Annotated in this window: 51 protein-coding genes (2 of these 51 cut by a window edge); 24 read left to right on the top strand and 27 right to left on the bottom strand. The window is 69.2% G+C overall.

Annotated features, from left to right (window positions below; genetic code table 11):
• On the top strand, positions 1-1062 hold the 3' portion of the coding sequence (locus tag QF035_RS21020) for a glycine hydroxymethyltransferase (protein ID WP_307521981.1). It extends 384 nt beyond the left edge of the window; 1062 of the gene's 1446 nt are visible here — the last part of the coding sequence; its start codon lies off the left edge, out of view; its stop codon occupies positions 1060-1062.
• 167 nt (positions 1063-1229) lie between these two features.
• Here QF035_RS21020 and QF035_RS21015 read toward each other — a convergent pair whose 3' ends face one another.
• The 4 genes from QF035_RS21015 to QF035_RS21000 all read right to left on the bottom strand — a co-directional run bounded on the left by QF035_RS21015 (position 1230) and on the right by QF035_RS21000 (position 4907).
• Positions 1230-1865, bottom strand: a complete 636-nt coding sequence (locus QF035_RS21015) for a hypothetical protein (protein ID WP_307521980.1) — start codon at positions 1863-1865, stop codon at positions 1230-1232.
• A gap of 443 nt (positions 1866-2308) precedes the next feature.
• The gene (locus QF035_RS21010) at positions 2309-3067 is read right to left on the bottom strand and encodes a hypothetical protein (RefSeq protein ID WP_307521979.1); all 759 of its coding nucleotides are present in this window, start codon (positions 3065-3067) and stop codon (positions 2309-2311) included.
• 204 nt (positions 3068-3271) lie between these two features.
• On the bottom strand, positions 3272-4228 hold the full coding sequence (locus tag QF035_RS21005; RefSeq protein WP_307521977.1) for a hypothetical protein: 957 nt from the start codon (positions 4226-4228) through the stop codon (positions 3272-3274).
• Positions 4215-4907 carry an RNA polymerase sigma factor gene (locus QF035_RS21000; RefSeq protein ID WP_307521976.1) on the bottom strand — a complete coding sequence of 231 codons (693 nt, stop codon included), beginning with the start codon at positions 4905-4907 and terminating at the stop codon, positions 4215-4217. The genes QF035_RS21005 and QF035_RS21000 overlap by 14 nt, the downstream gene beginning before the upstream one ends.
• Positions 4908-5007: 100 nt before the next feature.
• Between QF035_RS21000 and trpS the strand changes: the two genes are divergently transcribed.
• The 3 genes from trpS to QF035_RS20985 all read left to right on the top strand — a co-directional run bounded on the left by trpS (position 5008) and on the right by QF035_RS20985 (position 8085).
• Complete coding sequence (gene trpS, locus QF035_RS20995) at positions 5008-6021, top strand: tryptophan--tRNA ligase (RefSeq protein WP_307521975.1); 1014 nt, start codon at positions 5008-5010, stop codon at positions 6019-6021.
• A 180-nt stretch (positions 6022-6201) separates the two neighbouring features.
• Positions 6202-6780, top strand: a complete 579-nt coding sequence (locus QF035_RS20990) for a 2'-5' RNA ligase family protein (protein WP_307521974.1) — start codon at positions 6202-6204, stop codon at positions 6778-6780.
• A 99-nt stretch (positions 6781-6879) separates the two neighbouring features.
• Complete coding sequence (locus tag QF035_RS20985) at positions 6880-8085, top strand: hypothetical protein (RefSeq protein WP_307521973.1); 1206 nt, start codon at positions 6880-6882, stop codon at positions 8083-8085.
• A gap of 99 nt (positions 8086-8184) precedes the next feature.
• Here QF035_RS20985 and QF035_RS20980 read toward each other — a convergent pair whose 3' ends face one another.
• Together QF035_RS20980 and QF035_RS20975 are read right to left on the bottom strand one after the other, a co-directional pair.
• Positions 8185-8940, bottom strand: coding sequence for a decaprenylphospho-beta-D-erythro-pentofuranosid-2-ulose 2-reductase (locus QF035_RS20980; RefSeq protein WP_307521972.1), 756 nt, complete (start codon positions 8938-8940; stop codon positions 8185-8187).
• A gap of 67 nt (positions 8941-9007) precedes the next feature.
• A complete protein-coding gene (locus QF035_RS20975) occupies positions 9008-10363 on the bottom strand; it encodes an FAD-binding oxidoreductase (RefSeq protein ID WP_307521970.1) in 1356 nt (451 codons plus the stop codon).
• A gap of 132 nt (positions 10364-10495) precedes the next feature.
• Between QF035_RS20975 and QF035_RS20970 the strand changes: the two genes are divergently transcribed.
• The 4 genes from QF035_RS20970 (at position 10496) to QF035_RS20955 (ending at position 13488) form a co-directional block, all read left to right on the top strand.
• The gene (locus QF035_RS20970; RefSeq protein ID WP_307521969.1) at positions 10496-11017 is read left to right on the top strand and encodes a phosphatase PAP2 family protein; all 522 of its coding nucleotides are present in this window, start codon (positions 10496-10498) and stop codon (positions 11015-11017) included.
• Positions 11010-11957, top strand: coding sequence for a decaprenyl-phosphate phosphoribosyltransferase (locus tag QF035_RS20965; protein WP_307521968.1), 948 nt, complete (start codon positions 11010-11012; stop codon positions 11955-11957). The genes QF035_RS20970 and QF035_RS20965 overlap by 8 nt, the downstream gene beginning before the upstream one ends.
• 101 nt (positions 11958-12058) lie before the next feature.
• Positions 12059-12463 carry a GtrA family protein gene (locus QF035_RS20960; RefSeq protein ID WP_307531286.1) on the top strand — a complete coding sequence of 135 codons (405 nt, stop codon included), beginning with the start codon at positions 12059-12061 and terminating at the stop codon, positions 12461-12463.
• Positions 12451-13488: a YihY/virulence factor BrkB family protein gene (locus tag QF035_RS20955; RefSeq protein WP_307521967.1), complete on the top strand. Its 1038-nt coding sequence runs from the start codon at positions 12451-12453 to the stop codon at positions 13486-13488. Before QF035_RS20960 ends, QF035_RS20955 begins: the two co-directional genes overlap by 13 nt.
• On the opposite strand, the gene QF035_RS20950 is transcribed toward QF035_RS20955, so the two are convergent.
• The gene (locus tag QF035_RS20950) at positions 13442-14773 is read right to left on the bottom strand and encodes a D-alanyl-D-alanine carboxypeptidase family protein (RefSeq protein ID WP_444968451.1); all 1332 of its coding nucleotides are present in this window, start codon (positions 14771-14773) and stop codon (positions 13442-13444) included. The two genes, QF035_RS20955 and QF035_RS20950, sit on opposite strands and share 47 nt — an antisense overlap.
• 145 nt (positions 14774-14918) lie before the next feature.
• On the opposite strand from QF035_RS20950, the gene QF035_RS20945 reads away from it, so the two are divergent.
• The 4 genes from QF035_RS20945 (at position 14919) to QF035_RS20930 (ending at position 18736) form a co-directional block, all read left to right on the top strand.
• Positions 14919-15161, top strand: a complete 243-nt coding sequence (locus QF035_RS20945) for an SCO4848 family membrane protein (protein WP_055615755.1) — start codon at positions 14919-14921, stop codon at positions 15159-15161.
• 14 nt (positions 15162-15175) lie between these two features.
• On the top strand, positions 15176-16483 hold the full coding sequence (locus tag QF035_RS20940) for a metallophosphoesterase (protein ID WP_307521965.1): 1308 nt from the start codon (positions 15176-15178) through the stop codon (positions 16481-16483).
• A 204-nt stretch (positions 16484-16687) separates the two neighbouring features.
• A complete protein-coding gene (locus QF035_RS20935) occupies positions 16688-18238 on the top strand; it encodes an ABC transporter substrate-binding protein (RefSeq protein ID WP_307521963.1) in 1551 nt (516 codons plus the stop codon).
• Positions 18239-18334: 96 nt separating this feature from the next.
• Complete coding sequence (locus QF035_RS20930) at positions 18335-18736, top strand: ATP-binding protein (protein ID WP_307521962.1); 402 nt, start codon at positions 18335-18337, stop codon at positions 18734-18736.
• A gap of 118 nt (positions 18737-18854) precedes the next feature.
• Here the strand turns inward: QF035_RS20930 and QF035_RS20925 are convergent, their stop codons facing one another.
• Positions 18855-20300, bottom strand: coding sequence for a sensor histidine kinase (locus QF035_RS20925; RefSeq protein WP_307521960.1), 1446 nt, complete (start codon positions 20298-20300; stop codon positions 18855-18857).
• The gene (locus tag QF035_RS20920) at positions 20297-20986 is read right to left on the bottom strand and encodes a response regulator transcription factor (protein ID WP_055615750.1); all 690 of its coding nucleotides are present in this window, start codon (positions 20984-20986) and stop codon (positions 20297-20299) included. Before QF035_RS20920 ends, QF035_RS20925 begins: the two co-directional genes overlap by 4 nt.
• Positions 20987-21153: 167 nt before the next feature.
• On the opposite strand from QF035_RS20920, the gene QF035_RS20915 reads away from it, so the two are divergent.
• Positions 21154-23571 carry an MMPL family transporter gene (locus tag QF035_RS20915; protein WP_307531284.1) on the top strand — a complete coding sequence of 806 codons (2418 nt, stop codon included), beginning with the start codon at positions 21154-21156 and terminating at the stop codon, positions 23569-23571.
• 13 nt (positions 23572-23584) lie between these two features.
• Here QF035_RS20915 and QF035_RS20910 read toward each other — a convergent pair whose 3' ends face one another.
• From QF035_RS20910 to QF035_RS20890, 5 genes are all read right to left on the bottom strand, one after another.
• Positions 23585-24361, bottom strand: a complete 777-nt coding sequence (locus QF035_RS20910) for a TetR/AcrR family transcriptional regulator (RefSeq protein WP_307521959.1) — start codon at positions 24359-24361, stop codon at positions 23585-23587.
• A 10-nt stretch (positions 24362-24371) separates the two neighbouring features.
• A complete protein-coding gene (locus tag QF035_RS20905; protein ID WP_307531282.1) occupies positions 24372-24884 on the bottom strand; it encodes a thiol-disulfide oxidoreductase DCC family protein in 513 nt (170 codons plus the stop codon).
• A 5-nt stretch (positions 24885-24889) separates the two neighbouring features.
• Entirely contained in the window at positions 24890-25297 is a 408-nt protein-coding gene (locus QF035_RS20900) for a hypothetical protein (RefSeq protein WP_189837261.1), read from the bottom strand.
• A 174-nt stretch (positions 25298-25471) separates the two neighbouring features.
• Positions 25472-25882: a VOC family protein gene (locus tag QF035_RS20895; protein ID WP_307521957.1), complete on the bottom strand. Its 411-nt coding sequence runs from the start codon at positions 25880-25882 to the stop codon at positions 25472-25474.
• 25 nt (positions 25883-25907) lie between these two features.
• Entirely contained in the window at positions 25908-26786 is an 879-nt protein-coding gene (locus QF035_RS20890) for a helix-turn-helix transcriptional regulator (protein WP_307521956.1), read from the bottom strand.
• Between the two features lie 206 nt (positions 26787-26992).
• Here QF035_RS20890 and QF035_RS20885 point away from each other — a divergent pair, with 206 nt between their 5' ends.
• From QF035_RS20885 to QF035_RS20875, 3 genes are all read left to right on the top strand, one after another.
• A complete protein-coding gene (locus tag QF035_RS20885; protein WP_307521954.1) occupies positions 26993-28006 on the top strand; it encodes an aldo/keto reductase in 1014 nt (337 codons plus the stop codon).
• A gap of 128 nt (positions 28007-28134) precedes the next feature.
• Positions 28135-28527: a hypothetical protein gene (locus QF035_RS20880; RefSeq protein WP_307521953.1), complete on the top strand. Its 393-nt coding sequence runs from the start codon at positions 28135-28137 to the stop codon at positions 28525-28527.
• 8 nt (positions 28528-28535) lie between these two features.
• Positions 28536-30998, top strand: a complete 2463-nt coding sequence (locus QF035_RS20875; protein WP_307521952.1) for a DUF4132 domain-containing protein — start codon at positions 28536-28538, stop codon at positions 30996-30998.
• On the opposite strand, the gene QF035_RS20870 is transcribed toward QF035_RS20875, so the two are convergent.
• Positions 30985-32118, bottom strand: a complete 1134-nt coding sequence (locus tag QF035_RS20870) for a serine hydrolase domain-containing protein (protein WP_307521950.1) — start codon at positions 32116-32118, stop codon at positions 30985-30987. The genes QF035_RS20875 and QF035_RS20870 overlap by 14 nt on opposite strands.
• Here QF035_RS20870 and QF035_RS20865 point away from each other — a divergent pair.
• Entirely contained in the window at positions 32117-32287 is a 171-nt protein-coding gene (locus tag QF035_RS20865; RefSeq protein ID WP_307521949.1) for a hypothetical protein, read from the top strand. The genes QF035_RS20870 and QF035_RS20865 overlap by 2 nt on opposite strands.
• Positions 32288-32316: 29 nt before the next feature.
• Here QF035_RS20865 and QF035_RS20860 read toward each other — a convergent pair whose 3' ends face one another.
• Positions 32317-35823, bottom strand: a complete 3507-nt coding sequence (locus QF035_RS20860) for a DNRLRE domain-containing protein (RefSeq protein WP_307521947.1) — start codon at positions 35821-35823, stop codon at positions 32317-32319.
• Positions 35824-36306: 483 nt separating this feature from the next.
• Here QF035_RS20860 and QF035_RS20855 point away from each other — a divergent pair, with 483 nt between their 5' ends.
• Positions 36307-43536: a polymorphic toxin-type HINT domain-containing protein gene (locus tag QF035_RS20855; protein WP_307521946.1), complete on the top strand. Its 7230-nt coding sequence runs from the start codon at positions 36307-36309 to the stop codon at positions 43534-43536.
• The gene (locus tag QF035_RS20850; RefSeq protein ID WP_307521944.1) at positions 43536-43811 is read left to right on the top strand and encodes a hypothetical protein; all 276 of its coding nucleotides are present in this window, start codon (positions 43536-43538) and stop codon (positions 43809-43811) included. Before QF035_RS20855 ends, QF035_RS20850 begins: the two co-directional genes overlap by 1 nt.
• A gap of 112 nt (positions 43812-43923) precedes the next feature.
• Here QF035_RS20850 and QF035_RS55795 read toward each other — a convergent pair whose 3' ends face one another.
• The 3 genes from QF035_RS55795 to QF035_RS20835 form a co-directional block, all read right to left on the bottom strand.
• Positions 43924-44109, bottom strand: coding sequence for a hypothetical protein (locus QF035_RS55795; protein ID WP_373466690.1), 186 nt, complete (start codon positions 44107-44109; stop codon positions 43924-43926).
• 848 nt (positions 44110-44957) lie between these two features.
• Positions 44958-45203 carry a DUF7848 domain-containing protein gene (locus tag QF035_RS20840; protein ID WP_004000830.1) on the bottom strand — a complete coding sequence of 82 codons (246 nt, stop codon included), beginning with the start codon at positions 45201-45203 and terminating at the stop codon, positions 44958-44960.
• On the bottom strand, positions 45191-45433 hold the full coding sequence (locus QF035_RS20835; RefSeq protein WP_307531280.1) for a hypothetical protein: 243 nt from the start codon (positions 45431-45433) through the stop codon (positions 45191-45193). Before QF035_RS20835 ends, QF035_RS20840 begins: the two co-directional genes overlap by 13 nt.
• Before the next feature lie 282 nt (positions 45434-45715).
• Here QF035_RS20835 and QF035_RS20830 point away from each other — a divergent pair, with 282 nt between their 5' ends.
• The 3 genes from QF035_RS20830 (at position 45716) to QF035_RS20820 (ending at position 48021) form a co-directional block, all read left to right on the top strand.
• Positions 45716-46435, top strand: a complete 720-nt coding sequence (locus tag QF035_RS20830; protein ID WP_307531278.1) for an XRE family transcriptional regulator — start codon at positions 45716-45718, stop codon at positions 46433-46435.
• A 2-nt stretch (positions 46436-46437) separates the two neighbouring features.
• Complete coding sequence (locus QF035_RS20825; protein ID WP_073501604.1) at positions 46438-46908, top strand: NUDIX domain-containing protein; 471 nt, start codon at positions 46438-46440, stop codon at positions 46906-46908.
• 630 nt (positions 46909-47538) lie between these two features.
• Positions 47539-48021, top strand: coding sequence for a hypothetical protein (locus QF035_RS20820; protein WP_307521943.1), 483 nt, complete (start codon positions 47539-47541; stop codon positions 48019-48021).
• A gap of 283 nt (positions 48022-48304) precedes the next feature.
• On the opposite strand, the gene QF035_RS20815 is transcribed toward QF035_RS20820, so the two are convergent.
• Together QF035_RS20815 and QF035_RS20810 are read right to left on the bottom strand one after the other, a co-directional pair.
• A complete protein-coding gene (locus QF035_RS20815) occupies positions 48305-48496 on the bottom strand; it encodes a DUF397 domain-containing protein (protein ID WP_307521942.1) in 192 nt (63 codons plus the stop codon).
• Positions 48497-48507: 11 nt separating this feature from the next.
• Positions 48508-49359: a helix-turn-helix domain-containing protein gene (locus QF035_RS20810; protein ID WP_307521941.1), complete on the bottom strand. Its 852-nt coding sequence runs from the start codon at positions 49357-49359 to the stop codon at positions 48508-48510.
• Between the two features lie 214 nt (positions 49360-49573).
• Between QF035_RS20810 and QF035_RS20805 the strand changes: the two genes are divergently transcribed.
• Positions 49574-50074, top strand: a complete 501-nt coding sequence (locus QF035_RS20805) for an ATP-binding protein (protein WP_307521940.1) — start codon at positions 49574-49576, stop codon at positions 50072-50074.
• A 189-nt stretch (positions 50075-50263) separates the two neighbouring features.
• On the opposite strand, the gene QF035_RS20800 is transcribed toward QF035_RS20805, so the two are convergent.
• The 6 genes from QF035_RS20800 to QF035_RS20775 form a co-directional block, all read right to left on the bottom strand.
• The gene (locus QF035_RS20800; RefSeq protein ID WP_307521939.1) at positions 50264-51550 is read right to left on the bottom strand and encodes a M48 family metallopeptidase; all 1287 of its coding nucleotides are present in this window, start codon (positions 51548-51550) and stop codon (positions 50264-50266) included.
• Positions 51551-51770: 220 nt separating this feature from the next.
• Positions 51771-52550 carry a succinate dehydrogenase iron-sulfur subunit gene (locus QF035_RS20795; RefSeq protein ID WP_269649000.1) on the bottom strand — a complete coding sequence of 260 codons (780 nt, stop codon included), beginning with the start codon at positions 52548-52550 and terminating at the stop codon, positions 51771-51773.
• Positions 52550-54307 (bottom strand): succinate dehydrogenase flavoprotein subunit, encoded by a 1758-nt coding sequence (sdhA, locus tag QF035_RS20790; RefSeq protein WP_307521937.1) that lies wholly within the window; start codon positions 54305-54307, stop codon positions 52550-52552. The genes QF035_RS20795 and sdhA overlap by 1 nt, the downstream gene beginning before the upstream one ends.
• A gap of 19 nt (positions 54308-54326) precedes the next feature.
• Positions 54327-54812, bottom strand: a complete 486-nt coding sequence (locus QF035_RS20785) for a succinate dehydrogenase hydrophobic membrane anchor subunit (protein ID WP_055618602.1) — start codon at positions 54810-54812, stop codon at positions 54327-54329.
• Between the two features lie 8 nt (positions 54813-54820).
• Complete coding sequence (sdhC, locus tag QF035_RS20780) at positions 54821-55201, bottom strand: succinate dehydrogenase, cytochrome b556 subunit (protein ID WP_079053671.1); 381 nt, start codon at positions 55199-55201, stop codon at positions 54821-54823.
• 359 nt (positions 55202-55560) lie between these two features.
• A complete protein-coding gene (locus QF035_RS20775) occupies positions 55561-56130 on the bottom strand; it encodes a 2-oxo-4-hydroxy-4-carboxy-5-ureidoimidazoline decarboxylase (protein WP_373466968.1) in 570 nt (189 codons plus the stop codon).
• Positions 56131-56473: 343 nt separating this feature from the next.
• Here QF035_RS20775 and QF035_RS20770 point away from each other — a divergent pair, with 343 nt between their 5' ends.
• Positions 56474-57438, top strand: partial view of a beta-N-acetylhexosaminidase gene (locus QF035_RS20770; protein ID WP_307531274.1) — the 5' portion only. It continues 622 nt past the right edge of the window; only the first 965 of its 1587 coding nucleotides appear in the window; its start codon is at positions 56474-56476; the stop codon falls past the right edge of the window.

The following is a 57438-nucleotide window of genomic DNA, read 5'->3' as shown; positions in this document are numbered from 1 at the left end:
GCCCTCCAGAAGGCCGGCGTCCGCAACGTCAACGACCTCTCCGACGCCGACTGGGCCGAACTGCGCCAGGCCTTCGGCAACCAGCGCATGCTCGGCATGTCCCTGGACGCCGGCGGCCACCTCACCCACGGCTTCCGCCCGAACATCTCCGGCAAGATGTTCGACCAGCGCTCCTACGGCACCGACCCCGCCACCGGCCTCATCGACTACGAGGCCCTGCGCACCTCCGCCCGTGAGTTCAAGCCCCTCATCATCGTTGCCGGCTACTCCGCCTACCCCCGTCTCGTGAACTTCCGGATCATGCGGGAGATCGCCGACGAGGTCGGCGCCACGCTGATGGTCGACATGGCGCACTTCGCGGGCCTCGTCGCCGGCAAGGTCCTCACCGGCGACTTCGACCCGGTGCCGCACGCCCAGATCGTCACCACGACCACCCACAAGTCGCTGCGCGGCCCGCGCGGCGGCATGGTCCTGTGCGACTCCTCCCTCGCCGACCAGGTCGACCGCGGCTGCCCGATGGTCCTCGGCGGCCCCCTCCCGCACGTGATGGCCGCCAAGGCGGTCGCACTCGCCGAGGCCCGCCGCCCCGAGTTCCGCGACTACGCCCAGGCTGTCGTCGACAACGCCCGCGCTCTCGCCGAGGGCCTGATGCGACGCGGCGCCACGCTGGTCACCGGAGGCACCGACAACCACCTCAACCTCATCGACGTCGCCTCCTCCTACGGCCTCACCGGCCGCCAGGCCGAGTCCGCCCTGCTGGACTCGGGCATCGTCACCAACCGCAACGCCATCCCCGCCGACCCGAACGGCGCCTGGTACACCTCCGGCATCCGTATCGGCACCCCCGCGCTGACCACCCGTGGCCTCGGCGCCACCGAGATGGACGAGATCGCCGGCCTCATCGACCGCGTCCTCGCCACCACGGAGCCCGGCACCACCGCCAAGGGCGCCCCTTCCAAGGCCCAGCACATCCTGGACCCGAAGATCGCCGACGAGATCTCCCACCGGGCGACCGACCTCCTGACCGGCTTCCCGCTCTACCCGGAGATCGACCTCGGCTGAGGCTTCAGCCGAGACCGCGGGCGTAGGCGCGGGCGCCGAGACCGAGAACCGACCTCCGGTCTCGGCCGGAACCGCCTCACCAGCCGAACCAGCGGATTCGTAGGTCGATTCACAAGTCGGCTCACAAGTCGATCAACTCCTGTCGTGACTCCCGCGGCGGCCCAGGCTCACGCCCGGCCGCCGCGCGGCGTATCAGCAGGGTGCCGCCGGAGCCGAGGGCGAGGCCCGCCGCGAGTCCGGCTATCGCCCCATCCCGGGCTGCCCGGGGGATCGACCGCACCGCCCGCCGCGCGCCCCGGACCGAACAACTCCTTTCCCTCCAACTGGTCGTAGACCGACCGCGGTGCCCGATGCCAGCGGATGTCGTCGTCGTTCACGTCGACCGCCGGGTCACTCCGTATCCAGGGTGTGCCGTCGCCCGCGAGGAACAACTGGTCCTGGCGCCCCATGTAGATGTCGCCCCCGGGCGCACTGTCCGTCTCGGGCCAGCCGCCCACGCCGGTCGTCCCCCAGATCACGGTGGCCCGCACGGCGGGGAAGTCGCCCTCCAGCCAGTCCTGCGGAACCTTCTCCGTGTCCGTGGCCGACGGCCCCAACAGTCGCCAGAGCCGCGCGAAGTACGGATCCCCGGAGCGCACGCTCGTCGTCCGCCCGCTGCCGTCACCCGCCACGACCACTGCCAGGTTGGGAACGTCGGGATCCGGCGCCGATGCCGATGCCGACGCTGGGGCCGCGGACGGCACCGCCGCATACGCCCGAGGCGCCCCGAGCCCGGGGAGACCCACAACGACGAGCGCGGCCATGACGCACACGATTCCGCCAGGCGCCCCGCCGCCGAGCCACCCACCCGGGCTCTCTCCTACCCGCCCGCTCGGACTCGCTTCTACCCGCCAGACCTGAAGGCGACGGGCCGCACCCAAGCCCTGGGCACTCGTTCCCCGGGGCCGTAGGCCCCAGATCCGTAGGCCCCAGATCCGCAGCCCCGGGAGCAGCATGCCCCGGACCTCCGTTCCCTCGATCCGCCGGCCACGGGCCGCCCCCGTTCTTCGGTGCCGCAAACCGAGGGCCACCCCCACGCGCCCGACCCCCACCTTCATGAGCCCAGCCTCACGGCTTCCCCCTCATAAGCCCTGCCCACCACAACTCCCCCTCCTCACAAGGCCCCTCCTCCGGCAGGCCCCCTCAGACACCCCATCCGGAAGCCCCTCTCGGACGCCCTTCTCAAAGCCCTTCGCAGAAGCCCCTTTCAGACATCCCTCAGCTCCTGCCGAGGACCCGCCTCCCGCACCCGAACCCGCCGACGGCCCAACTCCCGCACTCCCGGCAACCGCCCGACGAACGGCCGCAGCCCCAGGGCCAGCACGGCCCCCGTAACCAGCCCAGGAATCGCCCACCACCAGTCGGTGTCATCGTCCGCTGCTGCGGCGGCCGCAGACGTTCCGGACTGCTCCGTGGACCCGGCCTCGGGTGCGGACCCGGCAGCGGCACCCTCCGCCGTCTCCCAGGGCGCCGGATAGATTGCGCCCGCGCCGGACGACGACTCACCCATCACGCCGAGCTTCTTCAACAGCGCGCGCACTGCCGTCGGTTGCTCGGCCTTGTGCCAGTAGCCGTTCATGGACTTCGGAACGTCGGCCGCCGTGTGTATCCAGACGTCCTTGGTGCGTGGTGTCTCCAGATAGACGCGGTCGACCCGCCAGGGCGAGACGTCATGGATCATCCAGGTGACATTGATCTGCCGACCGCTGCCCACGCCCAGACCGGGCGGCTCCTCGCGGGTGCCGCTGCCCGGCTGTCCGAGGAGGCGCTCCAACTCCCCGTAGTCCTCCTTCGAGTTGTAGAGCGCTGCGCTCTGGCCGCTCTCCGGCGAGACCACCAGCACACTCGTCGGACCGCCGGCTGTCGCCGTGGGCGCGCACAGCACCACCAGTCCGAGAGCCATCGCCCAGCCCGAGACCGCCGCCCAACCCCGGCTCCCCGTCACCCGTGCACGAACCCTGCGCATCGCGACACCCCCCAATCGGCCCCGGTGCGGTCCGCCCGCACCCGCGTGTCACTTCTGGTACACCGCTCGACCCACCGGGGTTCCCACTCGGCGCCGACCAAAATTTCGAGAAATCAGCGCCGCGCCAGGCCGCCGCCCCGCCCCGGTCCGGCTGGGCCCCGCCCCACATCGCCCAGCCCAGCCCCGCCCTCGTCAACAGGCCCGCTAGCCCAGCGACTTCGCGATCTCCACCGCTCGCGCCCTCGAAGCCACACCCTCCAGCCGGAGCGTCAGGTCGCCCCCGTGCACCCACAGCAGCGTGGGTCCCGCGGTCCGGGTGGAGTGGGTGAACTCCCCGTTCCCGTCCATCAGCCAGAGGCGCAGGAGATGAGGGTCGGGGAACCACAGCGCCGTACGCTCGACGAAGTCCGCGTCCTTGCCGAGCGGCACATACTCCGGCTGCTTCCGCACGAACTTGGTGAAGCCGGGACTCAGCACCGCCGGATACTCGTCCAGCCGGACCGTGCGCCCCTGCTCGCGCCAGCACAGGGTGATCAGGAACCGCCCCTTCGGCTCGCGGGTCACCGTCACCGCCTCCGGGGTCCCCAGGGCAGGGGGCGTGAGGGGCGCGAAGCCCGCCCGCCGCTCGGCCTCGGCGAGGGTGAGGGACGGGCCGCCGCAGCCGGGCACCTGGGCCCCGTGCGAAGGCGTCGCCGACGGGTCGTACCGCACCTCCACCCCGCCGAAGTCGAACCACTCGACGACCGCGGCGCGCACCGGAGGCGTGAGCACGAGGACCGTCAGCAGACCGCACAGCCCCGCGGCCAGCGCGCGCCGACGCGCCCGGGCCCAGCGGCGCACCGCCCTCAGCCGCTCCGCGAGGCCCGGGGGCTCGGCCACCGGGACCGGTACGTGCTCGGCGAGTATCTGCTCCAGCACCCGCTCGACCATCGACTCACCGCCCGCCGCGCCGGGCCGGTCCAGCGACCGCCCCAGCGCCCGCAGCTCCTCGGGCAACCGGGAGACACCCGGCCCGTGCCCATCCCCCTGCCCAGGTCCAGGTCCAGGCGCATGCCCGCGCCCGTCCCCGCCCCCGTGCCGGCTCTCACGCCGGCCCCGGTCACCGAAGGACGACCCCGGGCCTCCCACCTCGTACGACTCGTCCGAGTCACTCACGCTCATCACCTCCTCCCCGCGCCTTCCGACCTCTCAGGCCGTCCCGGCCGTCCCGGCCGTCCCGGCACTCCGAACCCCCCGAACCCCCCGAGCCCGCCGAACCCTCCCGCGGTTCGAACTCCGGCAGCAGTCTGCCGAGCTTCCGCAGGGCGCGGCTGAGCCGGGATTTCACCGTCCCCCGCGGCCAGCCCAGGGCCTGGGCGGTCTCCGACTCGTCCATCTCCAGCAGATAGCGGTAGGTGACGACCAGGCGGTGGTCCTCGCCCAGTCCCTCCAGGGCGGTCAGCAGGGCCGTCCGGCGCTCGACCTCCAGGGCCGCGGCCGCCGGATCCGCCGATTCCGGTATCAGCGGCTCGGCCTCCACGAGGGCCGCCTCACGGCCGGCCAGCGTCCGCTGGCGCACCGCCGTCCGCACTGTGTTCCTCGTCTCATTGGCGACGATCGAGAGCAGCCATGGCTTGAACGCCGCGCCGTCCCGAAAGCGCCCCAAGGAGCAGTAGGCCTTGAAGAAGGCCTGCTGCACCACGTCCTCCGCGTCCGCACCCGCCCCCAGTGCCGCGGCCGCCCTGAGCGCGAGGCCCGTATGGGCACGCACCAGCTCCGCATACGCCTCCGGCTCTCCGGCGCGCACGCGTGCGATCACCGCGGCCTCATCGACGATGCGGCCCCCCTCCCGCGTCCTCACGCTCTTGTTACACCGCCGGAGGCAGATCGGTTCCCACCCGTGTCACATCTGTTTCCGACCAGTTCCGGAACGGCCCCTGACACCTGAGAGAATGGTGAGCATGGCCTCTGATCGTCCCCGTGTGCTTTCTGGAATCCAGCCCACCGCAGGCTCGTTCCACCTCGGCAACTACCTCGGCGCCGTCCGCCAGTGGGTGGCCCTGCAGGAGTCCCACGACGCGTTCTACATGGTCGTCGACCTGCACGCGATCACCATTCCGCAGGACCCCGCGGACCTCCGCGCCAACACCCGGCTCGCCACCGCCCAGCTGCTGGCCGCCGGTCTCGACCCGGAGCGCTGCACGCTCTTCGTCCAGAGCCATGTCCCCGAGCACGCACAGCTCGCCTGGGTCATGAACTGCCTCACCGGCTTCGGCGAGGCCTCCCGCATGACCCAGTTCAAGGACAAGTCCGCCAAGCAGGGTGCCGAGCGCGCCTCGGTCGGCCTCTTCACGTACCCGATCCTGCAGGTCGCGGACATCCTGCTGTACCAGGCCAACGAGGTTCCGGTGGGTGAGGACCAACGCCAGCACATCGAGCTGACGCGCGACCTCGCCGAGCGCTTCAACGGCCGCTTCGGGCAGACGTTCACCGTTCCGAAGCCGTACATCCTCAAGGAGACGGCGAAGATCTTCGATCTCCAGGACCCGGCGATCAAGATGAGCAAGTCGGCGTCGACTCCGAAGGGCCTCATCAACCTTCTCGACGAGCCGAAGGTCACCGCCAAGAAGGTCAAGAGCGCGGTCACCGACACGGACACGGTGATCAGGTACGACGTCGAGAACAAGCCCGGCGTCAGCAACCTGCTGACCATCTACTCCACCCTCACCGGGACCGGTATCGCGGAACTGGAGCAGAAGTACGTCGGCAAGGGCTACGGTGCGCTGAAGACTGACCTCGCCGAGGTCATGGTCGACTTCGTGACGCCGTTCCGGGAGCGTACCCAGCAGTATCTGGACGACCCGGAGACGCTCGACTCGATCCTGGCCAAGGGGGCCGAGAAGGCCCGCGCCGTCGCCGCGGAGACTCTCTCCCAGACGTACGACAGAGTGGGTTTCCTGCCGGCGAAGCACTGACCGCCAGGACGACACCGGGGCCGAAAACCGGGACAACAGCCAGTACGAGACCAGGGCAACACCGGTACGACAACCGGAACGGGGCCGTACGGCCGTACAGTCGATAGCCGAACCGGCAGCAACCCCTGCCCGAGAAGTACATAAACACGACGGAACATCAACACAACGACAGGAGACGACGTGGGGACCGTAACGATCGGTGTGTCGATCGCGGTCCCGGAGCCACACGGCAGCCTGCTCCAGGAGCGGCGCGCGGGCTTCGGCGACCCCGCGGCTTCCGGCATCCCCACGCACGTCACACTGCTGCCGCCGACGGAGGTCGACGAGTCGGCGCTCCCCGCGATCGAGGCGCATCTCGTCGAGGTCGCGGCCGCCGGCCGCCCCTTCCTGATGCGTCTGTCGGGCACGGGGACCTTCCGTCCGCTGTCGCCCGTCGTGTTCGTGCAGGTCGTCGAGGGGGCCGAGGCCTGCACCTGGCTGCAGAAGCAGGTCAGGGACGCGTCCGGGCCCGTGGCGCGCGAGCTGCAGTTCCCGTACCACCCGCATGTCACGGTGGCGCACGGCATCGACGACGAGGCGATGGACCGGGCGTTCGAGGAGCTTGCGGAGTACGCGGCCGACTGGCCCTGCACCGGCTTCGCGCTCTACGAGCAGGGGGCCGACGGCGTGTGGCGCAGGCTGCGTGACTACGTCTTCGGGGGCGCTGTCGTACCGCCGCAGGCCGCCCGCGCGGAGCGGGGCCCGCTCCCGGCCCGCTGAGCGAACAGCCCGCCGAGTGGACGGCCCACCGACTGGACAGCCCGCGGACCGGACGGTCCACGGGCCGGGCGGGCGGGGAATCGGACGATCAGGGGGATCATGCGCAGGATCGTGACGGGCCTCGCCGTGCTGGGCCTCGCGCTGGCCGGATGCGGTACGGAGGCCGACGGCGACGACGGCAAGGCGAAGCAGCCCTCGTCATCGTCACCGTCGGCCGGTAGGACGGCCGGGCCGACCTGGGCCTACGACGAGATCCTCGACGACGAGAGCGAGCTGTCGGACGTGATCGCGACGGCCGACGACGACGTCTGGGCAGCGGGCACCGTCACCGCCACGGACAGTGAGAATCCGTCACCCGACGACGGTTTTCTGCTCCACCACGACGGCACGCGCCGGCAGCGGCAGCCGATGCCCGCCGCGCTCGGCTCCGCCGTCCACGAGGCCCGCTTCGACTTTCTGGGTACGGACGGGTTCCTGCTGACGGCCTCGCTGCCGACCCTGGCAGGGCCACGGACGGTCCGCTGGGACGGCACGCGCTGGACCGCGCTCCCGGAGCTGCCGGGCGACGGCGGCCGGCTCGTCGACATGAAGGCGTTCGCGGCCGACGACGTATGGGCCCTGAGCGGCGAGTCGCGGATCCACCACTGGGACGGCACCCGGTGGAGCACTTCGACCCTGCCCGCCACCGTCGTCTCGCTCGACGGCGTCGCGGCCGACGACCTGTGGGCCGTCGGCTACCGCGAAACGGGTGACGGCAGCGACGGCGGAGAGTTCACACAGCCCGCGGCCGTGCACTGGGACGGCTCCTCCTGGCAGCTGACGGAGACGCCCGCCTACCGCTTCCCCGAGCCGGTGCCGCCCGAGCCCGGCGCCTCGATCGACGACGTCCTCGCTCTCGCGGCCGACGACGTCCGCGCGTACGGCACGCACAGCTTCAACCACGGCGAGGTGGAGGACGAACCCCAGGAGGAGCCCGTACGGCTCCGCTGGGACGGCTCCGGCTGGGCCAAGGCGCCCGACGCAGAGGGGGACTGCGCCGGACGCGTCCCCATGGCGGTCGACGGCACGCGTGGGCTGTTCCTGGACGGCAACCGGTACGTCGACAGCGGCGGTGCCTGTACGAAGATCAAGCGGCCGCGGTTGCCCAGCGAGGGTGGTGTGCGGGCGACTTCCCGGCAGTCGTTGTGGTTGTCGGCGGTGGAATTGGTGCCGGGCACCGATCGGGTTCTTGGGGTGGGGCACGTCCAGGTCAATCAGAGCGGGAATCCGATGAGCAAGTCCGTGATCGTGTCGCTCAAGCGGTAGCGCTCCGCGGGGAGCGGGGCGGGGGCGGGGCAGTGTTCAGAGTGCGGGCCGGTGGGGGCTTGTCGCGCAGTTCCCCGCGCCCCTAGGGGGCATCGCCCCCTAGATCGGCAGGCGGCGGAACACCGACCTCGGTACGTGCCTCAGGGCCGTCATGACCAGCCGCAGTGCCCCCGGTACCCACACCGTCTCGGAGCGTCGGCGCAGGCCTGTCTCGATGGCCGTGGCGACCGCCTCGGGGGTCGTCGCGAGGGGGGCCTCCGGCAGGCCCGTCGTCATCCTGGTGCGGACGAAGCCGGGGCGTACGACCATCACGTGGACGCCCGTGCCGTGCAGGGCGTCGCCCAGGCCCTGGGCGAAGGCGTCGAGGCCCGCCTTGCTGGAGCCGTAGATGAAGTTGGCGCGGCGGGCGCGCTCACCGGCCACCGAGGAGAGCACCACCAGGGAGCCGTGTCCCTGGGCCTGGAGGGCCCGCGCGCACACCAGCCCCGACGACACCGCGCCCGTGTAGTTGGTCTGCGCGACCCGGACCGCCGAGCCGGGCTCGTTCTCGTCGCGCGACTGGTCGCCCAGGACACCGAACGCGAGCAGTACGAGATCGATGTCGCCCTCGGCGAAGACCTTGCCGAGGGTGATCTCGTGGGCGTCGGGGTCGAGCGCGTCGAAGGCGACCGTACGGACGTCCGCGCCGAGGACGCGCAGGTCGGCGGCGGCCGTCTCCAGGGCGGGCGAGGGGCGGCCGGCGAGCCACACCGTGCGGGTACGGCGGGCGATCAGCCGCCGCGCGGTGGCCAGTGCGATCTCGGACGTGCCGCCGAGAACGAGCATGGACTGGGGGGCACCGAAGGCGTCCTTCATGAAACCGAACTCCTATGGAGAGAGATTCAGAGAGAGTGGGAAAACCGAACTCACCGAGCGGATCGCCTCAGAGCCCGAGGCGCCGGGACAGGTCCGAGGTGAAGACGGAACGCGGGTCCAACTCCTCGCGCAGCGCCCGGAAATCGCCCAGCCGCGGATACATCTCCGAGAGCAGCTCGGGCCGCAGCCGGGAGTCCTTGGCGAGGTAGACACGCCCGGCGGCCGCGGTCACCTCCTCGTCCAGCTCGTCCAGGAAGCCGTCGAGCCCCGGCAGGTTCGCGGGGATGTCCAGCGCGAGGGTCCAGCCGGACATCGGGAAGGACAGCCAGCCCGGATCGCCCTCCCCGAAGCGCTTCAGGACGGCGAGGAAGGAGGGGCAGCGGCGCTGTGAGATGCGGTGCACGATCCGGCGCAGGGCGTCCTCCTGGCCGTATCCGACGACGAACTGGTACTGCACGAAACCGCCGCGCCCGTAGACGCGGTTCCAGTGCGGCACGCCGTCGAGGGGGTGGAAGAAGGTGGAGATCCGCTGCAGTTCGCCGCTGCGCTCGCGGGGCGCTTTCCGGTACCAGAGCTCGTTGAAGAGACCGACCGTCGTCCGGCCGAGCAGTCCCTCGGGCAGCCAGGCGGGGGCGGCGGGCAGGCTGCCGGGACGGAACTCCAGAGGGGCTCTACGCGCGCGCGTGCGGTCCGCCAGCACCTCCAGGGGGGCGTGATCGCCCCGGGTCAGCACCGAACGCCCCATGGACGCGCCGCGGGCCAGCAGATCGATCCAGGCGACCGAGTAGCGGTAGCGGTGGTCGGTGGCCGTCAGGCGGGCCATCAAGTCGTCCAGGTCCGTGGCGCGTTCCGTGTCGACCGACATCAACGAGGTCGCCACGGGCTGCAGCCGGACGGTGGCCGTGAGGATGACACCGGTCAGGCCCATCCCGCCCGCCGTGGCGTCGAAGAGGGGCGTGCCGCGGCTCACCGTACGGATCTCGCCGTCCGCGGTCAGCAGTTCGAAGGAGAGCACATGGCGGGCGAAGGAGCCGGACACATGGTGGTTCTTGCCGTGGATGTCCGCGCCGATCGCCCCGCCGACCGTCACATAGCGGGTCCCGGGCGTCACCGGCACGAACCAGCCCAGTGGCAGCAGGACTTCCATGAGGCGGTGTAACGAGACGCCCGCGTCGCACAGCACCGTCCCGCCGTCGGCGTCGATCGCGTGGACGCGGTCCAGGCCCGTCATGTCGAACACGGCCCCGCCCGCGTTCTGCGCCGCGTCCCCGTACGCCCGTCCCAGGCCCCGTGGGATGCCTCCGCGGGCCCCGCACTCCCGGACGGCCGCCGCGGCCTCCTCGTACGAACGAGGGCGGATCAGACGGGCGGTGGTGGGGGCGGTGCGGCCCCACCCCGTGACGGAAACCGTGTCGGCAGGCATGCACGCGACCGTATCGCCCGAAAGTGACCGCTAGTTCCCTAACATCCTTACTCTCCCCGAAATGGGTGATTAATGGGATGTCGCTCAATATTGCCGGAGTTCCAGCGGTGTTGACGTGAACAGTGAGTCCACATGGACCACCACGACGACGTCCCCGACCTGGACCACCGGATCCTCACGGCCCTCCACGCCCGCGGTGCCGCCCCGAGCGTCGCCGCCGCCGCGCGGGCCCTGTCCCTGGCCGGCGAGCACGGCGCGCTGTGGCTCGCGGCGGGCCTCGCCGGAGCGGCCGTCGACCGGGAGCGGCGCGGCGCCTGGCTGCGCGGCACGGCCCTGACCGCGGGCGCGCACCTGGCCAGCATGGGTGTGAAACGGCTCGTACGCCGCCCACGCCCAGGACACGTCGAACCGCTGGTCCGCACCGCGGGCCGGCACTCCTTCCCCAGCTCGCACGCCACCTCCGCGGCGGCCGCCGCCGTGGCCTTCGGAGCGCTCGGCGCCCACGTGGTGCCCCCGCTGGCCGCCGCGATGTGCCTCTCGCGGCTCGTCGTCGGCGTCCACTACCCCTCCGACGTGGCCGCGGGCGCGGCGCTCGGCGCGATCACGGCCCGGCTCGGGGCCCGCTGGATGACAGGAGGCCGTGACCATGGCTGAAACGGTCCTTCTGGAGAGCACGCACAAGAAGCACGAGAAACAGTCCGCCCGGGAGAAAAGCAGCCTCCTAAGAGGACTGATCAGGACCGCCCGTCCGAAACAGTGGGTCAAGAACGTCCTCGTGGTCGCCGCCCCGGCCGCGGCCGGCGAGCTCTTCTCACGCCACGCGCTCACCCAGATCGCGCTGGTCTTCGTGCTGTTCACGGCCTCCGCCGCCGGCGTCTACCTGGTCAACGACGCCCGGGACGCCGACGCCGACCGCGCCCACCCGGTCAAGCGCCACCGGCCGGTCGCCGCCGGACAGGTGCCCGTACCGGTCGCCTACTCCGTAGGGATCGCGCTCGCCGTCGTCGCCCCGACGGTGGCCGCTTTCCTGTGCTCCCCGCTCACCTCGGCCCTGCTGACCGCCTACCTGGGCATGCAGTTCGCGTACTGCGTCAGCCTCAAGCACGTCCTCGTGATCGACCTCGTCGTCGTGACCACCGGGTTCCTGATGCGGGCCATGATCGGGGGCCTCGCGCTCGGTATTCCGCTGTCGCGCTGGTTCCTGATCACGACCGGCTTCGGCGCGCTGTTCATGGTCTCCGCGAAGCGCTACTCCGAAGCCGTGCAGATGGCCGGGAAAGCGGGCGCCACGCGCGCGTTGCTCACCGAATACACCACCGGCTACCTGCGCTTCGTCTGGCAGCTCGCGGCCTCGGTCGCCGTCCTCGGCTACTGCCTGTGGGCCCTGGAGGAGGGCGGCGTACCCCACACCAGCGTCCTGCCCTGGCGGCAGCTGTCGATGGTCGCCTTCATCCTCGCGGTCCTGAGATACGCGGTGTTCGCCGACCGCGGCACCGCGGGCGAACCCGAGGACGTCGTCCTGCGCGACCGCGCGCTCGCCCTCATCGGCGTCGTGTGGCTCGCGATGTACGGCCTGGCCGTGGCCAACTGGTGAGCCACGCACAGCGGCTGAAGGCCCCCGGGCCCCAGCCTCAGCCCCAGGCCCACCCCCAGCCACCGCCGAGGCCGCGGGCCCGGCGCCCCGGAGCCCAGGAGCTGCTCGGCTTCGCCGCCGCCGGGCTCCTCGCGTACGCCGCCGACCTCGCCCTCTTCGTCTGGCTGCGCGGCCCCGTCGGGCTGGACCCGCTCACCGCCAAGGCACTGTCGTTCGTGGCGGGCTGCTCGGTCGCGTACGCGGGCAACGCGCTCGGCACCTACCGCCACACGACGACGGGGGGCCTGCGCCGGTACGCGGTCTTCTTCGCGGTGAACGTCGCCGGAGCCCTCGTCCAGCTGCTGTGCATCCTCATCAGCCACTACGGCCTCGGGTTCACCTCCCCGCGCGCGGACACGGTGTCGGGTTCGGGAATCGGCATGGCGCTCGCCACTGTCCTGCGGTTTTGGGGTACCCGGACATTGGTTTTCCGAGGCGAGGGCAGAGTCGGATCATGGACTGGCTGAAAAAGCTCCCCGGCGTGGGCCCGTTGGTCACACGTCTGATGGCCACGCACGCGTGGCGCTCGTACGAACGGCTGGACCGGGTGAAGTGGACGCGGCTCGCCGCCGCGATGACCTTCATCAGCTTCGTCGCGCTGTTCCCGCTGATCACCGTCGCGGCGGCGATCGCCGCCGCGACGCTCGACAAGGACGGGCAGGAGAAGCTGCAGGAGAAGATCGCCGAGCAGGTGCCGGGCATCTCCGACCAGCTCGACATCGGCGGTCTCGTCGACAACGCCGGCACGGTCGGACTCATCGCGGGCGCCCTGCTGCTGTTCACCGGCATCGGCTGGGTCGGTTCGATGCGCGAGTGCCTGCGCGCGGTCTGGGAGCTGCCGGACGAGGAGGAGAACCCCTTCCTGAGCAAGCTCAAGGACGCCGGCGTACTCGTCGGCCTCGGTGGCGCCGTGCTCGTCACGCTCGCCGCCTCCACCGTCGCGTCGAGCGCGGTGGGCTGGACTGCCCGGCTGTTCGGCATCGACGAGGACGGCTGGGGCGGGGTGCTGCTGCAGACCGCCGCGTTCGCCGTGGCCGTCCTCGCCGACTTCCTACTGCTCCTGTACGTCCTGACGCTGCTGCCCGGAGTCCAGCCCGCGAGGCGCCGCCTCGTGGTCGCCGCGCTCATCGGCGCGGCCGGGTTCGAACTGCTGAAACTGCTGCTCAGCGGCTATATGCAGGGCGTCGCCTCGAAGAGCATGTACGGGGCGTTCGGGGTGCCCATCGCACTGCTCCTGTGGATCAACTTCACCTCGAAGCTGCTGTTGTACTGCGCCGCCTGGACGGCGACGCAGCACGAGGAGCCGGCCGGGTCCGAAGAGCCGGCCGAGCCCGACGACTCCGCCGCGGCGGACGGACCGGCCGGGTCCGGCGGATCCACCGGGTCCGGGTCCGGCCCGGTCGCCGACGCCGGCAGAGCCACCGGCCTCGGCAAGTCCGCCGGTGTCAGCGGCGGCGGCGCATCAGGTCGGGCAGCGGCCAGCGGCGGTTGATCACGAAGACACCGGCCGCGAGGAGCACGAGGACGCCGCCGGTGATCGCCAGCGCGATGCCGACACCGCTCGAACCGTCCGTCTCGGCCGAGGCCGCGACGGGCTTCGAGGAGGCCTCGCCGTCGCCCGAACCGCCCGCCTCGCCGGAGGCGTTCGCGCCCGGCTGCGCGTCCGTGTCCGCGCTCTTCGGCGGCACCAGCTCGCCCACCGGGTCGACCTTGCCGGACGCCTGGAAGCCCCAGTCGAGGAGCTTCGCGGTCTCCTTGTAGACCTGGTCGTGCTCCTCCTTCTCGGGGTTCATGACCGTGACGAGCAGCACCTTGCCGTCGCGCTCGGCGACACCCGTGAAGGTCGAGCCCGCGTTCGTGGTGTTGCCGTTCTTCACACCTGCGATGCCCTTGTAGGCGTCGAGACCGTAGTCACCCGTGAGCAGCCGGTTGGTGTTCTGGATCTCGAAGGACTCGCGGGTCGTCTTGCCCTTCTTGTTCTTCTTGGTCTCGCCGGGGAACTTCGCGCGGACCGTCGAGCAGTACTCCCGGAAGTCCTTCTTCTGCAGGCCGGAGCGGGCGAACAGGGTCAGGTCGTACGCCGACGACACCTGCCCCTTCTCGTCGTACCCGTCCGGACTGACCACGGTCGTGTCGAGGGCCTGGAGCTCCTCCGCGTGCGCGTTCATGTCCTTGACGGTCTGGTCGACGCCCTTGTTCATCGCGGACAGGACGTGGACCGCGTCGTTGCCGGAGCGAAGGAAGACGCCGAGCCACAGGTCGTGGACCGTGTACGTCTCGTCCTCCTTTATGCCCACCATGCTGGAGCCCGAGCCGATGCCCGCCAGGTCGGACGGCACGACCTTGTGCTTCTCCGTCTTCGGGAACTTCGGCAGCAGCGTGTCCGCGAAGAGCATCTTCAGCGTGCTCGCCGGAGGCAGCCGCCAGTGCGCGTTGTGCGAGGCGAGGACATCGCCCGACTCGGCGTCCGCGACGATCCAGGAACGGGCGCTCAGGTCCTTCGGGAGGACCGGGGCGCCGGTGCCGAGGTTCGCCTGAGTGCCGGACCGGCCCAGCTGGGCGCCGCCCACGGTCGACATGTCCGCCGGGGGCGTGGCCGACGGGCTGGTCGACGACTTGCCCGACGGCGAGGTCGACGTCGACGGAGTCGCCGACGGAGTCGAGGAGGGCTTGTCGTCCGCGAGGGCCGGCGCGGTGGCGGTCGCGGTGAGCGCGAGCGAGAACGACAACAGGGTGGCGGAGGTGACCAGCAAGGAGGACTTGGCGGTCTTTTTCATGGCGGGCACGGTCGAGAACGTACAGGGCGTCGGGCGGGAAGTCGCGCGGTGCTCCCCGCCGTGGCGCGTACCGCCGCGGTCGTTCCCGCTGTGGTCCTCCCCACCCCGGACGCCGGTGCCGTTCGACGGCGGCGATACTGAACCCATGAAGCTCAGCCGTCCCGTCTCCTGGTTCCTGCTCGCCTTCGGAGTGTGGAGCTGGGTCATCTGGATCACTTTCGTCAAGAACCTGTGGAAGGACGGGAGTGGGCTCGCGTTCGACGACGCGGGCGATCCGACCGGGTACTTCTGGGTGCACCTGACGCTCGCCGTTGTCTCCTTTGTCTTGGGGACGGTCGTCGGGGGCATCGGGTTGCGCGGAGTTCGAGCCTTGCGTCACACGTCATAACGGGGAGTCTCCGCGTGATCATCGTGTTCGTTGTCCTGGTCCTGGCCGTGTTCGGCGGTCTGCACTGGTACGTGTGGCGCCGGATGGTGCGCGACACGACGGCGCGGCCGGGCGTGGCGCGTCGGGTGGGCACGGCCCTGGTCGTCGGGGGGCCGTTCCTCATGTTCGCGGCGATCGCGTCCGAGCGGGGCGGGGCACCCTTCTGGCTGCAGCAGGTGCTGGCCTGGCCGGGGTTCCTGTGGATGGCCTTCTCGCTCTACCTCCTGCTGGGGTTGCTGGTGGGGGAGGTCGTACGGCCGTTGCTCCGGCGGGTGCTGGAGCGGCGCTCGACGCCCGCGGTGGAGCCGGTGGGCGTACGCGAGGGCGCACCCGTACGCACGCGAGTGCCCGACCTGGAAGCTGAGCCCTCCTCAGAGCCAGAGACCCGCTCCGAAGCCGGAGCAGAAGCCGGTGCCAAGCCCGGGCCCGCCGAGAAGCCGGAGCCCGCGGCCACCGGCCCCTCGCGCCGCCTTTTCGTCTCGCGCGTGGTCGGCGGGGCCGCCGCTGCCGCGGCCGTGGGGACCGTCGGATACGGGACGTACGGCGTCCTGCGCGGGCCCAAGGTGAAGCGGGTGACCGTGCCGCTCGCGAAACTCCCCAGGTCGGCCCACGGGTACCGCATCGCCGTCGTCAGCGATGTGCACCTCGGGCCCGTACTCGGGCGCGGGTTCGCGCAGAAGGTGGTCGACACGATCAACTCGACGCAGCCCGACCTCATCGCGGTCGTGGGTGACCTCGTCGACGGCAGCGTGAAGGATCTCGGCCCCGCGGCCGCGCCCCTCGCCCAGTTGAAGGCACGGCACGGGTCGTTCTTCGTCACGGGCAATCACGAGTACTTCTCCGGGGCCGAGGAGTGGGTCGCGCGCGTACGGGAGTTGGGGCTGCGGCCGCTGGAGAACGCCCGTACGGAACTGGCCGATTTCGATCTCGCCGGGGTCAACGACGTGGCCGGTGAGGACGAGGGGCAGGGGCCCGACTTCGTCAAGGCGCTCGGGGACCGGGACCGGTCGCGGGCATGTGTGTTGCTGGCACACCAGCCGGTGCAGATCCATGACGCCGTGGACCATGGAGTGGATCTCCAGCTCTCGGGGCACACGCACGGCGGCCAGTTGTGGCCCGGCAGCCTCATCGCGGATCAGGCCAATCCGACCCTCGCGGGCCTGGAGCGGTACGGGGACACGCAGTTGTACGTGTCGCGGGGCGCCGGTGCCTGGGGGCCGCCCACTCGGGTGGGCGCGCCGTCCGACATCACGGTCGTGGAACTGGCTTCCAAGCAGGCCTGAGGCGCACGCTTCACACCTGGAAGCGGGCTGTGAAAGCGGCCGGAAACCATCGCTTGGTCAGCTTTCTCCCAACACTCCCCATAAGCCTTCCCTCGCCCGAAACCCCTGTGGTTGAGTGCCTCGCGCCACCGGGGAGTGGCACGAGGAGCCACTGGGGGAGTGGCGGGATCGAGCCACGGGACCGTGGCTCCAGGAGGGGCGCCGATGCGATCGGTTCGCATACGGATTCTCGCGGTGGTTCTGGTGCTGGTCGCCGTGGGTGTGGGCGGCTGGCAGCTGCTGCCGACGGGCGGCGCCGGGAGCATCACCGTCGGTACGACGGACGCGGTGACGGCCCTCGATCCGGCGGGCGCCTACGACGCCGGGTCCTGGGACCTGTTCAGCAACGTCTTCCAGTCGCTGCTGACCTTCGAGCCGGGCGGCGCGGACCCCGTGCCCGACGCGGCCAGGAGCTGCGGATTCGTCGGTACGGGCCTGACCACGTACCGATGCACGCTGAAGGAGGGCATCACGTTTCCCAGCGGGCACAGGATGACCGCCGAGGACGTGAAGTTCTCCTTCGACCGGGTCAGGTCCATCGACTCGTCCGTCGGCCCTGCCTCGTTGTTCGACACGGTGGGTTCGGTGGACGCGAGCGGGTTCACCGTCACCTTCCATGTGTCGTCGCCGGACGCCACGTTCCCGTTCAAGGTCGCCACCGGTGCCGGTTCGATCGTCGACCGCACCCGCTACTCCGGACACTCGCTGCGTACCGGCAACGGCGTCGACGGCTCGGGACCGTACACACTGAAGACGTACACGAAGGATCAGCGGGCCGTTCTGACGCCGAACTCCCGCTATCGGGGGGCGGCGCAGAGCAAGGGTGAATCCGCCGTAGTGCGCTACTACGCGACCCCCGAGAAGCTCGACGCGGCCTGGAAGGCCAAGAAGGTCGACGTCGTCGCGCGCACGCTGCCGCCCAAGGTGCTCGCCGGGCTGTCGCCGAGCGACCCCGGCCACCGCGTCACGGAGGCGGCGGGCGCCGAGACCCGCAATCTGTACCTCGACGTGCGGGCCGGATCACCGCTCCACGACCGCCGGGTACGGCAGGCGCTGGCCCTGCTGGTCGACCGCGACGAGCTGGCCGCCACGACGTACGAGGGCACGGTCGATCCGCTGTACTCGCTGATCCCCGCCGGCATCACCGGGCACACGGCCTCCTTCTTCGACGCCTACCCGAAGCCCGATCCCGCGCGGGCGAAGGCACTGCTCGCCGCCGCCGGGGTGAAGACGCCCGTGCGCTTCACCTACGGCTACGCGAAGGGGAGGGACGCGGCCGGCGCGGAAGCCGCCGAGCTCAAACGGCAGTTGGAGCGGGGCGGACTGTTCCAGGTGACGCTCAAGGGCTACGAGTGGACCGACTTCCAGAAGCGGTACGCGGACGGCGAGCTGGACGCGTACGCCGTCGGGTGGGTCGCCGACTTCCCCGACCCGGACAACTTCACCGCTCCGCTGGTCGGTACCGGCGGCAGCATGAAGAACGGCTACAGCAGCAAGGACGTGGACCGGCGGATTCAGGACAGCCGGCAGTACCCGGACCGCAGTCGCACGGAGGGGGACTTCCGGGCGGTCCAGGACGACGTCGCCCGCGATGTTCCGCTCGTTCCGCTGTGGCAGCGCAAGGACTACGTACTGAGCAGCGAGGCCGTGGGCGGCGGACAGTACCTGTCGGACGGCACCGGAGTCTTCCGGCTGTGGAGCCTCGACCGGATCTGACGCGTTCGCGCGGGGTTGACGGTTGCGTCAGTGACGCGATGGGCTCACCCCACGCGGCACCTTGTGACGAAGGTGTGCGTGGGGTGAGGAGCAAACGTGTTGAGACGCAACTCCTTCCGGCTGCCCCGGCATCCGGCTTCGGTCGGGCTCGCCCGGCGCCGGGTGCGTGACCATCTGTCGAACTGGGGGCACAGCGCGGGGGAGCAGGCGTTCGAGGACGTCGTGCTGCTCGTGTCCGAGCTGGCGACGAACGCGGTGCGCCACGGGCCGCTGCTGGAGCGGGAGTTCGAGGTCGCGGTCACCGTGATCGCGGACGGCTCCTGCCTCATCGAGGTCTCCGACGAGAGCCCCGTCCAGCCCCGCCTGCGGGTGGTCGGAGAGTACGACGAGGAGTCCGGCCGAGGCCTGACCCTGGTGGAACACCTCACAACGGCCTGGGGAGTATGGAGCCGAGGAAGGTACGGCAAGACGGTCTGGGCTCTGGTCCCGGCGCCATAGCGCCCTTGCGGGGGGACAAAAGACAGGGGCGCAGCCCCGTCTTTTCAGGGGCGCGGGGAACTGTGCGACAAGCCCCCACCGGCCCGCACTTCGCAACACACCGCACCCCCCACGGAAATCACCCCGCACAAGCCTTCGCAGGCAACGTAACCGTCACCGCCAACCCCTCCCCCGGAGCCGTCCGCACCTCCACCTCACCCCCATGAGCCACGACCACCCCCTGAACGATGGCCATGCCCAGCCCGCTGCCCGCACCCCCACCCGCCCGGAAGAACCGGTCGAAAATCCGCGAGGCGTCATCCTCCTCAAGACCGGGCCCCTCGTCGGCGACACAAAGACGCACGACCCCGTCAACCCGCTCCAGACCGAGCGTGACCGCGACATCCGCCGGCGTGTGCGTCCGTACGTTCGCCACGAGGTTGCCCAGGATCTGACGCAGGCCCGACTCGTCGGCGTGTATCAGCAGGGCCCCGTCCGCGCCCACGGACACCGGCCGCTCGGGCTGCTGGGCCCGAAGGTCCTCGGCCGCGTCACGCACGAGACGGCTCAGGTCGACGTTCTTGAAGCGCAGTTCGGGCTGCTGGTCGAGGCGGGCCAGGGTGAGCAGCTCGTCGACCAGGCGGGCCATGCGGTCGGCCTCACCGGTCATCCGGTCCCAGGCCCGCTTGCGCTCGCCCGGCTCGCGCAGCATGCCCTTGTCGTACAGCTGGAGGTAGCCGCGGATCGCCGACAGGGGCGTACGCAGCTCGTGGGAGGCGTCCGCGACGAAGCGGCGCAGCTGCGTGGCGCTCCGCTCGCGGGTGCGGTACGCCGACTCGACCTGGTGGAGCATCGAGTTGAGGGCGAGCCGCAGCTGCTCGACCTCCTGGGTGGGGTGGTGGCTGGAGGGCACGCGCCGGGCCAGATCCCCCTCGGCGATCGCCGACGACGTCTCGACCATGTCCTCCAGGGGCCGCAGCCGGCGGCTCACGCTGAGCATGGTCAGTACGGCGAGGAGCGCCAACAGCAGGGCACCGAAGGTCAGATCGAGCTTGAGGGCCTTGGCCATGCCCTTGTGCAGGGCGTCCGTCGAGCTGGCCAGCAGGATGGTCGTGCCGTCGGTGAGGGAGATACCTATGACCCGGAACGGGGTGCCGTCCACGGTCACGTCCTGCGGCTCGGCGTCGCCGGTGAGGGACCGGGGGTCGTCCACGGCCTCGGCCAGCGCCCGCTGGTTCTCCGTCGGTTCGAAGGTGCCGATCGTGAGGCTGTGTCCCGTCGTGTCGACCAGGGCGAAGAGGGAGTCCGAGTTCGGCGGCCCCTGCGACTCCGGGATCTTCCCGTCGCGGACGAAGGCCAGCGCGCTCATCGAGTCGATCTGCTGCGCCGTGAGCTGCGTACTCCCCAGTGAGTCCCGTGTCTTGAACAGCTCCGAGTCGACCTGGTCCAGCAGGTAGTACCGCATGCCCATCAGGCTGACCGCCGTCGCCACGATGATGCCGAGCGCCAGCAGCGCCACGTTGGCCAGCGTCAGCTTGCCGCGCAGCGAGTGGATGCCACGGCTGTGGTGGTGGCGGAAGATCATGCGAGCCCGTATCCGACGCCCCGGCGGGTCGTGATCACCGGGGCGCCGAGGGCGTCGAGCTTGCGGCGCAGATAGCTGATGTACGTCTCCACGACGGTCGACTCGGCCGAGTGCTCGTACTGCCAGACGTGGCGCAGGAGTTGCTCCTTGGGGACGATCCGGCCGCCGTTGCGCACGAGGAAGCGCAGGAGCGCGTACTCGGTGGGGGTGAGCTCGACCGAGCGGCCCGCGCGGTGCACCGAGTAGGTCGTCTCGTCCAGCTCCAGGTCCCCGTAGCGCAGGGGCGGGCGCTCGGGGAGGACGTCGGCCGGGCGGGTGCGGCGCAGGACCGCGGTGATGCGGGCGATCACCTCGTCGATGTTGAACGGCTTGGTGATGTAGTCGTCGCCGAAGGCGAGCGCGCCGACGATCTCGGTGGGCGCGTCCCTCGCGGTCAGGAACACCAGGGCCAGGTCGGGCTGTTTCGCGCGCAGTTCGCGGCCCAGTGCCCGGCCGTCGCCGTCCGGGAGCATCACGTCGAGGAGCGCGGCGTCCGGGCGGGTGCGCTCGGCCAGCGTCAGCGCCTGGCGCACGGTCCCCGCCGTCATCACCTCGAAGCGGTGGTAGCGCAGAGCGATGGCCAGGACGTCCGCGATGCTCGGTTCGTCCTCGACGACCAGGACGGTCGCCCCCTCGTGAGCGGTCATGTCCCCAGTATCGGCGCGGGCACCGACAACGGGGCCGGGTCGTGCTTTGGAGTTCCTTGTGAGTCATGGCCGATTCGTGTGCACGCGTGCGCGCCACCCCGATGCTGAGCCGCAGGACCTGGGGGACCGACCGACGACCGACTAAGGAGCGTTGAGGCGTGACGACATTGGCACGGTGGTGCTATCGGCACCGGCTGGTGGTCCTGTTGTTGTGGGTGGGGGCGTTGTTGGGGCTGGGCTTCGCGGGATCCGCCGCGGGCACGAACTACGCGGACACCTTCACTCTTCCGAACACGGACTCCACGCGCGCGTACGACCTGATGGAGAAGGCCTTCCCGGAGAGGTCGGGCGACACCGACACGGTGGTGTGGAAGGTCGACGACGGATCCGTACGGGACGATTCCGTACGCTCCCGGATCGAGCCCGCCCTGGAGGAGATCGGGCGCATGAAGGGCGTCGGCGACGTCAGCAGCCCGTACGCCGCCCAGGGGGCCACGCAGATCAGTGAGAACGGGCGGATCGCCTACGCCCAGGTGACCTTCACCGAGCAGGCGAACGGCGTCCCCAAGGAGCTGGTCCAGGACGTCGTCGACACGTCGCAGGGCGCCGAACGCGCCGGTCTCCAGGTGGAGCTGGGCGGTCAGGCGATCACCCGGATCCAGGAGCCGCCCACCGGTATCGCCGAGATGGTCGGCATCATGGCCGCGGCGGTCGTCCTCTTCCTCGCCTTCGGCTCGTTCTTCGCGATGCTGCTGCCGCTCGTCGTCGCGATCGCGGCCCTCGGCACCGGCCTGATGGCGACCTCGCTGCTCAGCCATGTCACCGACGTACCCGAAGTGGCCCCGCTGCTCGGCTCGTTGATCGGTCTCGGCGTGGGCATCGACTACGCGCTGTTCATCGTGACGCGGCACCGCCGGGGCATCCTGCGCGGCATGAAGCCCGAGGAGTCCGCCGTCACGGCCCTCAACACCTCGGGCCGTGCCGTGCTGTTCGCGGGCGGCACGGTGTGCATCGCGCTCGCCGGAATGCTCGTGATGAACATGCGCTTCCTGGACGGCGTGGTCGTCGCGACCTCGCTGACCGTCGTACTGAGCGTTCTCGCCGCGACCACCCTGCTGCCCGCGCTCCTCGGCCTGCTCGGGATGCGCGTCCTCAGCCGCAAGCAGCGGCGCAGGCTCGCCGCGACGGGACCGGAGCCGGCCGAGGCGAGCGGCCTCGCGGCACGCTGGTCCATGTACGTGCAGAAGCGGCCGCGTTCGATCGCCGCCGGGGCACTGGTCGTGATGGTGATCCTCGCGCTGCCCGTCCTGTCGATCCGGCTCGGCGCCACCGACCAGGGCAACCACAAGGACTCGACGACGACGCGCCAGGCGTACGACCTGCTCGCCGAGGGCTTCGGGCCCGGCTTCAACGGCCCGCTCCAGGTGGTCGTGGACGGCGGTGACACGGACGCGCTCGTGTCGACGATCCGCTCGACCGAGGGCGTCGCCCAGGTCGCCGTCGCGCCGCCCTCCCAGGGCGTCACGGTGATCCAGGTCGTGCCCACCACGTCACCGCAGTCCGAGAAGACGGACCAGCTGATCGACCGGCTGCGGGACGACGTGATCCCGGAGTCCGGAACCGAGGCCCACGTGGGCGGAGTGACCGCCGTCTTCAAGGACTTCGCGGCCGTCACGGGGGACCGGCTGCCGTACTTCGTCGCGGCGATCATCACGCTCGGCTTCCTGCTGCTGATGGTGGCCTTCCGCTCCCTGGTGGTGCCGCTGACGGCCGCCCTGATGAACCTGATCGCGGCCGCCGCGTCCTTCGGAGTGCTCGTCGCGATCTTCCAGTGGGGCTGGGGCACGGAACTCCTCGGCATCGGCAAGGAGGGGCCGATCACCGCCTTCCTGCCGGTCATCATGCTGTCGCTGCTCTTCGGGCTCTCGATGGACTACCAGGTGTTCCTGGTGAGCCGCATGCACGAGGAGTGGGTGCACACCAAGGACAACGCGCGGGCGGTCCGGGTCGGCCTCGCCGAGACCAGCCGGGTCATCAACTGCGCGGCCCTGATCATGATCTGCGTCTTCTCCGCGTTCGTCCTCAGCGGCGACATGGAGGGCGCGATGGCGGGCATCGGGCTCGCGGCGGCGGTCGCGCTGGACGCGTTCATCCTGCGTACGGCGCTGGTGCCGGCCGCGATGCACCTCCTGGGGAACTCCAACTGGTGGCTGCCCGCCGGTCTGGAGAAGCGACTGCCGCACCTGGCGGTCGAGCCCCGCGAGGAGGAGGTCTCCGAGCCCCACGCGCGCGTGGCCGACGCCGACGGCGGGTCGACCGTGATCCACGGCTTCGTCCGTACCCCGGACGGCGCACCCGTCGAGGGCGCCGCGCTGACCCTGCTCTCCAAGGGCGGCCGTCAGCTCGACCGGGTGACGTCGCTGGCCGACGGCTCGTACATCGTCTCGGTGCCCTCCGCGGGCTCGTACCTGCTGGCCGTGACGGCCGCCGAGCACCCCTCCCGCGCCCGGCACGTGATGGTCGGCGCCGAACCGCTGGTGTACGACGTGGAGCTGGCGGAGGACGAGGTGGACGCCGTGAACTGACCGCGCGGGGGCGCTATTTCGCGGACTTCTTGGCGGGGTCGGGCAGTGCGTTCGTCATCCCCGGCAGGAAGTCCGTGAACAGCCCGTGCACCTCGCGGACCAGGGGCCGCAGCACCCGGAAGCGGGCCAGTGAGACGCCGAGCGAGGTGAGCCGGGCACCTCGTTCGGCGAGGCGGTAACTGCGCTCGCGACCCTCCGTGCGGTCGAAGACCCAGTACAGGACGAGACCCATCTGGGAGAGCCACAGCAACTCGGGGAGCACCTCCCGCAGTTCCTCGGGGATCTTCGCCTTGGAGCCCGCCAGCACCTCGCGGCAGACCGCGATGGCCTCCACGCGCGCGTGCTCCGACTCGGCGGAGAACGGGCTGAGCGGGCTGTCCGGATCGGCGGCGTTCTTGAAGAACTGCACCGCGAACTCGTGGTACGGCGTCGCCACGTCCAGCCACGCCTTCAGCACCCCGGCGATCCGCGCCTCCAGGTCCTTCTCCTGGTCCAGGACTTCGCGGACAGCCACCCTGTGCTCGGCGGCGAGCCGGTCGTAGAACCCCTGGATCAGGTGCTCCTTGCCGGCGAAGTAGTAGTACGCGTTGCCTACGGAGACCCCTGCCTCCTTGGCGATGGCCCGCATCGTCGTCTTCTCGTAGCCCCGCTCCTGGAACAGGCGCATCGCCGTCTCCAGGATCAGGGCCCGGGTCTGCTCGCTCTTCGCCGGCGTACGGGACGGCCGGGCGGGGCCCTCCGGCTCCGCGGGGCCGTCCGGACGACTGGCGCTGTCTTTCGCTGCTGGCACGGGACAGAGCCTAACGAGGCGCGCAGGTGTCGCTGTCGCAGGCGGGTGCGTTGTAGGTCCACCCCGTGGCCGGGGAGTACTGCCATCCGTTGGCCCCGTAGTACGCGCCTCCGCCCCAGGCGCCGTGCCTGCGTGCCCACTGGCCCTCACGCCACTTGGCGGCGGCGAGGACCGCGCCGCGCGCGAGCCGCGCTCCGGCCGGGGTACTGAACCGGTGGGCCGTCGGGCGGTACTCGGCGAGCGCCCACAGGGTGACGATCCAGGCGGCGGTGCCCCGGTAGACCTGGCCCGAATCGCCGATCACGGTGATCTCGTCGAGCGTCACCGCGTGGTCGAGCCCCGGGAAGCGCCGCATGGCGGCCTCCGAGCCGGCGGGCACCAGGTCCAGGGGCACCAACTGGCGCTGCCGTACGAGCCAGTCGCGCAGGAAGCCGCAGAGCGAGCACTGCGCGTCGTACAGGACGGTGAGCCCGCGGACCGGGACGCGCGCGGCGTCCCGGTCCGGGGTGGCGGCGGTGGCCATCGCGGTCACGCCCCGACCGCCGGGGCGACCCAGTCCTGCGGCGGCACGGGCGGCTGCTGCTCGCGCTCCATGATGCCCCGGCGCCGGATCTTGTTGAGCACGTAGACGTTGCCCAGGTGCATGGCGCCGAGCACCAGGAGCACCACGCCGATCTTCGTCGACAGGGCCTCGAACACCCCGCGGGCGTCGGCGATCTCCTCGTCCTGGCTGAGATAGAGGGCCACGAAGCCCAGGTTCACCAGGTAGAAGCCCACCACCAGCAGGTGGTTGACGGCGTCCGCGAGCTTCTCGTTCCCGTGCAGCACATCAGCCAGAAAGATCCGCCCGTTCTGGCTGAGCGTCCGTGCCACCCAGATCGTCAGCGCCACGCTGACCAGCAGATAGATGACATACGCGACGACCGTGAGGTCCATGTCCCCACCCTTTCTCGACTTCTTGAACGCGTTCAAAACGCGCTGTCGAGGAAGAATGTAGACCTGTTTTTGAACGTGTTCAAGTCGGTTGCGGGGCGTGCGTGTGTGACGTGCGGCTCAGGCCGCAAGGGGGTGGAGGGCCGGGGTGTGCTCGGCTGGTGCGGCGAGCGGGGCTCAGCCGGTGCGTGCCAGCTCCGGACGCTTGCCGTAGTCCGTGAAGCCGATGACGTTGCCCCAGGGGTCGGCGATCTCTACGGTCCAGCCGGTGGCCACCGGGAAGGGCTCGTCGAGGGGCTGGATCCCGGCCGCGGTCAGCGCCCGTGCCGTCACCCGCGCGTCCCGCACCTCCAGCCACACGCGGCACGCCGGCCAGGACGGCCCCCGCTGTCCGAGCTCCTCGTCCACGCGCAGCAGCACGCCCGGAGTCTCGTTCCCGACCTTCAGCAGGGCGATCCCGGCCTCGTCCAGGCGGAAGGCCACCGGGAATCCGGCCCGCCCGTAGAAGCCCAGCGCCTCGTCGAGGTTCCCGACGGGCAGCAGCACGTTGTCGAAACCGAGCAGTTCGTACGACTCGTCATCTGACATACCGTCAGAATAGGTCGCCGTCCGCTCAGGGCGAGGGAACCGGCTGCGGCGTCGCGCGCGTGGCGAGCAGCCGCAGCGCCTTCTCCGTCGGAGAGCCGGGCTCCGCCGTGAACGTGACCAGGGTCTGGCCGGGATCGGAGGGCAGCGGCAGCGACTCGTAGTGCAGCCACAGCTCACCCGCCACCGGGTGGGTGATGTGCTTCACGCCGTAGCACAGGCCCCGTACGTGCTGCTGGTCCCAGCAGCGGCGGAACTGCGCGCTGTGCTCCAGCAGGTCGGCGATCAGCGCGCTCAGGGCGGGGTCGTCGGGGTGCCGGCCCACGTCGGCGCGGAGCGTCGCGGCCATGTACTCGCCGCCCGCCTCCCACTCCGGATACAGCGACCTGGACTGCTCCTCGTCCAGGAAGTACAGCCGGGCCAGGTTCCGCTCCCGCGGCTCCAGCGCGGCGAAGTCGTAGGTGATCCGCCCGCCGAGCGTGTTCCAGGCCAGGACGTCCATGGCCACGCTGCACACGTACGCGGGTACGTCCTCCATGGCGTCGATCAGCAGCCGGATGCCCTGCCGTACCTGCTGGGATCCCGTCGTCCCCGTCCCCGTCCCCGTCGTCGGCGTCCGGCGTCCCGGGAGGGTGAGGTCCCGCAGATAGGCGTACTCGGAGTCGGTCAGCCGCAGCGCGCGGGCGACGGCGTCCAGGACCGAGTCCGAGATGTTGGGCGTACGGCCCTGCTCGATGCGCGTGTAGTAGTCCACGCTGATCCCCGCCAGCTGGGCGGCCTCCTCGCGCCGCAGGCCAGGCACCCGTCTGCGGTTGACCCCCGCCGGGAGTCCCAGCCCGGCCGGGTCGAGAGCGGCCCGGCGGGCCTTGAGGAACGCGCTGATGTCGGGCTCGGGACGCGTGACCATGCTCCGAGTATCGCCCAGCCGGGTCCATGGCCGCGGACCGCTCCTCCACCGCCGCTTCCTGGTACTGCCAGACCCAGGCTGGACCGGGCCTGGTCCGGATGTGCGTCGGGAGGGAGGGTCGAAAGGTATCCACACAGCCACGTGAAGCAAGCCCACAGCCATGTGAAGCCCACAGCCACGTGAAGCCCTAGGAGGCTGGACAACTCATGCAGCGCAGGATTCTGGGCGGCACCGGCATCTCGGTCAGCGAGTACGCGCTCGGCGCGATGATGTTCGGGGAGATCGGCAACCCCGACCACGACGATTCCGTACGGATCATCCACGCGGCCCTGGAAGCGGGCATCAACTTCGTGGACACCGCCGACATCTACAGCACCGGCGAGTCCGAGGAGATCGTCGGCAAGGCCCTCAAGGGGCGCCGCGAGGAGGTCGTCCTCGCGACCAAGTTCCGGCTGCCCATGGGCGACGAGCCCAACCTGGCGGGAGGCTCGCGCCGCTACATCGCGCGCGCGGTCGAGGACAGCCTGCGGCGCCTGGACACCGACTACATCGACCTCTACCAGATGCACCGCCCCGACCCGCTCACGGACATCGACGAGACCCTGTCCGCCCTGTCCGACCTCGTACGGTCCGGAAAGGTGCGGGTCGTGGGCTCCTCCTCCTTCCCGGCCGACCAGATCGTGGAGGCCCAGTGGACGGCCGAGCGGCGCGGCCACGTCCGGTTCCGTACTGAGCAGCCGCCCTACTCGATCCTGGCCCGCGGGGCGGAGGGCAGCATCCTTCCGGCGGCCCAGCGCTACGGCATGGGCACGCTGACCTGGGGGCCGCTCAGCGCCGGCTGGCTCTCCGGCCGTGACCTCGCGGCCAGCGGGCGCGCCAAGCTGGAGGGCTTCAAGTTCGACCCGGCCCTGCCCGGCAACGCGGCCAAGCTCGCCGCGGTCGCCGACCTCAAGAAGGTCGCCGCCGACGCCGGTCTCCCGCTCCCGCACATGGCCCTGGCCTTCGTACGCGCCCACCCGGGCGTCACCTCGGCCATCATCGGCCCCCGCACGATGGACCAGCTCACCGACCTGCTGGCGGGCGCGGACGTCACCCTCGACGACGCGACCCTGGACCGTATCGACGAGATCGTTCCGCCCGGCACGGACCTGAACCGGGCCGACAACTACTTCGTCGAGCAGCCGGCGTTGACGGACCCGTCGCTGCGGCGCCGCAGGTAGGCGGACGGTACGGCCCACAGCGGACGGTACGGGCCGCAGTGTGCGGCGGGGCCCTTAAACCGGGGCCCCGCCGCCTGCCTTTCCCCCGCGGTGACTGATTGTCAGTGGTGCCTCGTACTGTCGACGGCATGGGAATGGTGACGTTCGTCGACGAGACGACAAGCGGGGACCGCGGTGCGGGCTGGGGGCTGGAGATCGCCGAGGAGCGGCTCGCGCTGCGCGAGTTGATCCGGCGGCGGGTCTTCCAGGAGGTCGCCGAGTTCAACGCGCGTACGCCGGAGGTGTTCCAGGGGCTGGTGCAGCCCAACGACACCGAGCGGGTGCTGAACGGGTACGCGTTGCGGACGCCCCGGCGGATAGACCCCGAGGCCCAGACCGAGCTGGCGCTGAAGGCCTTCGCGGGGAACGGGTTCCTGGTGCTGGTGGGGGACCGGCAGTTCACCGACCTCGACGAGGAGATCGAGCTGAAGCTCGGCACCGAGGTCACGTTCCTGAAGCTCGTCGCGCTGGTGGGTGGCTGATGGCGTCGATGCGATCGCACACGCAGAAGATCCGCAACCAGATCGACGCGGGGAACATGGGCAGACTCGCCGACGAGGTGCTGAAGGCCGCTGTCGCCAACCACGGCTTCTGGGGTGACGAATGGTCCGAGCTCTTCGACACCCTGCGCAACCTGCCCGTGGAGGAGCGTCGCCGGCTCGCCCACGCGCTCATCGAGCGCTTCCGCTCGCTCGGCACGGAGCCGGAGACCCGGCAGAAGGTGCTGACGCTGCTCGGCATCGTCGCCCGTGACCTGCCCGACGACTTCTTCCTCCCCACCGAGCGGCTGGCGGAGCTCGAAACGCTCGGTGCCCGGCACTCCTACTGGCACGCCACGCGCCTCGACCTCCTGGCGGAGGCGGAGCTCGCGACCGGCCGACGGCTCGCGCCCTCCGTCGTGGCCGTCTTCCGTCGTACGGCCCTGGTCGCCTACCGCTCGGAGCACCTCGTGGAGTTGGTCAAGAAGCTCACCACCCCTGTCCTCAACGTCGGCGAGGCGTGGGCCGATCACGCCATGGAGCAGCTCACCGGCTCGGACGACGACCCCTGGCAGGCCCTGCTCCTCCACGCCCTCACGGCCACCGCCTCCAAGCCGAGCGCCAAGTGGGACAAGCAGGCCCAGGCCCTCATCGACAGCATCGGAGCGGACCGGGTCAGGGAGACCGCGCTGTCCTGGCTCGCCCTCGTCGGCCGCCCGCGCACCATCCCGCTGGAACGCCAGACGTACGAGCCGGACATCAACAACGCCTACGACCCCTACAACGCCAACGCCCTGCGCGGACTCGCCTGGCTGCTGTCCCTTCTCCCGCCGCACCCCGACACGGCCCGGGCGCTGGGCGCGCTCGTCGAGACCTCCCTCAAGAAGGTCGCCGGAATGGGCCCGCGCAACCCGAAGGTCGCCAACGCGGGCGTCATCGCGCTCTCGCGCGTCGACAGCGAGGCCGCCCTCGCCGAACTGGCCCGCCTGGCCACCCGGGTGACGTACAAGAACACGGCGAAACTGCTCGACGTGGCGTTGGAGGCGCGCGCCACCGCTCTCGGCCTGAGCCGGGAGGAGATCGAGGAGCTAGCCGTCCCGGCGTACGGGCTCACCGAGGTGGGGCGCGCCCTGCACCGACTCGGGGACGTCACCGCCCTCATCGAGGTCCACGGCACCAAGTCCGTGCTCGGCTGGCGCAACGCGGCAGGCAAGGAGGTCAAGAGCGTGCCCGCCGCCGTGAAGCGGGATCACGCCGACGAGCTCAAGGAGCTCAAGGCCGCCGCCAAGGACATCGACAAGATGCTCTCGGCGCAGGCGGAGCGGCTCGACCGTCAGTTCCTGGCCCGTCGCACCTGGGCGTACGACGCCTGGCGCGAGCGCTACATCGACCACCCGCTGGTCGGCACCCTCGCCAGGCGCCTCCTGTGGACGGTCGACGGCAGACCGGTCGGCTTCGCCGACGGCGAGCTGCGCACGCTCACCGACGATCCGGTGACCACGGGTTCGGAGGTCGAGCTCTGGCACCCGGTCGGGCGCGAACCGGCCGAGATCGTCGCCTGGCGCGACTGGCTGGAGCGGCACGAGATCACCCAGCCGTTCAAACAGGCCCACCGCGAGGTGTACCTGCTCACCGACGCCGAGCGCGCCACGGGCACCTACTCGAACCGTTTCGCGGCGCACGTGCTGCGGCAGCACCAGTTCAACTCGCTGGCCGCGATCAGGGGTTGGCGCAACAAGCTCCGGCTGTGCGTCGACGACTCGGCTCCGCCGGCCACCCGGGAGCTGCCCCAGTGGGGGCTGCGCGCCGAGTACTGGATCGAGGGCGACGGCGAGGAGTACGGCGAGGACACCACGGAGTCCGGCAGCTACCTGCGGCTGCGCACCGACCAGGTCCGCTTCTACCCGATCGACGCGCCGGAGAACTCGGCCCACTGCTACGGCGGCGAGTACAGCATGTGGCTGCGGGACGGGCAGGACCCGGTCGAGCCCCTGCCCCTCACCGGGATCCCGCCCCTCGCCCTCTCCGAAGTCCTGCGCGACGTCGACCTGTTCGTGGGTGTCGCGAGCGTCGGCAACGACCCGACCTGGCAGGACGGCGGCCCGGGCGGCCGCTTCCAGGAGTACTGGTCGGGGTACAGCTTCGGCGAACTGAACCAGAGCGCCGAGACCCGCCGGGCCCTCCTCGACCGCCTGATCCCCCGGCTCGCGATAGCCGACCGCTGCACCCTGGAGGGCCGCTTCCTGCACGTGAAGGGCGAGCGTCACACGTACAAGATCCACCTCGGCTCGGGCAACATCCTGATGACCCCGAACGACCAGTACCTGTGCATCGTCCCCAAGTCCGCGACGACTCCCCAGACCGGCTACCTCCCCTACGAGGGAGACCGCACCCTCGCCGTCATCCTCAGCAAGGCGATGATGCTGGCCAAGGACACGGAGATCACGGACCCGACGATCCTCAGCCAGCTGTAGCCGGTATGGGGACGTCGAACGCCGCCCCCGCTATCCGCAGGACGTACGGCAGTTCCGGGGACCGGTCCGTCGGGTTGAGGGCGTAGACCAGGACACGGCGGAGGTCACGGGAGGCGAAGGCGCCGCTCGTGTAGCCGGGGACGTGCCCGCTCTTGCCCCAGACGACGGTGCCGTCGGGGAACTCGGTGCGCTGGAGCCCGCCGTAGCTGAACTGCGTGTCGCCGGACGCCGCGGCGGGCATCCGGAACAGGTCCTTCTGCTGGGCCGGCGGGAGGAGACGGCCGCGGTACAGGGCCGTGAAGAAGCGTGCCAGGTCGGGGGCGTTGGAGATCATGCCGCCCTCCGCCCACCCGTACGGGTTCTGGACGCTCACGTCCTTGAGCTCGCCGGAGCCCGGCACTGCCACCAGGCCGCGTGTGTAGGGCGCCGGGATTGACCAGTCGTCCAGGGCGGGGACGTAGGTGTCGCGCAGGCGGAGGGGGGTGAGGATGCGGGTGCGAACCTCGGAGCCGTAAGCATGGCCCGTCACCTGCTCGATGATCAGGCCCGCGATGAAGTAGTTGATGCCGTTGTACCGGGTGGCCCTGCCCGGTTCCGTCGGCTCGCCGCAGGCCAGGGAGGCGTCGACGGCCTCGCGCGGTGACATGTCCTCCGTGGCGCAGGTCATGATCTGCAGGCCGCTGGTGTGGCTGAGCAACTGGCCCACGGTGACGGGGAAGTAGCCGGCCGGCAGAAGGCCCGGCATCAACTCCTGCACCGTGTCGTCCAGGGTCAGCCGTCCCTCGGCGGCCAGTTGGAGCAGCACGGTCGACGTGAAGATCTTCGTGACACTGCCGATCCTGAAGTGCGCGTCGGCGGACGGCACGGACGGGCCGGCCGTGCCCGACCAGCGGCCGTCCGTTCCGGACATCCGGATCAGCCCACCCGTCACGTTCTCATCGGGCAGCCCGGCGAGGGCTGCCCGCAGCGCCTCCTTGTCGAGCCCCCGGTCACCACGGACCACCCCGTGCCCGGGATCCGCGGCCACAGCCGGCACGGTCCCCACCACCAGCACGGCCGCCACAGCCCCGGCAGCCGCCACCGTCCTCCAACGCCTCTTGTACTCACCTAAGTTCGCCATGCACACCAGCCTCGCCCCGCACATCCCTCCCTTCCATCGGGAAGATCCCGGACACGACCCTGACCTCACCCTGAGCCTGCCCCTGCCCGAGTTCGAGGCCTCCTCGATGGTCCAGTGGGCTCAGTCGGGGGCGGTGGGGTATCGCAAGCAGCACGGCCGCCGCGCCTGAGATTGCGACGGCCGTTCTCCTCAGAGTCGTCATCCGATGGCGATGCGGGTCTTCCAGTAGCTTGCGGGGGCGATGATCTCTGTGCCGGCTCCTGAGAGGACGGTTTTGCCGCCTGCGTAGAAGCGGACCGAGCCGTCGGAGCGTACGGTCCAGATGTCGGGGATGGAGTCTCCGTTGGCGTCCGGTGTTCCGATGAGTAGCGGGATGTTGGCGCTGGACCAGCCGGCCGCGCCGTACTCGGTGTCGGCGCCCCCTGAAGAGGCGGCTCCGGATTTCAGAGAGTCCATGTTCACCCCGCCGCCGCTCGCGGCGATTCCCTTGCGCAGCAACAGGCGCTCGGAGACATCAGTGCGGTAGACGATGTCGGTGATGCCGTCTCCGCTGATGTCCTGGGCGGTGACCAGGTCGCGCTCGGTCCACGTCGAGGCGGCCAGACGCATCGCCTGGTCGATGGTCGCTCCGTGGTAGCCGGTGAAGGCCCACAACTCGTCGCCGACGGTGGCGAAGAAGTCGGTCCTGCCGTCACCGGTGGCGTCACCGGCGGACACGATCTGGGTGAGGCTCGCCGGGCTGGGAGCTCCGTCGGGCAGCAGGATCTCGCGGCGCTTGTCGACGTTGACGGCGCCGTAGCCGTCGCCCGGGTAGACCCACAGCTTGCCTTCGACGCGGACGATGAGGTCCTGGAGGCCGTCGCCGCCGTAGATGTCGCCGTTGTGGGTGATCAGCGCGCCCTTGAAGTGCCCGGAGGGTGCGGCCACGAAGGGCGGCAGGTCGTCCCCGTTCGGGTCCTTCTCCGGGTTGGCGCGGTAGGCGCCGGACATCGAGTAGTCCAGGTCGCCGGATCCCTTGGTGAGGTCGCTCGTGGCCTGCGAGGGGTACAGGGAGAGGTTCCCGCCCTCGGTGACGACCATCAGGTCGGCGAGCTTGTCGCCCGTGAAGTCGCCCGGGGCGTCAGCCTGGTCGCGGGGGGTGACGTAGAAGAAGTACTTCGTCGGCTGCGAGACGTTGCCCGCGCCGTCCACGGTCCTGACGTACAGCACGTTGGGGCCGGCGGTCGGCGGCTTGGCGTTGCCGATGGTGGCGCTGACGGTGGTGGCCGTTCCGGACGTACGTGTGAGCGAGCCGGTGTAGGAGGCCGAGTTGAAGCCGTACTCGTAGCGAACGACGTCAGTGTTGAGGGCGCGAACGGTGAAGGAGCCCGCGGTGCCGAACTTGAGGGTGCTCCAGTTGGCATCCTCGCTGTCATTGCCGAAGCCGTTCTCGCTGCCGTCCGCGTTCGGGAAGTCGGTGGAGCTGACCTTTGGCGGCTTGGGCGCGGCGGTGTCGAGGACGAAGCGGCACGGTGTCTTGGCTGGGCTGTAGCCGGAGGTGGCGTTGGCGTCGTCGACGGCTCGCACCCGCCAGGAGTAGGTCGTGCCGTTGGTGAGGGTGCTGGGAGAGAAACCGTTCGTGGTGCGCAGAGCGGTGTCCTTGTCACCGCCGACCGAGACCTTTCCGATGGATTTCAGCAGATCACCGGTGGTGTCCCACTTGCCCTTGGCCCACAGGTCGAAGTCGAGGTAGTCGAGGTTCTTGTCCTTGTCGGATGCCCGGGCGGTGAAGGTCAGATTGCCGGAACCCATCCGGATGTACGGCTCGGTGGTGGTGCACTTGCCCTCGGGGCCGAGGTCGAGCGACTTGGAGTCGACGGTCGGCTTGCGGTTGTAGACGAGTTCCAGGACGGGCGCGTTGTCCCCGTTGGCCCGGAACTTCTTCCACGCGTACTGCGAGTGCTCGTCGCGGGCCCGCAGGCCGAACGTGATGGTGTCCTCACCTTTGTCGGCTCGCTTCTGAGCAGCCTTCTTCACGTCGAAGGTCTCGTACGCGTCCCGGCAGCCGGACTTGTAGCCGTGCGCGAAGCTCTTGGTCGCGAACTTGTTTCCGTCGTGCAGCTTGGGCGCGTTCTTCCAGTTGGTGTGGGAGTTGATCTCGCCGGTGAGGTGCACGCTCATCGAGCGGTCGCTGCATGACCAAGAGTATGTCTCCAGCATGCGGAGCTTCGCGCTGGTGATCTTCGTGCCCTTGAGGTCCTTGTCGAAGGAGATGTTGAAGTACGAGCGTGAGGTGCCCCAGGTGTCGGACTCGAAGCCGACGCGTGCCTCGTGGGTACCGCCCTTGTTGAAGCCCTTGCCGTTGTAGAAGGTGGCGTTCGGGTGGCGGCTGTACGCCGTGGTCCAGTTCTGGGTGTGCTTCTTCACCGACGGGTCGATGAACACCGGGTATGTCGTGGCCGAGTTCACGAGGAAGTCCTGGGCGGGGGTGATCACCCAGTTCGCCCCGGACAGATCGGTCTCGACGAGTTCGCCGCGGGAGTCGGGGGACGGGCCGTCGAGCCCGGGCAGGCCGAGCGTGGCTGCGGGGCCGCCCTGCGAGGGGGCGGGCGTCGGCTCTGCCGGCGCGGATGGCAGTGGGGACTCCGCCACGGAGGGCTCCGGGCCGTCGGTGGCCGCCGGCAGCGTCTCGGGCGTGGTGTCGGTCTGCTCGTCCGTCTCGATGAGCTCCTCGGTGGGGCTCGGGCTGTCGCTCGGTGTGCCGGTGTCCGTGTCGGTGGGGTTGGGGCTCTCCGACGCGGTTGGCTGGGCGGTGGCTCCGACCGTTCCGTCGGTGACCGCCGGGGCGCCGCTGCTGTCCCACATCAGTGGGGTGGGCGACATGGCGACCTCGTTGCCGTACGCGCTGTCGGCTGTGACGATGCCCGAGACCGGGTCCAGCCGGAAGGTCAGGTCCTCCGAGGTGATGCCGTACGACAGTTGCTTGGCGCGTGGATCGGCTGCGGCCTGCCGGTTCTTGAGGACGACGAGTTGGCCGAAGCCCTCGTCGTCGGCGGTGAGGACCAGGTCGGCGCCCGGGAAGATCTCCGGGTAGAGGGCTCGGGAGCCGTCGATGATCGGGGTGGGAACGGGGCCCGGCCAGGTGAGTTGAATGTCGTAGCCGTCAACGGTCAGGGTGACCAGGGGAGTCGAGGTCTCGTCTGCTGCGGCAGCGCCCATGAGCCCGTTGAGCAGGGAGACGCGGTGGGCCGTGCCACGGGAGGAGCGCTGCTCCTCCTCACGCCCCTTGGAGCCGCGTCCTTCGGAGCCGGCCGAGAACACCATCCGCGCGTTGGTGGCCCTGGGTTCCCAGCCGGCCTTGGTGCGATGGAGGCCGTAGTCGATGGCCTTCCATTCGCCGCCCACCTTGGCCCGGACCGGGGAGGAGTACAGCTTCTTGGCGAGGAGACCGTCGGGCCGCGCCCAGGTGGTGGAGCGGGCCGTGTGCAGCGCGGTGACCTCGACGGACTTCCCGGTCCTGGCCGCTTGTGCGGCGGCCGCGGCTTCGGTGACCGGCTTCGCCTTCCGGACGCCGTCCGCCTCGCCGCGGGGTTCGGAATCGTCCAGGCCGAGACTCACGAAAACGATGCCGGTGGCAGCGAGAGCTGCCGCGAGTACGGCCGCGGTGGTCCGGCTCCCGGGCGCTCGACGCCAGCCGAGTCTCTTGCCCGTCCTGGTGCGCGTCATCCGGCGAGTTCCCCTTCTCCCCTTGGAACCGGCACGTGACAGGGCGCTGCCGGGCCCGCCGATGATGACCTATGAGCGGGCTGTCGTCACCCTTCGCATACGGGGGAGGGGATTGAGTCGATCAACCGTCTGAGCCGTATCCACGGTTGGGCGCGCAGGTCCATAACTGCCCGGCCGCGCAGTGGTCTTGATGCCAAACCGCCACGAGATATCTCTCAATGCCCCCATTGCCAAGGCTATTTGGCAGGGCGATTGACGAATTACGCGTTAGATCGCGAAGATCCGGAAGCGCTCGCTATATCAGGCGGGGCGAGGTCTGTGCGCTACTAACCGCTACGGCATGCTACGTACCGTGACGGTGATCACATCCGCACAGACGATCTAGCGGAACTTCACAGAGGCGCCACAGAATCTGCGCATCTGATACGCCATCACGCGTGGTCCGAACCTGGTCCCGCTTCAAGTGGTCCGGGGGACTTCGTCGTGTTCGGTCGCTTCTCGCCTGCCCGGCGCCGCCGTGGGCGTCGCCTGCGCACGGCTGTCATACCCGCCCTCGGGGCAGCCCTGCTGGTGGGCCTCCTGCCCGCTCAGTCCCTGGCGCTGCCGCCCGATCCGGCCGCGGCCGAAAAAGGCCGCGAGACGCTGGAGTTGGAGGCGCTCGGCCAGGACAAGCCCATTTCGGGTGAGGCCTTCGAGCGGGACCTGGAGACCCTGAAGGTCGACGTCCCCGAGGACCTGGAACAGGCCCCGGCCGGCACTGCGACGGCACCACCCGCCGACACAGGGACGGTCAGCTTTGGCTCGACGGCGAGCGCGGCCCAGGCGTCGACCCGCACTGGCCGGACTGCGGCACGCAAGGGCACGGCCGCGACGGCCTCCAGCCTGGGCACGGCTGCCCAGCAGGTCGACCTGACCCCGGTCGACGACCTGCCCGTCAGCCTCGGACAGGCCCCCGACCAGGCCGCGCCCACGGGCACCTGGCAGGTCTCGGTGGCCGCTCGCACCGCGCCCGTGTCCCAGGGCGTCGACGGTGCCGTCGTGACCGTCCAGGCTCCGGCGACCGGCTCCGTTCCGATCTCCGTCCAGCTCGACTACGCCGAGTTCAAGTACCTCTACGGTGCCGACTGGGCCTCCCGCCTGCGCTTCGTCCAGTTTCCTGAGTGCTACCTGACGACGCCGGACGACGAGGCGTGCCAGGCCTACGAGGAACTGGAGACGGCCAACGACACGAAGACCCAGTCGATCACGGCCACGGTCGACACGGCGGCGGACGGGACGGTGACTCCTGCGTCCGCCGCGGCGACGGGTATGGAAGGGCCGTCCATAGCCCAGGCCGCGTACCGCAGTTCGGCGACCCCGGCCGCGGCCGCCGGTGACACCGCGGTCATCGGCGCGGTTGACTCCGGTGGCGGCGGCGGAGGTTCGTTCAAGGCCACCCCGCTCGCCTCGGACGGCAAGTGGCAGGCGGGCGGATCCTCGGGCGCCTTCAACTGGTCGTATCCGCTGACCGTTCCGGCCGCGCCTGCGGGACCGGCGCCCAGCATCTCGTTCAGCTACAACTCGCAGACGGTGGACGGCCGTACGGCGGTCTCCTCGCCCCAAGCCTCCTGGATCGGCGAGGGCTGGGGATACGACCCCGGCCATATCGAGCGCCGCTACCGTGCCTGCCAGGACGACCGCAAGACGCTGAACTCCGGAGCACCCAACAACGCAGCCAAGAAGGACAAGACATCAGATCTGTGTTGGGTGTCGGACAACGCGGTGATGTCCCTGGCAGGCAAGACCACCGAGCTGGTGCGGGTCGGCGACACCGACACGTATCGCCCGCAGCAGGATGACGGCACTCGTGTCCAGCTGAAGACCGGTGGCAGCAACGGTGACAACGACGGCGAGCACTGGGTTGTCACCACCACCGACGGCACCCAGTACTTCTACGGTCTGAACAACGTCGGCGGCGGCCACGCCGACACCAACTCCGTCTCCACCGTCCCTGTCTTCGGCAACCACCCCGGCGAGCCCTGCCACGCCACCGCCTTCGCGGACTCCCGCTGCGGCGCGGGCAAGAAGCAGGCCTGGTGCTGGGGCCTGGACAAGGTCGTCGACGTGCACGGCAACGCGCTGGTCGTCAACTGGAAGCAGGAGACGAACCACTACGCCGTCAAGAAGAAGTTCAAGTCCCCCGAGCAGTACGACCGTTACGCCTACCCGACGACCATCGAGTACGGCATGCGCTCCGACCTGACCAAGCCGTCCGCCACCGTCGAGTTCGGCGTCAAGCAGCGCTGCCTGAAGTCGGATACGGACTGTGACGCGGCGAACTTCGCCAAGACCGACGACCCGGGCGCGTACCGCCCCTGGTGGGACACCCCCGGCAACCTCAACTGCAAGTCGACGTCCAAACTGTGCCCGGCCTTCCCGTCCTTCTGGACGCAGCTGCGCCTGGATACAGTGACGACGAAGGCGGCCCGCGCCGGTCAGACCGGCCTCGGCAAGGTGGACACGTACACCCTTCACCAGTCCTTCCCCGAAGACTGGTACGACACATCGCCTGGCCTCTGGCTGAACTCGATCACCCGCCGCGGCTTCGCGCCCGGCGACACCACCGGCATCCTCCAGCACAAGGACGGCGTCAGCTTCGCTGAGTACTCGGTCGGCGCGACCTCGCCCCTGAGCCTGCGCCTCAAGGACCGTCAGCTCCCCAACCTGGTCTCCAGTGGCGTGAACGACCAGCGCCCCGGCTTCACCCGACCCCGTATCGGCACGGTCGCCACCGAGTACGGCGGTGACATCGAGGTCGAGTACAAGGGCGGCTGCGCGAGCGAACCGTCCGAGGACAAGGGCAAGAACAACGGCACCTGCTATCCCATCCGCTGGTCCCCGGACGGCGACGAGAAGACGCCCGCGAAGGCGTGGTTCAACAAGTACGTCGTCGACTCGGTGACCGAGACGGACAAGGTTACGTCGCACGGCAAGCCCGTCCACACGATGTACGACTACACGGACCCCGCTTGGGCGAAGTCCGACGACGAGTTCACCCGCCCGTCCCTGCGCACGTACAGCGACTGGCGCGGCTACCGCAAGGTGGCGGTCACCAAGGGCAGCAAGTCCAGCTCCCAGCAGGGGGATCCGCAAGCCCAGTCGTACTCAGAGACGCGCTACTTCCAAGGCGCGGGCGGCGAGATCAAGGACTCAACGGGCGCGTACACGCTCCTCGCGGACGACGCTCCGCAGTACGCGGGTATGGCGGCGGAGAGCATCACCTACCTGAACTCGGACAAGCGGGTCCAGAAGCGGACGCTGAACTACCCCTGGTCGAAACAGACCGCGTCCCGTTCGAGGGAAGCCGAGAACGGCACGGACATGGACCCGCTGCTCGCCCACCGCAGCGGCACCAAGCGCACGGACGAGATCCAGACGGCCGACACGAGCTGGCGCGCCGTCCGGACGCTGACGACGGTCGACGACACGTACGGGCTGCCGATCCAGGTCGAGACGGCTGTGGTCAAGCCGAGCGGCAGCAGTGAGGTCCTGTCCGACCAGAGCTGCACCAAGACGTCGCACGTGCACAACACGTCGGCGTGGCTGATCGGGCTTCCCAAGGAGGAGCGGAGCACGGGGACCTCGTGTGCTGGGTACGACACGGCCGACCCGGCCACCAAGCTTGTGTCGGCGTCGCGGAAAAGCTACGACAACCTGGCCTACGGCGAAGTTCCCACGAAGGGGCTCGTCACCTCCTCCGCCGGGATCGACGGTGCTGGAACTTCGTACTCGGTCACCACGAAGACCACCTACGATCCGCTGGGCCGCCTCCGCACCGTCACCCAGCCGGGCACCGGTACGACCGAGACGCAGTACACCCCTGGGGACGCAGGCGGGCCGGTCACGTCAGTCAAGACGATCAACGCGAAGGGGCATGCCGCCACCACGGCCTTCGATCCGGGCCGAAGCCTTGCGCTGACGGTCACCGACGCCAACGGCCGAGTGACGCGCAGCGAGTACGACGCTCTCGGACGTCTGGTGAAGGGCTGGTCACCGTCGCGCTCGTCCGGCGGCAGGACGCCGGACATCGAGATCGACTACCAAGCGGCGATCGCCACGTCCGAGCAGACCCGACCGGCCGCCGTCACAGCCAGAACGTTGAAGGATGACGGCTCCTACAGCCGCCAGGTGACGCTCTACGACGGCCTGATGCGCCAGGTCCAGTCCCAGTCCGAGGCTCATGGCCCGGGCCGGATCATCACCGACGTCACCTACAACGACCACGGCCTGCCCGACGAGCAGACGAGCGCCTACCTCGCGAAGGGCGAGCCGGCCGCCGAACTCTTCGCCCCCAGGTCGAAGTCGCTGATCCCTAGCTGGGTCAAGCTGCGCTACGACGGCCTGGAGCGGCAGATCCGCCAGTCGACGTACTACGACGGCGACTACGAGCACGCGACGTACACGACCTACAGCGACACCAGCACGTACGTGAACCCGGCCGGCTCGACCGTCCCGCGGACCCGGACCCACACCGACGCCCTCGGCCGGGTCACCTCGATCCGCCACTACAGCAACGACGACTCGGGCTCGGATGACGGGCGCGTAACCGCCTACGAGTACGACGCGCGGGGTCAGCGCACCAAGGTTACGGACGCGGCGGGCAACGCCTGGACGTACGCGTACGACGCCCGTGGCCGACTGACGTCCACCACCGACCCGGACGTCGGCAGAACAGACACCGGATACGACGACGCCGACCGGCCGACCAAGGTGACGGACGCGAAGTCCCGGACGACGCACACGGAGTACGACGAGCTCGGCCGGATCAAGTACATCCGCGAGGGCTCCGCGACCGCCACACCCGCCAAGTCGTTCACCTACGACACACTGCCCGGTGCGCTCGGCCAGCCCGTCGCCTCGACCCGGCACACGGCGAGCGGCGACTACGTCAACCGGGTCACCGGCTACGACACCGACTACCGGCCCACCGGCAGCGAGACGCTGATTCCGGCCAACACAACGACCACCGGTCTGGCGGGCACGTACGCCTACGCGTACACCTACACCCCGACCGGCAAGCCTCTGTCGATCACGGTGCCGGCCGCGGGCGGGCTGGCGAAGGAGAAGGTCGTCACCCGCTACAACGCTGACGGTCTCGCTGAGTCGACGTCGGGTCAGGCCTGGTACACGTCCGACGCGACCTATTCGCCCTACGGCGAAGTCCTGCGGACGGTCTCCGGATCCCAGCCCAACCGGGTGTGGTCGACGAACTTCGTCGACCCGCACACGGGTCGCCTCCAGCGCACCGTCGCGGACCGGGAGACCTCAGGCCCGCACCGCATCACGGACAGCTACTACTCCTACGACGTCTCCGGCACCATCACGTCCAACGCCCGCAAGCTGTCCGAGGCTTCGGGCACGATGTGGGACAACCAGTGCTTCACGTACGACGTGATGGGCGAGCTGGTGAACGCCTGGACGTCGAGTGTCGCGCCGGACGGGACGGGCATCGGCTGCAAGTCGTCGGGCGGGGCGACCTGGGGCTATCGAACCGACTATGCCGCCTCGTCCGGCCCGGTGGCGGACGCTCCTGACGCGGCGACCGACGTGTCGAGCCCGGACGCCTCGCTGACGTCGACCCTCGCCGCGACCGCTCCGGACACGAGCACGGTCGCCACCGGCGCCACGGCCTACCGCCAGTCGTTCACCTTCGACTGGCTCGGCAACCGGGCCAACATGACAGAGCACGACCCGGCCGACGCGACGAAGAACGTCGGCTACACGTACGGCTACGGCACCCCGCAGCCGCACACCATGAAGTGGATCAGCTCCACCCCGTCGGGCAAGGGCAGCAGCTACTCGTACGACGCTGTGGGAAACACCGAAGTCCGCGACCTGTCGAACACCACGCAGAACCTGACCTGGACGTCCGAGAACAAGCTCGACGCGATCACGGACGACGGCAAGAAGACGACATACGTCTACGACGCCACCGGCAATCGCGTCCTGGAGAACTCACCGTCGGGCTCGACGCTCTACCTGGGCGAGACCGAGCTGACGACGGACGCCACCGGGACGATCACCCGCGCCTCACGTGCCTACGGCCAGGCCGGGGCACCCACGGTGGTCCGCACCACGAGCAACGGCGCCACCACGGGCCACAAACTCAGCGTGCTGCTCGCGGATCACGTGGGCACGGCGAACACAACAGTGGAACTGTCGAGCGGCCAGCCGGTCACCCGCCGAGCCTTCAAGCCCTACGGCGAAGTCCGCGGGCCCAAGCCGTCGACCTGGCCCAACAAGCGCAGCTACCTGGGCGTCGGCATCGACGACGCGGCCACCGGGCTGACCCACATCGGCGCTCGCGAGTACGACCAGAACTCGGGCCGCTTCCTCTCGGCCGACCCGATCATCAACATCGCGGACCCGTTGCAGATGAATGGCTACGCCTACAGCGGCAACAGCCCCGTCAGCAAGAGCGATCCCACTGGTCTGTGCCCGTTCATCGACTGCCCGACCCGTCCGGATGCCAACGCCGAGAACACCACGCCGGGCCATACGCCGGGGAAGAGGAAGAACTCACAGAACCACCAGGCAGCGCTGGCCCGGGGCACCGCCTATCCGGCCGCAACGGTGTCCAGTAAGAAACACGCGGAGATCTACCCCGGCGTATTCGTGGACAAGCAGTGGAAATACGCCAACGAATTCGCGCGCCTCCTCAACCGGCAGATCGACAATCACTGCCAGGAGACTTCCGGCTGTCTGCTTGATGCGCAGGACCAGGAGGAAGCTGAAGCAGACCGGCAGCAACTCATGCACCTCAAGCTTCTCGCGTGCATGAGCCTGGGACGGAAGAGCGGCTGCCTGGGCAAGGTGGCTTTCATCGGACCTTCCATGGGCTTCTTGTCCAAGTCGACGGTCGGAGAGGGGCCAGGAAGTCTGGGAGGGGGCTCCGGAGGGCGCGGTCTGAAGGCCCCGTGCAAGTGCTTCCTGGCCGGCACCGACGTGCTCATGTCGGATGGCAGCACGAAGGACATCGAGGATGTCGAACTCGGCGACAAGGTCCAGGCCACCGACCCGCGAACCGGCGAGTCCGGCCCCAGACGAGTCACCCGTCTGATCATCACCGAGGACGACAAGCACTTCAGCGAGCTGTCCATCGCCACACAGGACGGCATCGAAAAGCTCACGGCCACCCATGAGCACCCCTTCTGGTCGCCGTCCGAGCACAGTTGGGTCGAGGCAGGCGATCTCGCGCCGGGTATGACCCTGCTCACCGATGCCGGTGACACTGTCATCGTCACCGGCAGCCGCTCCTTCACCAAGCACACCCGGACGTACAACCTCACGGTTGACGACCTGCATACGTACTATGTGCTCGCCGGAGACACTCCAGTTCTCGTGCATAACAGTGGTCCCGGCTGTGGATCTGCGTGGGTTGATTCGAACAGCATTCCCCACCACTTCAAGCACGCTGAGGACTTCGGAATCATGGGGAAAGAAAGCAAGGCGACCAAGCAAGCGTTCGTTGATGCGATAGGGGACTTTGTGAAGAACCCTGGGAACGTTCAGATCGCGGGAACCTATCGGGGAACCCCGGCTCGGCATTTTGTGGATCCTAATTCAGGGCGCCACGTCTCTGTTGATCTCGATAGCGGAAAGATGCTAGGCGCCTGGAAGTCCGATCCAGGATCAGACCAGTTCTGGTACCTGACGATGCATGGGAAGCTGTAATGGCCAAGCTAGAGCCGTTCCTGGTGCTTGCCTCTGCGGTGGCAGAGGGGAGGCTGTCGGCAGCTGATTTTTCGACAGTGTGCCTTCCCCTGTACAAGAACTATTCGGGATCATATCCGTCGCCCGACCATTATCAGTTGGCCACTGACCTGTTTTATCTGGCGCATGATCACTATGCGGGTGAGGGTGATCCAATCCCGGGGGCGATTAGTGATGCTCAAGTGCAAACGGGAGCGGCAGAAATTGCGCATCGAATGCGTTCACTTCTGCGCTGACACGTGTTCGAATCGAGGGCCTTAGGTGCTCGAAAAGGCGGGCTTGCACGAGACTCGAAATGAGTCTCTTCGAGGCGCAGGCCCGCCTTGACGGCAGTAGTTGACAGCAACGTCAGCGGACGGAGACTTCGCAAAGGGGTGGTTCGGCGTCGTCGTCGGGCTCGCCGGTGATCTCGGCGGGCGTTACCAGGAAGATCGATGGCATCGCGCTGGAGGCGGAGCCGGACGTGGGCGTAGACGGTGGCGGTGACGCCGATGTGGGCGTGCCGAGGATTTCCTTGATCACTACGAGTTCCACTCACTGCTCCAGGAGGAGGGTCGCCGCCGAGTGACCGGAGGTCGTGGAACCGGATGCGGCGGAGCTTCGCCCTGTGAAGCAGAGCGGTGAAGTGCCGGGTGAGGGTGGCCCCTTCAATCGGGGCACCGCTGGGCCGAGTGAAGACGTAGCCGCTGTCCTGCCAACCTTCGCCCGCCGCCTTTCGCTCCAGGCGCTGCTGGGTGCGGTGCTGTTCGAGGGAACGCAGGCACGGCGTAGGCAGGGCGATGCGTCGTTCGGAGCTCTGGGTCTTGGTCGGGAGGGCGGTCAGACCGTCGGAGTTGGTGCGCTGGAGAGTGCGGCGGATGCTGGCGGTTCCGCCAGCCAGGTCAAGGGCGTCCCGCTGACGCGGGCCGCCGCGCGCCGGCGGTCGGTGACCGCCGCCCGCTCCTGTCTGCCGCCCCGCTGGCGACGGCCGCCGACCACTCGGCGCGCAGAGCCCGGGAGCGTAAGCCGGATCACCAATCGGAAGCCCCGGTCCGACCGCTCAGCAGCAGACTGGCCGGGCACCTGAGAGGCCGCCCGGGGGGCTCGCGCCGTCCCGGACGCCCATGCTTGCTGCCTGGATGGGGGCGTGACGATGGAGATAACTGGGCTGATGCCGGTGCGGGGTTGAGCGAGACACACGTGGCGGGTGGCCGGTCGGCGCGCCCGCCGTCGTGGCTGACTTTCTGTGGCAGAGGCCAGAACCCCCACAGTCATGGGTACGGCACGTGAGGGCCCGTCCCTGCCGGGGCTGACGAGTGCGGGGGAGCCTCGATCGGCTGCGCCCGGCAAGGACGGGAGTCGGGTGGGTCAGCGCGGTGCGGTGCCTGGGCGAGCGGGGCGGGTCACGTCTGGCGCCAGGTCCGCCAGGGGCGGGTGATGATCTCCCGGTAGGTGTGGTGGGACGGGTTCTGGCCGCAGTGCCGCAATACCCAGTCCTGCGGTTCGGCGAAGTCCTCGCTTGTCGGTGAGGTCTCTCCGTCCACGGCGCACTGCATCGCGTACAGGACCGGCTCCGCGTCCGGCTCGCGGTCGGGCTGGAGGGTCCAGGTCTCGTAGCGCAGGACTGAGCGAGGGGTCACCGTCCCCACCTCCGGTTGGCCGTGGCCACTTTCGCGCTCAACTCCTCCGTCGGAGTCGGCGTACGTACGTCCTCGGGCGGCACGTCCCACTCCCGGCCGCCGCTCGGTGGCCGAAGCTGCACGTACGTCCCCACATGCCCCATCACCACGCCCACCTTGCCGCTCCGCCGGTCGACCACCAGGGCGCCGGCATCGGGCGAGACGGTGTGCCCGTCGGCATCTGGGGTGGGGGCCGTCATCGTGACCGCCCCGGCGAGGCGGCGCGTGACCGGCCGTCCAGTCGCAGGGCGGGAAGACATGGGGTGGCGCTCATTCGCACGGTGACGCTCCTTGGCGGCGTTGATGCGTGCCCCTGGGCCTGTTGGTGCCGCAGGGTCGGCACCGATCCTCACGCCGGTCACCGGGACGAAGGAACCTCCACCAAACCCCACTTCGGGACGTCTTGCACCGTGTAGAACGTCCCTGGTGTCGTCCTGAGACGAAGGGGGAGACTCGTGCCGAACGAGAGACTACGAGCCGTCATGGCGGCGGGAGGCTGGACGTACGCCGCACTCGCTCAGCAGGTCGAGGTCGACCCCAAGTCGGTCGAGCGCTGGGTGAACCTCGGGCGTATCCCACGTCGTGCCACCGCCCTCCAGGCGGCCAAGGCCCTGGGAGAAGACGTGCACGCACTCTGGCCGGCGCTCCGCCAGGCCCGCCCCGCCCGCGCGATCAGCCCCGAACTGGTGGCGCTCTACGAGCAGCGAGCCGATCTCCCCGTCTCGGCGTTCACCGACCTGATGGCCCAGGCCCGGGAACGGATCGACATCCTCGTCTACGCGGCAGTCTTCCTCCACGAGGCGTACCCGCGGCTGAACGAACTCCTCACCGAACGCGCCGCCGAAGGCTGCACCGTCCGCATCGCGATCGGGGACCCCGACAGCGACAACGTCCAAGCCCGCGGCAAGGAGGAGCGGTTCGGCCACGGCATCGAATCCCGCTGCCGCCTCGCGCTCATGCACTACAGACCCCTCGCCGCCACCCCAGGCATCGAAGTCCGCACCCACGAAACCACGCTCTACAACTCCCTCTACCGCGCCGACGACCAGCAACTCGTCAACGCACACGTCTGGGGCGTCAACGCCTACGCCGCCCCCGTATGGCATCTTCGCCGACACCAGGAGAGCGGCATGTTCGACACCTACGCCGAGAGCTTCAACGCCGTGTGGGCGACGGCAACCCCCGTACGAGAGGAAGGCTGACCGTGGCCCGCACCGAGTACTACGACGACCCGAACGCGCCCAAGCCGAACAGCATGGTCGTCGCCGCATCCGCCGTCGTCACCGACGACCACGGGCGCATCCTCCTCCAGCGCCGCCGCGACAACGACCTGTGGGCTCTGCCCGGAGGCGGCATGGACCTCACCGACTCCCTGCCAGGCACGGCCGTCCGCGAGGTCAAGGAAGAGACCGGCCTCGACGTAGAGATCACGGGCCTGGTCGGCACCTACACCGACCCGAAACACATCATCGCCTACACCGACGGCGAGGTCCGCCGCCAGTTCAACGTCTGCTTCACCGCCCGCATCACCGGCGGCCAACTGGAGATCTCCGACGAGTCCACCGAACTCCGGTTTGTACCGCCGGAAGAGATCGAACAGCTGCCGATGCACCACACCCAACGACTCAGGCTCCAGCACTTCCTGGAACAGCGAGAGAAACCGTACCTGGGCTGAACCATCTGACGGCAGTAGCGACGGCAACAACCCCGCACAACCACGGACACCCACGCACCTCACCGGACCAGCAAACCGCACTTGACCTGCGAAAAAGCAGGTCGAAGGCTTCGCGTAGCACACGTACTATGTGCTGGCGGGAGAGACGCCGGTCCTTGTCCATAATTCCAACTGCACAGTTTATCGGACACAGACTTCCCATCCTGATAGCCAGCGTCTCGCGATCGATGCGGACGGCAACGTCTCGCTGAGTGGAGAAGGTCGTTTGTACTTGAATATGAGTGGCAATGCTTCGCATTCGCTGCAGTTCCGTGGTCCAGGCGGACAAGTTTTGGCGTTCGATATGGATGACGCATTCGTGAGCCGTGTGCGGGAGTCGGCTCTTCCGCAGCGACAGCCGCCTGACTTTTCGGGCAGTGCGCGAGAATGGCGGCATCTCCGAGCCTCAAATCCCGAAATTGCGGACCGATCTAAACCTGGACTGTACGGAATCCCATCGAGTATGTTCGATGAGTTTAGGGCGGCAATCATTCCCGGTTCTGGTCGGGTGGTCCGGTGAGTTCACGAAGGTTTGCCGGTGAACTTGAGCGAGTCGATTCCTCTCCCGCAGGTGGAGGGGAAGACCCGCCGGTGCTTGCTACGTTCCTGATTGACGCCAGCATGGACGCGATTAGCTATGTGGCTAGGCTCCGCTCTGTTTTGTCTGCTGCAATTCGCACAGTGAACCAAGCGGAATTTGATGAGGAAAGAATTCCGGAGACCCTGATTCCTGCCTGGTTCGCAGAAGTGACTCGCGGCTCCGTGGTCGTCGGCGGCGACGCCGCGGCCTCCTGGGGAGCCCAGCAGTATGTTTCGCGTCGAGGTGAAGAGCCATGGGACCTTCAGGACTGGCTCTTCTGTTTCGATCCACAGTTGAGGGGTTGGGCATGGTGGGATGCGACTCGAATTTCCCAGAGTGCGGTGCTGCTGTGGGTCGATTCGTCTGGGGAGCCAGTATTCCCGTGCGAAGAGTTCCGCTGGCTGGCTTACGCCTGCGGCGCGAAAACCGTTGAGGGGCCTAATTTAAGGTCTGTTTTGGAGTGGCGGCAATCGAGTCAGCGTCCGGCAACATAGAGAAATTGTCTTGGCTCTAACGCATTATGTGGAGAACCTGCGAGCACTTTGACGGCAACGTCAGCGAACGTCTGCAGGACAGGGGTTGATCGCTGTGACTGTAGGGCATCGGGCTCAGGGCGGTGTTCAGGGCGTTGATCGCCTGGTGCTGGAGGCGAATTCGGACGTGGGCATCTCTGGATTGGTGGGTTTCGGCCTGGGCATGGCCGTCCTATCGGCACTCACCTGACTGCTCCCCATCACGTATCCAGGCACCCTACGTATGACGAGAGGGACGGGGACGTCAAGAGCGATTGGCTATCTGCGTGCGTGCCGCGGCCAGCAGTGAGTGGAGGCCCGAGGGGCGAAGCGTGAGGGTGGTCGTCGGGTCGTCCGATTCGCGGAGATGGATCGTTCCGTCGAGGGCGGTGGCGAGTTCGACGCAGTTGTTTCCCTCGCTGCTGTAGGACGACTTCTGCCAGTGGAGGGTGGGCACTTCTGGACCTTTCACAGGGCGTTGATGATCTCGCGGATGAGGTCGCGCGACGCGGCTTCCTTGAGGGCGACCGCTTCGAAGTGGGACATGAACGTGCGGTAGTTCTCCAGCTGAAAGTCCGCGTGCAGGAATACGGACCCATGTTCGGCGTCGAGTTGCACGGTGTCCAGCTGGGGGACAGGTCCTTCGGCGTACAGGACGGTCTGTCCGGCGCCGGGGAAGATGCCGGCCTCGTAGGGGATCACCAGGACGGTGACGTGGTCCCTATCGCTCATCTCGACGATGTGCTCCAACTGTTCACGCGTCACATCCCGACCGCCGAACCTCATTCGCAGGGCGGCCTCGTGAATGATCGCGGTGTACGAGGTCGGGCTGTCCGCGAAGAGGATGCCCTGACGCTTGATGCGATGCGTGACCCGGTACTCCACCTCGGGCGGCGACAGTTTGGGGATGGACTGCCTGAAGACGAGGCGTGCGTAGTCGACCGTCTGGAACAGGCCGGGGATGTGGGCGATCTGAGCCGTGCGGATCGTTGTCGCGTGGTGCTCCAGTTCGGACAGGTCGAGCAGCCCCGAGGGCAGGGACTCGCGGTACTCCTCCCACCAGTTGCGCCCCCGACTCGCAGTCATGGCTGAGAGCGCCTCGATATACGGCTCGTTCGAACAGCCGTAACTGTGGGCGAACATGCGAACGCGGTCGATGCTGACACCGAAACGCCCGGCTTCGATGGAGCTGATGCGTGCCGCGTTGACGCTCAGCAACTCCCCGGCCTCGCGTGCGGTCAGCCCCGCCCGTTCTCTTAGTTTGCGCAGCTCAGCACCGATGCGCTGCTGCCGTACGGTCGCTGCTGATCTTGGTGGCATGCCGCAGCCCTCTCACCCTTAGGGGTAATGGTTCTACGTGAAGAGTAGTAACCCTACTCCCGATCCTCTACCTTCAGTGGCGTACCAACTACCCACCGTGGTTACGGACTTCACGGAAGTGCACCGCCATGCCCGCACGCAGGCCGGCGGCAGAGCCACCGACCGTGCCACCCGCCCCCCATCCAACCCCCGTACCTCAACGAGGAGTTACGGCATGACCGAACTCGCCCTGAAAGACCTCACCGACTGCTCCCCGCTCGACGCCGACTGGGAGTACGTCCTCCGTATCCCCCGGACTCCGCTCGGCCCCGGCATCGTGCGTGCCCACGTGCGGGCCGTGCTCACCCGGCACCGCGTCCGTGACGCCGTCCTCGACAACGTCGAACTCGTCGCCTCCGAGCTGGTCACCAACTCCCTTGTCTGTACGCGGGATCCCGTGTCCGTACGGATCATGCGAACGGGCGGCCGTCTGAGGTTCAGTGTGTGGGACAGCAGCCCCTATATGCCGTCCGAACGGCCGGGACCGGGGCCGGAGCAGGCCCCCGATACCGGGCAGGAGCACGGCCGCGGGCTCTGGCTCACGCGCGGGTGTGCCGACGAGTGGGGGCACTACCTCCTCGTCAACGGGCGGCGCACGACCGGAGGCAAGGAGGTCTGGGCGGAGTGGCGCACCCCGGACGTACAAGGGCTAGGCACGTACGCGGACCCCGCGTGAGTCGGAACGCCGCCCATCCAGTGGGGCCCGTCCCATCGGGCGCACCCAAGTGCCCCGTGCCAAGCGGCCCCTGCGAAGTCCGGTGCGGTTGGGCAGCGCCCCAACGGGGTGCGGGGGACTGCGCCACCAGCCACCAGCCACCCGCCACGATCCACCCGCAGATGGCATACCGAACCTCCAGCGCAGCGCCTAGCCGCCGAGCCCGTGCTTGACGACTCGCTTGGCCACTTCCCTGCGTGGTTCGGCCAGTTCGGTGGCGATCCGGGACTCCCTGTCGCTGTCCGTCGTCACGGCGGCGGGCAGGGGCGGGCCTGCCAGGAGGCATTGACGGCGCAGGTGGGTCGGCGGGTGGGTCGAGTCGACGCTGTGCCCCCGGAGGGCTGCCACACGTCGCTGACGCTCGTACTCGCTCTCCGGGATCGACTTCATATGGGCGCCGAGACGCTCCCACAGTCCCTGCCAGGGCTTCCGGTCCGTCGTGCCGCGTCGGCCGACCTGCTGGGCATTGGCCTCGCGTTGCAGCATGGTCGTGGCTGAGGAGACGACGAGAAAGCGGTTCATGATCGCCGCTGCCGCCTCGGTGGACCCGGCGCGGGCGGCCATCGAATCGGCGAGGTACTCGGCACGCTGCGTGGCACGCAGGGTCAGCCGGTCGAGCAGCATCAGCAATCCCTGGATCAGGGAACGCGGCACGAGGAACACCAGGTTGACGAACGCCTCCACGAGATTCGGGTTCGGAGTCGGGTCGATGAAGTAGCGCCAGGTGGTGAGCGAGCGGAGCGCGTTCCCGATGATCAGTCCGTGGCGTGTGTCCCCGTTGCTGTAGTGGCCGAGTTCATGGCCGAGAAGGGCGATTCGCTCCTGCGGGGTGAGGATCTCCCAGAGGGGGAGCCCGATCGTCAGCAGCCGGCGGCCGCGCACTCCGTACGTCGTCACGCTCGCGTTGATCTCGGTGTTGACGGCCACCGTGTCCACCCCTCTGGTGCCCACGACGGCGGCGACTTCGTCGATCAGCTCGAAGAGCGTGGGCGCGTTGGCCCGGCGCAGAAGGGGTTCGTCGTCGGGCAGTCCGGCAAACCGCGGCCGCAACGTCCACGCCAGCACCCCGAGGAAACAGCCGAGGACGACTCCCGCGCCGCCCCATCCCGTCACGACGAACCACACCGCGCCGATGGTCAGCGCCGCGGTGACGCCGTGCACCGCGAGCGCGATCAGGTAGGCCGCCAGGCCCGCGGCGTCGCGTCGCGGTCGCAGCGTCTCTCCGGCGGCCACCTCGGCAAGCAGCCTTTCGCCATGACGGCCGGCGAGTCTTCGCCGCCGTCTCTCCAGCCTCCCCGGCTCCTCGTCGGGGTCGGGCTGCTCGGGATCCACGTTCCAGTCGCAGTCGGCACACCATGTGGTGAACCGGCCGTCCGCGCGAATCCCGGCGCCGCACTGCGGGCACGGTTGCGTCGTATCCCCGACGATGGTGCGCACCGGGCGATCTCCCTTCCCCTCGGCCCCTCCCCAGAGGCCGCTCCGTTTCTGACCTGGCACAGCTGATCATTCCGGCCTCCCGGCGTAAAGCCCTCGGCCGGGCGGATACCGCGTTGGCCGAACATGCCCCAGCCCGCCGCCTGTCCACGACGAAGGCCCCGCCCCCGGAACCTGAGAAGTCCGGGAATGCAGGGCCTTCGTCAACGTACGACCGTGGAGGTCAGAAGCGGCGCGTGATCAGCGCCCTCTTCACTTCCTGGATCGCCTTCGTGACCTCGATGCCTCGGGGGCAGGCGTCCGTGCAGTTGAACGTGGTGCGGCAGCGCCAGACGCCGTCCTTGTCGTTCAGGATCTCCAGGCGCTGCTCGCCCGCCTCGTCACGCGAGTCGAAGATGAAGCGGTGGGCGTTCACGATCGCGGCCGGGCCGAAGTACTGGCCGTCGTTCCAGAAGACCGGGCACGAGGACGTGCAGGCGGCGCAGAGGATGCACTTCGTCGTGTCGTCGAAGCGCTCGCGGTCCTCCGCCGTCTGGAGGCGTTCCCGGGTCGGCTCGTTCGTGTCCTTCGTGATGAGGAAGGGCATGACGTCGCGGTACGCCTGGAAGAACGGCTCCATGTCCACGACCAGGTCCTTCAGGACCGTCAGGCCCTTGATGGGCTCGACCGTGATGGGCTTCTCGGGGTTGAGGTCCTTGATCAGCGTCTTGCAGGCAAGGCGGTTCCTGCCGTTGATCCGCATGGCGTCCGAGCCGCAGATGCCGTGCGCGCAGGACCGGCGGAACGTGAGCGTGCCGTCCAGGTCCCACTTGATCTTGTGCAGCGCGTCGAGGACACGTTCCTTCGGGTCGATCTCCAGCTGGAAGTCTTCCCAGACCGCTTCCGCCGAGACCTCGGAGTTGAAGCGGCGGATGCGGAAGGTGGCCGTGATGTACGGGGAGTCGGCGAAACCGGGCTCGGGGGTGCCGGCCGCGTCCGCCTTGTCCAGGGTGGGGGTAGCCATCAGTACTTACGCTCCATCGGCTGGTAGCGGGTCTGGACGACCGGCTTGTAGTCGAGACGGATGGACTCGGTGCCGTCGTCGCCGACCTCGCGGTACGCCATGGTGTGGCGCATGAAGTTGACGTCGTCGCGGTTCGGGTAGTCCTCGCGGTAGTGACCGCCGCGGGACTCCTTGCGGGCGAGGGCGGAGACCGCCATGACCTCGGCCAGGTCCAGGAGGTTGCCGAGCTCGACGGCCTCCAGCAGGTCGGTGTTGAACCGCTTGCCCTTGTCCTGGATCGAGACGTTCTTGTAGCGCTCGCGCAGCTCCGCGAGCTTCTCCACGGCCGTCTTGATCGTCTGCTCGGTGCGGAACACCATGACGTTGGCGTCCATGCACTCCTGCAGCTCGCGGCGGATGTCCGCCACGCGCTCGTTGCCCGTCGACGAACGCAGCCGCTCGATCTGCTCGACGACCAGCGAGGCCGGGTCCTCGGGCAGCTCGACGTGCGAGGCCACCCTCGAGGAGTACTCCGCCGCGGCGATACCCGAACGGCGCCCGAACACGTTGATGTCCAGGAGGGAGTTCGTGCCCAGGCGGTTCGCACCGTGGACGGACACGCAGGCGACCTCGCCGGCCGCGTACAGGCCCGGGACGACCGTGGTGTTGTCCGACAGGACCTCACCCTCGACGTTCGTCGGGATGCCGCCCATCGCGTAGTGCGCGGTGGGCTGGATCGGGATCGGGTCCGTGTACGGCTCGATGCCCAGGTACGTACGGGCGAACTCCGTGATGTCGGGCAGCTTGGCGTCGAGCTGCTCCGGCGGGAGGTGCGTGAGGTCGAGGTAGACGTGGTCGGCCTCGGGACCGCAGCCGCGGCCCTCACGGATCTCCGTGTAGATGGAGCGGGACACGACGTCACGGGACGCGAGGTCCTTCATCACCGGCGCGTACTTCTCCATGAAGCGCTCGCCGTCCTTGTTGCGGAGGATGCCGCCCTCACCGCGGGCGCCCTCCGTCAGCAGGATGCCCATGCGCCAGATGCCGGTCGGGTGGAACTGGAAGAACTCCATGTCCTCCAGCGGCAGACCGCGACGGTAGACCGCCGCCTGTCCGTCACCCGTCAGCGTGTGCGCGTTCGACGTCACCTTGAAGAACTTGCCGGTGCCGCCGGACGCGTAGATCACGGCCTTCGCCTGGAAGACGTGGATCTCACCGGTCGCCAGCTCGTACGCGACGACGCCGGCGGAGTGCTTGACCCCGTCGATCTCGACGATCAGCTGGTCGAGGACGTAGAACTCGTTGAAGAACTCCACGCCCTCCTTCACGCAGTTCTGGTACAGCGTCTGGAGGATCATGTGGCCGGTGCGGTCCGCGGCGTAGCAGGACCGGCGGACCGGGGCCTCGCCGTGGTTGCGGCTGTGACCGCCGAAGCGGCGCTGGTCGATGGTGCCGTCCGGGGTGCGGTTGAACGGCAGGCCCATCTTCTCCAGGTCGAGGACCGCGTCGATGGCCTCCTTCGCCAGGATCTCGGCGGCGTCCTGGTCGACCAGGTAGTCACCGCCCTTGACCGTGTCGAAGGTGTGCCACTCCCAGTTGTCCTCCTCCACGTTGGCCAGCGCGGCGGCCATGCCGCCCTGCGCGGCGCCCGTGTGGGAGCGGGTGGGGTAGAGCTTCGTGAGCACGGCGGTACGGCTGCGCTTCGTCGCTTCGATCGCGGCGCGCATGCCGGCGCCGCCCGCGCCGACGATGACTGTGTCGTACTTGTGGATCTTCATGATTCTCGTAGCCCCGGATCTAGCGGATGTTCGGGTCGAAGGTGAAGATCACCAGCGTGCCCAGCAGGATGGTGAACACCGTGGCCGTGTAGAGCAGGCCCTTGAGCCACAGCCGGGTGTTCGCGCGCTCCGCGTAGTCGTTGATGACCGTGCGCAGGCCGTTGGCGCCGTGCAGCATCGCCAGCCACAGCATCAGCAGGTCCCACGTCTGCCAGAACGGGGACGCCCAGCGGCCCGCCACGAAGGCGAAGCCGATCTTGGAGACGCCGCCGTCGAGGACGAGCTGGATCAGCAGGTGGCCGATGACGAGGACGACGAGGACGATGCCGGACAGACGCATGAAGAGCCATGCGGCCATCTCGAAGTTGCCACGGGTGGACTTCGGGGTCTTCTTCGTCCGCTTGCGCGGGGCCTCGATGAGGGGCGCCGGGTTGTCGACGCCGTAGAGGGACGCGCCCTCGACGGGGCCGATGCCGGAGGCGGCGGTCTTCTCAGTGGTGGACATTGTTGGCGTCAGCTCCCGAAGACTTCACGAGCGGCGTGGCCGAGTACGGGGTACAGGGCCCCGACCATCAGCACGACCCAGATGCCGACCACGGTCCAGAGCATCTGCTTCTGGTAGCGCGGGCCCTTCGACCAGAAGTCGACGGCGATCACACGCAGGCCGTTGAGCGCGTGGAAGAGGATGGCGGCGACGAGGCCGTACTCCAGCAGCGCGACGATCGGCGTCTTGTAGGTGGCTACGACCTTGTCGTAGTCCTCGGGGGAGACACGGACAAGAGCGGTGTCCAGCACGTGTACGAACAGGAAGAAGAAGATGAGGACGCCGGTGACTCGATGAGCCACCCATGACCACATTCCTTCCCGGCCGCGGTACAGCGTTCCAGCCGGCACGGAAGAACCCTCCGGGAGCGGGGATTGGGGCCGCGCCGGCTTCTGTGTCGGACGGGCCCGGCCGGGTACGGTCCACCGGCCCTGGCCATCGTAGCGACGTGTTGTCGGAACGTTTACGGCGGGCCTACCGATGTGATCGAACCGGCAGTCATATGGGACACGGACGGGCTACTCCGTAGGTGGGGCGGGGGCGGCTACGGGGGTGGGGTTTGCGTGGTTTGCCGGGTGCGGGTGTGTTGTGGCTGGTCGCGCAGTTCCTCGCGCCCCTAAAAGACTGCGCAGTTCCCCGCGCCCCTAGAAGCCTGCGCTGTTCCCCGCGCCCCTGAAAAGACTGCGTCCTCGTGGCCCTGGAAGTGTCGCTAGGAGACCGCGCAGTTACCCGCCGGCCTGAAAGACCTGGTGAGGCGGCCTCTGGCCAGGCGGCGGAGTTCTTCTGCGGTCAGGATTCGTTCCTCGTCGGGATCGTTTGTCAATCGTGATCGGATTCCGGCCAGGACCTGGTCGAGGGACTCCTCGGGGGCCGTGTCGTCCAGGCAGATCACGAAGACGTGGCCGAAACGGCTCTCGTAGGCGGCGTGGGCGGCGCTCAGGGCGGTGTGGGCCGCGGAGTACGCGCCTTCCGGGAGGAGGGTGAGGGATTCGCAGGCCAGGGCCTCGGCGAGATCGCCGGGGGTCAGGTCGTACGCCGCCTCGTCGGCCGCGGCCAGGAGGGACTCCAGGTCGGGGTACGGGCGGTGGGCGGCGACGCGGCGGGCCCAGCGGTGGCTGCCGCAGCAGGTGAGGAGGGCGAGCTCGGCCTCGTCGGCGGGCATGCCGTTGAACCGGTCCAGGCCGCTGGGGCGGGGTCCGGTGGGATCCGGCGCCGAGCGGGTCTGCTCCGGCAGTGCCGAGCGCCCGGACGGCTCGGGCGGGTCGGACGGGTCCGGAATGGCGACGGCCTGGCCGGGGAGGCGGGAAGGACGGTGCGCGGGCAGCGTGGGTTCCTCGGCGGTTCGGTGACGCTCGGATGTGCGCCACGCGTGGTTCGGCAGGGGGTCAAGTGAGAGATGTGTCATCACGCTATCGAGGAGTGACGCGACCTGTCCGACGGATGCCCGAATATCACCCGTAAGAGAGAGTTTAAGAACGGGCGGTGGACGGCGGCCCCGGCTGACGGGGCCTAGGTTCACAGTGAAGGTACAGGTACGAGAGTGATCGCAGGAGGGTGAGTGGTCTGTGGTGAACGGGCGTGGGCGCAGGGCTTCGCGGTCCGTGCCGGGCGGCAGGAGGACTCTGCTGGTCGGTGCGGGCGTGGCGGTCGCGGCGGGTGCCGCGCTGACCGTCGGGCTCTGGCCGAGCGGTGACTCCGGCGCGCCCTCGTCCCAGCGGCCCTCCGGCGGGAGAACCGCCCTGGCGCCGACACCGTCCCAGTCGCCCACTCCGTCACCCAGTCGGACGTATCCGCTGTCGAAGACTCCTCGGACCATCCCGGCCGTACGGGAGCACACGCCTGCGCGCGGGCCCGGCTGGCGTCCCGGGAAGGGCGGGCGGGTCGTCGTGGGCGACGACGCGCTCGCGGACGAGGGGCGGCTGCTCGCCGGGGAACTGGGCCTGGCCTACGCGGGCTCGGGCGGGGCGCGGGCCGGCGACGTGGAGCTGGGCCTCACCGACGAGGACGCGAACGCCGAGTCGTACACGCTGGCCGTGAAGGACGGGCGGGTGCGGATCAGCGGGACGGCCGAGGCGGGCGTCTTCTACGGCACGCGCACGCTCAAGCAGGAGGTACGCCAGGGCGGCACGGCACCCGAGGGAGTCGTACGGGACTCGCCGGCCAAGCCGCAGCGCGGGTTCATGCTGGACATCGCGCGCAAGCACTTCACGGCCGGCTGGATCGAGGACCGGATCCGTGAGCTGGGGGACCTGAAGTACAACCAGCTCGGGCTGCACTTCTCCGACGACCAGGGCTTCCGGATCGCCTCCGACTCCCATCCCGAGGTCGTGTCGAAGCAGCATCTGTCGAAGGCGGAGGTGCGGCGCATCCTCGCGCTCGCGGCCAGCCGGCACATCACCGTCGTGCCCGAGATCGACTCGCCCGGCCACCTGGGCGCGGTGCTCGACGCGCACCCCGACCTCCAGCTCCGCAACACGCAGGGCGTCGTCTCGCGGGGCTCGCTGGACATCTCCAAGCCCGCGTCCGCGAAGATCGTGGACGACCTGCTGAACGAGTACGCGGACCTCTTCCCCGGGCGCCACTGGCA

Source organism: Streptomyces umbrinus, assembly GCF_030817415.1.
GTDB lineage: Bacteria > Actinomycetota > Actinomycetes > Streptomycetales > Streptomycetaceae > Streptomyces > Streptomyces umbrinus_A.
This window is presented reverse-complemented; position numbering and strand designations above follow the sequence as displayed.

Coding starts and splice junctions, on each gene's coding strand:
- QF035_RS20860 (WP_307521947.1), bottom strand. CDS start 35,823: ATGACGCGCACCAGGACGGGCAAGAGACTCGGCTGGCGTCGAGCGCCC.
- QF035_RS20965 (WP_307521968.1), top strand. CDS start 11,010: ATGGCTGAAACGGTCCTTCTGGAGAGCACGCACAAGAAGCACGAGAAA.
- QF035_RS20885 (WP_307521954.1), top strand. CDS start 26,993: ATGCAGCGCAGGATTCTGGGCGGCACCGGCATCTCGGTCAGCGAGTAC.
- QF035_RS20785 (WP_055618602.1), bottom strand. CDS start 54,812: ATGTCCACCACTGAGAAGACCGCCGCCTCCGGCATCGGCCCCGTCGAG.
- QF035_RS20945 (WP_055615755.1), top strand. CDS start 14,919: ATGAAGCTCAGCCGTCCCGTCTCCTGGTTCCTGCTCGCCTTCGGAGTG.
- sdhA (WP_307521937.1), bottom strand. CDS start 54,307: ATGAAGATCCACAAGTACGACACAGTCATCGTCGGCGCGGGCGGCGCC.
- QF035_RS21015 (WP_307521980.1), bottom strand. CDS start 1,865: ATGGCCGCGCTCGTCGTTGTGGGTCTCCCCGGGCTCGGGGCGCCTCGG.
- QF035_RS20830 (WP_307531278.1), top strand. CDS start 45,716: ATGGCGGCGGGAGGCTGGACGTACGCCGCACTCGCTCAGCAGGTCGAG.
- QF035_RS20935 (WP_307521963.1), top strand. CDS start 16,688: ATGCGATCGGTTCGCATACGGATTCTCGCGGTGGTTCTGGTGCTGGTC.
- QF035_RS20805 (WP_307521940.1), top strand. CDS start 49,574: ATGACCGAACTCGCCCTGAAAGACCTCACCGACTGCTCCCCGCTCGAC.
- QF035_RS20955 (WP_307521967.1), top strand. CDS start 12,451: ATGGACTGGCTGAAAAAGCTCCCCGGCGTGGGCCCGTTGGTCACACGT.
- QF035_RS20900 (WP_189837261.1), bottom strand. CDS start 25,297: ATGGACCTCACGGTCGTCGCGTATGTCATCTATCTGCTGGTCAGCGTG.
- QF035_RS20985 (WP_307521973.1), top strand. CDS start 6,880: ATGCGCAGGATCGTGACGGGCCTCGCCGTGCTGGGCCTCGCGCTGGCC.
- QF035_RS21010 (WP_307521979.1), bottom strand. CDS start 3,067: ATGCGCAGGGTTCGTGCACGGGTGACGGGGAGCCGGGGTTGGGCGGCG.
- QF035_RS20920 (WP_055615750.1), bottom strand. CDS start 20,986: ATGACCGCTCACGAGGGGGCGACCGTCCTGGTCGTCGAGGACGAACCG.
- QF035_RS20795 (WP_269649000.1), bottom strand. CDS start 52,550: ATGGCTACCCCCACCCTGGACAAGGCGGACGCGGCCGGCACCCCCGAG.
- QF035_RS20880 (WP_307521953.1), top strand. CDS start 28,135: ATGGGAATGGTGACGTTCGTCGACGAGACGACAAGCGGGGACCGCGGT.
- QF035_RS20835 (WP_307531280.1), bottom strand. CDS start 45,433: ATGACGGCCCCCACCCCAGATGCCGACGGGCACACCGTCTCGCCCGAT.
- QF035_RS20810 (WP_307521941.1), bottom strand. CDS start 49,359: ATGCCACCAAGATCAGCAGCGACCGTACGGCAGCAGCGCATCGGTGCT.
- QF035_RS20925 (WP_307521960.1), bottom strand. CDS start 20,300: ATGATCTTCCGCCACCACCACAGCCGTGGCATCCACTCGCTGCGCGGC.
- QF035_RS20980 (WP_307521972.1), bottom strand. CDS start 8,940: ATGAAGGACGCCTTCGGTGCCCCCCAGTCCATGCTCGTTCTCGGCGGC.
- QF035_RS20865 (WP_307521949.1), top strand. CDS start 32,117: ATGCACACCAGCCTCGCCCCGCACATCCCTCCCTTCCATCGGGAAGAT.
- QF035_RS20875 (WP_307521952.1), top strand. CDS start 28,536: ATGCGATCGCACACGCAGAAGATCCGCAACCAGATCGACGCGGGGAAC.
- QF035_RS21005 (WP_307521977.1), bottom strand. CDS start 4,228: ATGAGCGTGAGTGACTCGGACGAGTCGTACGAGGTGGGAGGCCCGGGG.
- QF035_RS20895 (WP_307521957.1), bottom strand. CDS start 25,882: ATGTCAGATGACGAGTCGTACGAACTGCTCGGTTTCGACAACGTGCTG.
- trpS (WP_307521975.1), top strand. CDS start 5,008: ATGGCCTCTGATCGTCCCCGTGTGCTTTCTGGAATCCAGCCCACCGCA.
- QF035_RS20850 (WP_307521944.1), top strand. CDS start 43,536: ATGGCCAAGCTAGAGCCGTTCCTGGTGCTTGCCTCTGCGGTGGCAGAG.
- QF035_RS20950 (WP_444968451.1), bottom strand. CDS start 14,773: ATGAAAAAGACCGCCAAGTCCTCCTTGCTGGTCACCTCCGCCACCCTG.
- QF035_RS20975 (WP_307521970.1), bottom strand. CDS start 10,363: ATGCCTGCCGACACGGTTTCCGTCACGGGGTGGGGCCGCACCGCCCCC.
- QF035_RS20870 (WP_307521950.1), bottom strand. CDS start 32,118: ATGGCGAACTTAGGTGAGTACAAGAGGCGTTGGAGGACGGTGGCGGCT.
- QF035_RS20905 (WP_307531282.1), bottom strand. CDS start 24,884: ATGGCCACCGCCGCCACCCCGGACCGGGACGCCGCGCGCGTCCCGGTC.
- QF035_RS20970 (WP_307521969.1), top strand. CDS start 10,496: ATGGACCACCACGACGACGTCCCCGACCTGGACCACCGGATCCTCACG.
- QF035_RS20890 (WP_307521956.1), bottom strand. CDS start 26,786: ATGGTCACGCGTCCCGAGCCCGACATCAGCGCGTTCCTCAAGGCCCGC.